The sequence below is a fragment of the Bacillus infantis genome, from assembly GCF_020171945.1.
Taxonomy (GTDB): Bacteria; Bacillota; Bacilli; order Bacillales; family Cytobacillaceae; genus Bacillus_AB; species Bacillus_AB infantis_A.
The window spans coordinates 1-52,519 of the sequence record NZ_JAIVAP010000004.1 but is presented as its reverse complement, the minus strand read 5'-3'; the positions used below and the strand labels follow the sequence as shown (position 1 = coordinate 52,519).

59 protein-coding genes, 1 pseudogene and 1 other annotated feature are annotated in these 52,519 nt (G+C 47.5%); of the genes and pseudogenes, 12 read left to right on the top strand and 48 right to left on the bottom strand.

Annotated elements, in window-relative coordinates; all coding sequences use genetic code 11:
* The first annotated feature begins 513 nt into the window (after window positions 1-513).
* Window positions 514-734, top strand: a binding site (T-box leader).
* Window positions 735-1,126: 392 nt separating this feature from the next.
* Both LCM00_RS09655 and serA read left to right on the top strand, forming a co-directional pair.
* Window positions 1,127-2,464: a sodium-dependent transporter gene (locus LCM00_RS09655; RefSeq protein ID WP_224900785.1), complete on the top strand. Its 1,338-nt coding sequence runs from the start codon at window positions 1,127-1,129 to the stop codon at window positions 2,462-2,464.
* Between the two features lie 182 nt (window positions 2,465-2,646).
* Window positions 2,647-4,221: a phosphoglycerate dehydrogenase gene (gene serA / locus LCM00_RS09650; protein ID WP_224900794.1), complete on the top strand. Its 1,575-nt coding sequence runs from the start codon at window positions 2,647-2,649 to the stop codon at window positions 4,219-4,221.
* 51 nt (window positions 4,222-4,272) lie between these two features.
* Here serA and LCM00_RS09645 read toward each other — a convergent pair whose 3' ends face one another.
* From LCM00_RS09645 to LCM00_RS09560, 18 genes are all read right to left on the bottom strand, one after another.
* A complete protein-coding gene (locus LCM00_RS09645) occupies window positions 4,273-5,085 on the bottom strand; it encodes a histidinol-phosphatase (RefSeq protein WP_224900782.1) in 813 nt (270 codons plus the stop codon).
* Window positions 5,086-5,151: 66 nt separating this feature from the next.
* Window positions 5,152-6,081, bottom strand: coding sequence for a peptidoglycan DD-metalloendopeptidase family protein (locus tag LCM00_RS09640; RefSeq protein ID WP_224900779.1), 930 nt, complete (start codon window positions 6,079-6,081; stop codon window positions 5,152-5,154).
* A gap of 306 nt (window positions 6,082-6,387) precedes the next feature.
* A complete protein-coding gene (locus LCM00_RS09635) occupies window positions 6,388-7,665 on the bottom strand; it encodes a hypothetical protein (RefSeq protein WP_224900776.1) in 1,278 nt (425 codons plus the stop codon).
* Window positions 7,637-8,188 (bottom strand): RNA polymerase sigma factor SigX, encoded by a 552-nt coding sequence (gene sigX / locus LCM00_RS09630; RefSeq protein WP_224900772.1) that lies wholly within the window; start codon window positions 8,186-8,188, stop codon window positions 7,637-7,639. Before sigX ends, LCM00_RS09635 begins: the two co-directional genes overlap by 29 nt.
* 197 nt (window positions 8,189-8,385) lie before the next feature.
* Window positions 8,386-10,158, bottom strand: a complete 1,773-nt coding sequence (locus tag LCM00_RS09625) for an ATP-binding protein (protein WP_224900769.1) — start codon at window positions 10,156-10,158, stop codon at window positions 8,386-8,388.
* Window positions 10,155-10,871, bottom strand: a complete 717-nt coding sequence (locus LCM00_RS09620; protein WP_224900765.1) for a response regulator transcription factor — start codon at window positions 10,869-10,871, stop codon at window positions 10,155-10,157. The genes LCM00_RS09625 and LCM00_RS09620 overlap by 4 nt, the downstream gene beginning before the upstream one ends.
* Window positions 10,872-10,996: 125 nt before the next feature.
* On the bottom strand, window positions 10,997-12,184 hold the full coding sequence (gene ccsB / locus LCM00_RS09615) for a c-type cytochrome biogenesis protein CcsB (RefSeq protein WP_224900762.1): 1,188 nt from the start codon (window positions 12,182-12,184) through the stop codon (window positions 10,997-10,999).
* A gap of 2 nt (window positions 12,185-12,186) precedes the next feature.
* Window positions 12,187-13,842: a cytochrome c biogenesis protein ResB gene (gene resB, locus LCM00_RS09610; RefSeq protein ID WP_224900759.1), complete on the bottom strand. Its 1,656-nt coding sequence runs from the start codon at window positions 13,840-13,842 to the stop codon at window positions 12,187-12,189.
* A 15-nt stretch (window positions 13,843-13,857) separates the two neighbouring features.
* Window positions 13,858-14,385, bottom strand: coding sequence for a thiol-disulfide oxidoreductase ResA (gene resA, locus LCM00_RS09605; RefSeq protein WP_224900756.1), 528 nt, complete (start codon window positions 14,383-14,385; stop codon window positions 13,858-13,860).
* Window positions 14,386-14,568: 183 nt separating this feature from the next.
* On the bottom strand, window positions 14,569-15,309 hold the full coding sequence (locus LCM00_RS09600) for a pseudouridine synthase (protein ID WP_224900753.1): 741 nt from the start codon (window positions 15,307-15,309) through the stop codon (window positions 14,569-14,571).
* A gap of 166 nt (window positions 15,310-15,475) precedes the next feature.
* Window positions 15,476-16,006: a spore maturation protein gene (locus LCM00_RS09595; RefSeq protein WP_129612016.1), complete on the bottom strand. Its 531-nt coding sequence runs from the start codon at window positions 16,004-16,006 to the stop codon at window positions 15,476-15,478.
* 6 nt (window positions 16,007-16,012) lie between these two features.
* Window positions 16,013-16,600, bottom strand: coding sequence for a nucleoside recognition domain-containing protein (locus LCM00_RS09590; RefSeq protein WP_129612017.1), 588 nt, complete (start codon window positions 16,598-16,600; stop codon window positions 16,013-16,015).
* On the bottom strand, window positions 16,593-17,723 hold the full coding sequence (locus LCM00_RS09585) for a D-alanyl-D-alanine carboxypeptidase family protein (protein WP_224900750.1): 1,131 nt from the start codon (window positions 17,721-17,723) through the stop codon (window positions 16,593-16,595). Before LCM00_RS09585 ends, LCM00_RS09590 begins: the two co-directional genes overlap by 8 nt.
* Before the next feature lie 183 nt (window positions 17,724-17,906).
* Window positions 17,907-18,797, bottom strand: a complete 891-nt coding sequence (locus LCM00_RS09580) for a superoxide dismutase (RefSeq protein WP_224900747.1) — start codon at window positions 18,795-18,797, stop codon at window positions 17,907-17,909.
* Window positions 18,798-18,941: 144 nt separating this feature from the next.
* Window positions 18,942-19,430 carry a YpuI family protein gene (locus tag LCM00_RS09575; RefSeq protein WP_224900744.1) on the bottom strand — a complete coding sequence of 163 codons (489 nt, stop codon included), beginning with the start codon at window positions 19,428-19,430 and terminating at the stop codon, window positions 18,942-18,944.
* Between the two features lie 150 nt (window positions 19,431-19,580).
* Window positions 19,581-20,003 carry a hypothetical protein gene (locus LCM00_RS09570; protein ID WP_224900741.1) on the bottom strand — a complete coding sequence of 141 codons (423 nt, stop codon included), beginning with the start codon at window positions 20,001-20,003 and terminating at the stop codon, window positions 19,581-19,583.
* A gap of 134 nt (window positions 20,004-20,137) precedes the next feature.
* Window positions 20,138-20,725 carry an SMC-Scp complex subunit ScpB gene (scpB, locus tag LCM00_RS09565; protein WP_224900738.1) on the bottom strand — a complete coding sequence of 196 codons (588 nt, stop codon included), beginning with the start codon at window positions 20,723-20,725 and terminating at the stop codon, window positions 20,138-20,140.
* A 3-nt stretch (window positions 20,726-20,728) separates the two neighbouring features.
* Window positions 20,729-21,481 carry a segregation/condensation protein A gene (locus LCM00_RS09560; protein ID WP_129612022.1) on the bottom strand — a complete coding sequence of 251 codons (753 nt, stop codon included), beginning with the start codon at window positions 21,479-21,481 and terminating at the stop codon, window positions 20,729-20,731.
* A 263-nt stretch (window positions 21,482-21,744) separates the two neighbouring features.
* On the opposite strand from LCM00_RS09560, the gene LCM00_RS09555 reads away from it, so the two are divergent.
* Both LCM00_RS09555 and LCM00_RS09550 read left to right on the top strand, forming a co-directional pair.
* Complete coding sequence (locus tag LCM00_RS09555) at window positions 21,745-21,846, top strand: YjcZ family sporulation protein (RefSeq protein ID WP_224900735.1); 102 nt, start codon at window positions 21,745-21,747, stop codon at window positions 21,844-21,846.
* A 129-nt stretch (window positions 21,847-21,975) separates the two neighbouring features.
* Window positions 21,976-22,497: a DUF309 domain-containing protein gene (locus LCM00_RS09550; protein ID WP_224900732.1), complete on the top strand. Its 522-nt coding sequence runs from the start codon at window positions 21,976-21,978 to the stop codon at window positions 22,495-22,497.
* A 32-nt stretch (window positions 22,498-22,529) separates the two neighbouring features.
* Here the strand turns inward: LCM00_RS09550 and LCM00_RS09545 are convergent, their stop codons facing one another.
* Window positions 22,530-22,883, bottom strand: a complete 354-nt coding sequence (locus tag LCM00_RS09545) for a GNAT family N-acetyltransferase (RefSeq protein ID WP_224900729.1) — start codon at window positions 22,881-22,883, stop codon at window positions 22,530-22,532.
* 456 nt (window positions 22,884-23,339) lie between these two features.
* On the opposite strand from LCM00_RS09545, the gene LCM00_RS09540 reads away from it, so the two are divergent.
* Window positions 23,340-24,212: a DUF1002 domain-containing protein gene (locus tag LCM00_RS09540; protein ID WP_224900727.1), complete on the top strand. Its 873-nt coding sequence runs from the start codon at window positions 23,340-23,342 to the stop codon at window positions 24,210-24,212.
* Window positions 24,213-24,271: 59 nt separating this feature from the next.
* Here the strand turns inward: LCM00_RS09540 and lysA are convergent, their stop codons facing one another.
* The 16 genes from lysA to spoIIM all read right to left on the bottom strand — a co-directional run bounded on the left by lysA (window position 24,272) and on the right by spoIIM (window position 38,414).
* Window positions 24,272-25,591 (bottom strand): diaminopimelate decarboxylase, encoded by a 1,320-nt coding sequence (lysA, locus tag LCM00_RS09535; RefSeq protein ID WP_224900725.1) that lies wholly within the window; start codon window positions 25,589-25,591, stop codon window positions 24,272-24,274.
* A gap of 200 nt (window positions 25,592-25,791) precedes the next feature.
* Window positions 25,792-27,276 carry a spore germination protein gene (locus tag LCM00_RS09530; protein WP_224900722.1) on the bottom strand — a complete coding sequence of 495 codons (1,485 nt, stop codon included), beginning with the start codon at window positions 27,274-27,276 and terminating at the stop codon, window positions 25,792-25,794.
* Entirely contained in the window at window positions 27,263-27,838 is a 576-nt protein-coding gene (locus tag LCM00_RS09525) for a stage V sporulation protein AE (protein WP_224900719.1), read from the bottom strand. Before LCM00_RS09525 ends, LCM00_RS09530 begins: the two co-directional genes overlap by 14 nt.
* A gap of 28 nt (window positions 27,839-27,866) precedes the next feature.
* On the bottom strand, window positions 27,867-28,286 hold the full coding sequence (locus tag LCM00_RS09520; protein WP_009794763.1) for a stage V sporulation protein AB: 420 nt from the start codon (window positions 28,284-28,286) through the stop codon (window positions 27,867-27,869).
* On the bottom strand, window positions 28,276-28,896 hold the full coding sequence (locus tag LCM00_RS09515) for a stage V sporulation protein AA (protein ID WP_022544158.1): 621 nt from the start codon (window positions 28,894-28,896) through the stop codon (window positions 28,276-28,278). Before LCM00_RS09515 ends, LCM00_RS09520 begins: the two co-directional genes overlap by 11 nt.
* 148 nt (window positions 28,897-29,044) lie before the next feature.
* On the bottom strand, window positions 29,045-29,803 hold the full coding sequence (gene sigF / locus LCM00_RS09510) for an RNA polymerase sporulation sigma factor SigF (protein ID WP_224900716.1): 759 nt from the start codon (window positions 29,801-29,803) through the stop codon (window positions 29,045-29,047).
* A gap of 12 nt (window positions 29,804-29,815) precedes the next feature.
* Window positions 29,816-30,256, bottom strand: a complete 441-nt coding sequence (gene spoIIAB / locus LCM00_RS09505; protein ID WP_224900713.1) for an anti-sigma F factor — start codon at window positions 30,254-30,256, stop codon at window positions 29,816-29,818.
* 2 nt (window positions 30,257-30,258) lie between these two features.
* Window positions 30,259-30,609 carry an anti-sigma F factor antagonist gene (gene spoIIAA, locus LCM00_RS09500; RefSeq protein ID WP_009794759.1) on the bottom strand — a complete coding sequence of 117 codons (351 nt, stop codon included), beginning with the start codon at window positions 30,607-30,609 and terminating at the stop codon, window positions 30,259-30,261.
* Window positions 30,610-30,797: 188 nt separating this feature from the next.
* A complete protein-coding gene (locus LCM00_RS09495) occupies window positions 30,798-31,958 on the bottom strand; it encodes a D-alanyl-D-alanine carboxypeptidase family protein (protein WP_224900791.1) in 1,161 nt (386 codons plus the stop codon).
* A gap of 270 nt (window positions 31,959-32,228) precedes the next feature.
* On the bottom strand, window positions 32,229-33,533 hold the full coding sequence (locus tag LCM00_RS09490; protein ID WP_224900710.1) for a pyrimidine-nucleoside phosphorylase: 1,305 nt from the start codon (window positions 33,531-33,533) through the stop codon (window positions 32,229-32,231).
* A 23-nt stretch (window positions 33,534-33,556) separates the two neighbouring features.
* Complete coding sequence (locus LCM00_RS09485; protein ID WP_224900707.1) at window positions 33,557-34,378, bottom strand: purine-nucleoside phosphorylase; 822 nt, start codon at window positions 34,376-34,378, stop codon at window positions 33,557-33,559.
* A 113-nt stretch (window positions 34,379-34,491) separates the two neighbouring features.
* Window positions 34,492-35,673 (bottom strand): phosphopentomutase, encoded by a 1,182-nt coding sequence (deoB, locus tag LCM00_RS09480; protein ID WP_224900704.1) that lies wholly within the window; start codon window positions 35,671-35,673, stop codon window positions 34,492-34,494.
* A 214-nt stretch (window positions 35,674-35,887) separates the two neighbouring features.
* The gene (gene xerD / locus LCM00_RS09475; protein WP_224900701.1) at window positions 35,888-36,781 is read right to left on the bottom strand and encodes a site-specific tyrosine recombinase XerD; all 894 of its coding nucleotides are present in this window, start codon (window positions 36,779-36,781) and stop codon (window positions 35,888-35,890) included.
* 7 nt (window positions 36,782-36,788) lie between these two features.
* Window positions 36,789-37,016: a YqzK family protein gene (locus LCM00_RS09470; RefSeq protein ID WP_224900699.1), complete on the bottom strand. Its 228-nt coding sequence runs from the start codon at window positions 37,014-37,016 to the stop codon at window positions 36,789-36,791.
* Between the two features lie 143 nt (window positions 37,017-37,159).
* Window positions 37,160-37,624: a ferric iron uptake transcriptional regulator gene (gene fur / locus LCM00_RS09465; protein ID WP_224900697.1), complete on the bottom strand. Its 465-nt coding sequence runs from the start codon at window positions 37,622-37,624 to the stop codon at window positions 37,160-37,162.
* A gap of 145 nt (window positions 37,625-37,769) precedes the next feature.
* Window positions 37,770-38,414 carry a stage II sporulation protein M gene (gene spoIIM / locus LCM00_RS09460; protein ID WP_224900695.1) on the bottom strand — a complete coding sequence of 215 codons (645 nt, stop codon included), beginning with the start codon at window positions 38,412-38,414 and terminating at the stop codon, window positions 37,770-37,772.
* A gap of 152 nt (window positions 38,415-38,566) precedes the next feature.
* Between spoIIM and LCM00_RS09455 the strand changes: the two genes are divergently transcribed.
* Window positions 38,567-39,133 carry a GNAT family N-acetyltransferase gene (locus LCM00_RS09455; protein WP_224900692.1) on the top strand — a complete coding sequence of 189 codons (567 nt, stop codon included), beginning with the start codon at window positions 38,567-38,569 and terminating at the stop codon, window positions 39,131-39,133.
* A gap of 86 nt (window positions 39,134-39,219) precedes the next feature.
* Here the strand turns inward: LCM00_RS09455 and LCM00_RS09450 are convergent, their stop codons facing one another.
* Both LCM00_RS09450 and LCM00_RS09445 read right to left on the bottom strand, forming a co-directional pair.
* Window positions 39,220-40,392, bottom strand: a complete 1,173-nt coding sequence (locus LCM00_RS09450) for an endonuclease Q family protein (protein ID WP_224900689.1) — start codon at window positions 40,390-40,392, stop codon at window positions 39,220-39,222.
* The gene (locus LCM00_RS09445; RefSeq protein WP_224900686.1) at window positions 40,389-40,943 is read right to left on the bottom strand and encodes an NUDIX hydrolase; all 555 of its coding nucleotides are present in this window, start codon (window positions 40,941-40,943) and stop codon (window positions 40,389-40,391) included. Before LCM00_RS09445 ends, LCM00_RS09450 begins: the two co-directional genes overlap by 4 nt.
* Before the next feature lie 73 nt (window positions 40,944-41,016).
* On the opposite strand from LCM00_RS09445, the pseudogene mciZ reads away from it, so the two are divergent.
* Together mciZ and LCM00_RS09435 are read left to right on the top strand one after the other, a co-directional pair.
* Window positions 41,017-41,095 (top strand): annotated as a pseudogene (gene mciZ / locus LCM00_RS24875) (Z-ring formation inhibitor MciZ); the annotation flags it as partial.
* Between the two features lie 156 nt (window positions 41,096-41,251).
* Window positions 41,252-42,172 carry an aldo/keto reductase gene (locus LCM00_RS09435; protein ID WP_224900680.1) on the top strand — a complete coding sequence of 307 codons (921 nt, stop codon included), beginning with the start codon at window positions 41,252-41,254 and terminating at the stop codon, window positions 42,170-42,172.
* Window positions 42,173-42,212: 40 nt separating this feature from the next.
* Here LCM00_RS09435 and LCM00_RS09430 read toward each other — a convergent pair whose 3' ends face one another.
* The 6 genes from LCM00_RS09430 to LCM00_RS09405 all read right to left on the bottom strand — a co-directional run bounded on the left by LCM00_RS09430 (window position 42,213) and on the right by LCM00_RS09405 (window position 46,158).
* Window positions 42,213-42,770 (bottom strand): GrpB family protein, encoded by a 558-nt coding sequence (locus LCM00_RS09430; protein ID WP_224900677.1) that lies wholly within the window; start codon window positions 42,768-42,770, stop codon window positions 42,213-42,215.
* Window positions 42,767-43,012: a YqkE family protein gene (locus LCM00_RS09425; protein WP_224900674.1), complete on the bottom strand. Its 246-nt coding sequence runs from the start codon at window positions 43,010-43,012 to the stop codon at window positions 42,767-42,769. The genes LCM00_RS09430 and LCM00_RS09425 overlap by 4 nt, the downstream gene beginning before the upstream one ends.
* 81 nt (window positions 43,013-43,093) lie before the next feature.
* A complete protein-coding gene (locus tag LCM00_RS09420) occupies window positions 43,094-43,465 on the bottom strand; it encodes a VOC family protein (RefSeq protein ID WP_224900671.1) in 372 nt (123 codons plus the stop codon).
* A 62-nt stretch (window positions 43,466-43,527) separates the two neighbouring features.
* Window positions 43,528-44,196, bottom strand: coding sequence for a CoA transferase subunit B (locus LCM00_RS09415; RefSeq protein ID WP_224900668.1), 669 nt, complete (start codon window positions 44,194-44,196; stop codon window positions 43,528-43,530).
* A 25-nt stretch (window positions 44,197-44,221) separates the two neighbouring features.
* Window positions 44,222-44,911, bottom strand: a complete 690-nt coding sequence (locus LCM00_RS09410; protein WP_224900665.1) for a CoA transferase subunit A — start codon at window positions 44,909-44,911, stop codon at window positions 44,222-44,224.
* 59 nt (window positions 44,912-44,970) lie between these two features.
* Window positions 44,971-46,158, bottom strand: coding sequence for an acetyl-CoA C-acetyltransferase (locus LCM00_RS09405; protein WP_224900662.1), 1,188 nt, complete (start codon window positions 46,156-46,158; stop codon window positions 44,971-44,973).
* Window positions 46,159-46,552: 394 nt separating this feature from the next.
* Between LCM00_RS09405 and LCM00_RS09400 the strand changes: the two genes are divergently transcribed.
* The 3 genes from LCM00_RS09400 to LCM00_RS09395 all read left to right on the top strand — a co-directional run bounded on the left by LCM00_RS09400 (window position 46,553) and on the right by LCM00_RS09395 (window position 48,779).
* The gene (locus tag LCM00_RS09400) at window positions 46,553-47,479 is read left to right on the top strand and encodes a hydroxymethylglutaryl-CoA lyase (protein ID WP_224900660.1); all 927 of its coding nucleotides are present in this window, start codon (window positions 46,553-46,555) and stop codon (window positions 47,477-47,479) included.
* A gap of 80 nt (window positions 47,480-47,559) precedes the next feature.
* Window positions 47,560-47,691 (top strand): hypothetical protein, encoded by a 132-nt coding sequence (locus tag LCM00_RS24625; RefSeq protein ID WP_257991736.1) that lies wholly within the window; start codon window positions 47,560-47,562, stop codon window positions 47,689-47,691.
* A gap of 155 nt (window positions 47,692-47,846) precedes the next feature.
* Window positions 47,847-48,779 (top strand): alpha/beta hydrolase, encoded by a 933-nt coding sequence (locus tag LCM00_RS09395; RefSeq protein WP_224900657.1) that lies wholly within the window; start codon window positions 47,847-47,849, stop codon window positions 48,777-48,779.
* Window positions 48,780-48,866: 87 nt separating this feature from the next.
* On the opposite strand, the gene LCM00_RS09390 is transcribed toward LCM00_RS09395, so the two are convergent.
* From LCM00_RS09390 to LCM00_RS09370, 5 genes are all read right to left on the bottom strand, one after another.
* On the bottom strand, window positions 48,867-49,415 hold the full coding sequence (locus LCM00_RS09390; protein ID WP_224900654.1) for a hypothetical protein: 549 nt from the start codon (window positions 49,413-49,415) through the stop codon (window positions 48,867-48,869).
* A 195-nt stretch (window positions 49,416-49,610) separates the two neighbouring features.
* Window positions 49,611-49,937 carry an iron-sulfur cluster biosynthesis family protein gene (locus tag LCM00_RS09385; protein ID WP_224900788.1) on the bottom strand — a complete coding sequence of 109 codons (327 nt, stop codon included), beginning with the start codon at window positions 49,935-49,937 and terminating at the stop codon, window positions 49,611-49,613.
* 141 nt (window positions 49,938-50,078) lie between these two features.
* Complete coding sequence (locus LCM00_RS09380) at window positions 50,079-50,225, bottom strand: hypothetical protein (RefSeq protein WP_224900651.1); 147 nt, start codon at window positions 50,223-50,225, stop codon at window positions 50,079-50,081.
* Between the two features lie 61 nt (window positions 50,226-50,286).
* Window positions 50,287-50,622 (bottom strand): YolD-like family protein, encoded by a 336-nt coding sequence (locus LCM00_RS09375; protein WP_148974502.1) that lies wholly within the window; start codon window positions 50,620-50,622, stop codon window positions 50,287-50,289.
* A gap of 12 nt (window positions 50,623-50,634) precedes the next feature.
* Window positions 50,635-51,894, bottom strand: a complete 1,260-nt coding sequence (locus tag LCM00_RS09370) for a Y-family DNA polymerase (RefSeq protein WP_224900647.1) — start codon at window positions 51,892-51,894, stop codon at window positions 50,635-50,637.
* A 271-nt stretch (window positions 51,895-52,165) separates the two neighbouring features.
* Between LCM00_RS09370 and LCM00_RS09365 the strand changes: the two genes are divergently transcribed.
* Window positions 52,166-52,372, top strand: coding sequence for a YqzH family protein (locus LCM00_RS09365; RefSeq protein ID WP_224900644.1), 207 nt, complete (start codon window positions 52,166-52,168; stop codon window positions 52,370-52,372).
* Window positions 52,373-52,519 lie beyond the last annotated feature (147 nt).

Below are 52,519 nucleotides of genomic sequence, written 5' to 3'. Positions count from 1 at the left end.
CTCCTGGGATACATGACCGCCACCAAAATTGGGCAGTCATGTACTCCACCGGGCTCCTGGGATACATGACCACTACCCAAAATGCCCATTTGAATCTTGGGAAATATGAATCAGCCTCTCTCTCGCTTTAATCATGCGCAGCTGGAAAGCGCTCTTCTAATTATCCAGCTCCAAACCCTGGCCCCTCGAGTCATAAGCCATCCAGGCCAAAAGGTTAAAGAACAACCTTCCGTCCTGATTGGCTTAGGGCCCACAGGATGTAGGTCATGCACACGTTGCCACAGGACGTGGCGTTCTTAGTCTGCGTTCCTTCAGTGAACAAGGCTTTTCCGCATTTCTTTGTCCAGCTCCAAAGCCTAGCCCCTCGAGTCATAAGCCAATCAGGCCAAAAGGTTAAAGAACAACCTTCCGGCCTGATTGGCTTATGCTTGTCGGGGCTGAACAAGGCTTTTCCGCATTTCTTTAAAAAAACACTTTTTATTTCTCCTAACCTGTGATAGTATTGTAAAAAAATATTGGGCATTGAAAAGGTATAGTAATGTATTTCTCCCTGTTGTAGAGAGCCGGTGGCAGGTGAAAACCGGTACAAAGAAATTGCATGAAGTTCCCCTTGGAGCATTTTCCGTGAACTCTTGGAAAAGAAAGCGGAAAACGGTAGTGTATACCGTTATCAAATTAAGTGGTGAAGATATTTTCACAAAAATGGGTGGTACCGCGATATAATCGTCCCTGCTGTTAAGCAGGGGCGTTTTTTATTTTCTGTGCCTGGAATTTTCTTCACAATGAGGGTGGTACCGCGAATTTCTTTTCGTCCCTGCATGAAGTTCATGCAGGGATTTTTATTTGTCGCTTAGGAATTTATAAATTGTAAGTCTTGTGGATACTTATCTTATCAATTCAATTCTTGATCAACGCCCTGCAGCTGCGCCGGGGCCAAATCCAAACCTCCCAAAAAGGCAAATAACGCCTTTCCGGAAGGCTCGGCTTGAGGCTTCAGGAAGCTGGTCATGCAGACGCTGCCACAGGCCGTGGCATTCTTAGCCTGGGTTCCTTAAGTGTTCAAGGCGCTTGCACTGCTCTGTTCTTTCAATGCCCGCTGAAATAATGTCTTTAGGAGAGTGATACTATGGAAAAACAAAAATGGGGGACAAAAATCGGGTTTATCCTATCTGCCGCCGGCTCTGCAATCGGGCTTGGTGCCATCTGGAAGTTCCCGTATATGACAGGGATCGGCGGAGGGGGCGCATTTTTCCTTGTTTTTATTCTGTTCACTTTATTCATTGGCCTGCCCATCCTGCTGGCCGAGTTCGTAATCGGCAGAAGCACCCAAAAGGAGGCCGTTGCTGCCTATAAAGCAATCGCTCCAGGTTCACTATGGCCATGGGTCGGCAGAATGGGCGTTGCCGCCTGCTTCCTGCTCTTATCTTTTTATAGTGTCATTGGCGGGTGGATCCTTATTTATCTGTGGTATGCCATATCCGGCAAACTGTGGTCCGAGGGGCTGAACTTTGAAGAAGTCTTTGGCGGAGCCATTTCCAGCCCGCTGCTTGCTGCAGGTGCCCAACTTATTTTTATCCTGCTTTCGGTCCTGATTGTCAGCAGGGGCGTGCAGGGCGGCCTTGAAAAGGTCAACAAATATTTTATGCCGGCATTATTCATCATGTTTCTGGCATTGATTGCAAGGTCATTGAGTTTTGATCACGCCATTGAAGGGGTCAAATTCTTTTTGCAGCCAGACTTTGGCAAGATGACACCTGATGTGTTTTTATATGCCTTGGGGCAGTCCTTTTTCTCGCTGTCTGTAGGCGTATCCGTAATGGTGACATACAGTTCCTATTTATCCAAGAAGGAAAATATTACGAAAGCCGCTTTTTCAATCACAGGGCTGACGCTGCTTATCGCGCTTCTCGCAGGACTGGCGATTTTCCCTGCCATTTTCTCTTTCGGCTTGGAGCCAGAAGAAGGCCCGGGCCTTCTGTTCATCGTACTTCCGGCCATTTTCAGCAAAATTGCATTTGGGGAGCTCTTTTTCATTCTCTTCCTGCTGCTGTTCTTTTTTGCTGCTTTGACTTCAGCTATTTCCATGCTGGAAATCAATGTAGCGGCTGCTGGCAAAAAGGCTGGCAGAACAAAGGCAAGCTTCCTGTTCGGCCTGCTTATTTTTGCAGCCGGCATCCCTTCCGCCCTTTCTTTTGGCGTATGGAATGACATCCTGATCTTCGGCAAAACCTTCTTTGATTTAGCCGACTATCTTGTCTCGAATATCCTCCTGCCTCTAGGTGCCTTATTCATTACCCTTTTTGTTCCCTGGCGTATGGACAGGAATACACTGGTCAATGAATTGCAGGCCGGATCCGGCATGGCCCGAAGGCTGTTTGCTCTCTGGCTGCTTCTGCTTAAGTACGCCGTTCCTGCAGCCATAATCATTGTCTTCCTGAACGGTACAGGAATTATAAAGTTTTAAGAAGAATGCCAGGGTTTTCCCTGGCATTTTCTCATAGCATTAAAAAGCATACCTCAAACCTGAAAACTTCTTATAAATTAAAGCGTTTACATCTAAACAAGAACGTTTTGCCTCATTGACAGAAAATTGTTCGTCTTGTAAAATTATCAGAAAATTATATAAAGCAGGTGGATTGATTGGCTATGTTTCAAATTCTTGTCGCAGATTCAATCAGCGGAGCAGGATTGCTCCCTCTTACAGAGATGGAAAACGCCCGGCTGATACAAAAAAAGACGGATGACCCTGAAGCAGATCTGGAAAATATAGATGCCCTTTTGGTGAGGAGCGCCACAATAGTGGACAGCGAGCTGCTTGATAAAATGCCAAGGCTCCAAATTATTGCAAGAGCCGGTGTCGGAGTCGACAACATTGATGTCGCTGCGGCCACTAAAAGAGGGATAGTGGTGGTCAATGCCCCTGACGGCAACACCATTTCTACTGCAGAGCATACTTTTGCTATGATGGCTTCATTGATGAGAAATATTCCACAGGCCCACCGGACCGTCAAAAATCTGGAATGGAACAGAAATGCCTTTATCGGGAATGAGCTTTTCGGAAAGACGCTGGGCATTGTCGGCATGGGCAGGATCGGTTCTGAACTTGCTAAGCGCGCCAAGGCTTTTGGTATGTCCATTTCTGTTTATGATCCTTTCTTGACGAAAGAAAGAGCTGCCAAGCTTGCCGTGGAAAGCCTTCCTCTTGAGGAAGTGCTTAAAAAAGCGGATATCATCACTGTCCATACTCCACTTACCCCTCAGACAAAAGGCCTGATTGATGCCAAAAGGATAGAAATGACTAAAACAGGCGTCTATTTCCTTAATTGTGCCCGAGGCGGAATCATCAATGAACTGGATCTTGCAGAATATATCAGGAACGGGCATATTGCAGGTGCGGCCCTTGATGTTTTTGAGGAGGAACCTCCTTTTGATAATCCGCTCCTTGGGTTTGACAATGTAATTGTAACCCCTCACCTCGGCGCTTCAACAAAAGAAGCACAGCTGAATGTGGCAACACAGGTAGCCGAGGAAGTCCGGCTTTTTCTGGAAGATAAGCCTGTCTCCAATAGCATCAATCTGCCGGCGATGTCGAAGGAAATCTATGAAAAAATACAGCCTTTTCACCAGCTTTCCAAGCAAATCGGCCTTATACTTTCACAGTGCGTGACCGAAGGGATACAGGAGATTTCCATTACCTATTCCGGGACTGTCACAGAGCTGGAAACCTCATATCTGACCAAAGCATTATTATCCGGTTTTTTCAAAAACCGCATTGATATTCATGTAAATGAAGTGAACGCCCTTTTAACTGCCAAAGAACGAGGCATTACAATCGGCGAAAAGATATCAGTGTCAGGCTTCGGCTATGCGAACTGCATATCCGTTGCAGCGAGAAATGATCATAGCGAATTTATTGTCAGGGGGACATTCATTGAAAATTACGGTCCGCGCATCGTATTCCTGAATGGGTTCAATATTGATTTCCTTCCTGAGGGAGAACTTCTCTATATCCAGCATATGGACCGCCCAGGGGTAATCGGGCGGGTAGGAAAGGTGCTGGGAGACCATTCCATCAATATCGCCACCATGCAGGTTGGGCGGAAAGAGGCTGGCGGCGAAGCCATCATGGTCTTATCATTTGATAAACCTCTGGGCAGAAGCTCGTTCGAATTGCTTGAAGGCCAGGAAGATATTGTCTCCATCAGGAATATATCATTATAGAAGCACAAAAAGAAGAAGATGGCAGACCCGCCATCTTCTTCTTTTTGTGCTTCAGCCGATTGGATGCTCCACCCTTTCTCCCTTGGAAAATGTCATGATTTTCTCATATCCTGCTTCTCTTGCCATCAGGAGCGCCTGGTCAAAATCAGCGCCTACATCCTTCGGAAAGTGGGCATCGGATGATAGGACAATCGGGATGTTTTTTTCATAGCATTTCCTTAAGAGCCTTGGGTCCGGGTAGAGCTCTCCTACAGGCTTCCTCAGGCCGGCTGTACTTATTTCGACACAGGTTTTTGATTCAGCCAGGGCATTTGCTGCCCTCTCATACTGCTCCAGCAGGAATTCTTCATCCTGCGGTACATATTTAAATATTTTTACTAAATCAATATGGCCGATGATATCGAAAAGATTGGACTGGGCAAGGGTAACCACCTGGTCAAAATAGGCTCTGTACACTTCATACAGATCCCTTTTGTCCCATTCATGCCTGAATTCGGATAAATCAATCCCAAAATCCCCGATCCAATGGATAGAACCAATTATGTAATCAAAATCATAGTTTGTGATAAACCGCCGCATTTCTTCGTGCTTTCCCGGGGTATAGTCCATTTCGATCGACATCTTTACATCAATGCCGCTGTTCCAGGCCTGCCTGAAAAGAGCTGTATAATCATTCATATCATAATAGCGCCTTTCATCTACCCAGGGATTCCTCAATATATCCGCAGTCTGATAAAAATGATAGGCGTGCTCTGAGATGCCGAAATGGGCAATTCCTTTTTCCTCGGCCCTGTCTGTAAATTGTTTTAAATAATCAAGCGTCAAAGTCCCTTTTTCGAGATGATTATGGTAATCGGTAAGCAATTTATCCCCTCCCCAATTTTATTCATTATACTTCGGGAGAGGACTGGCTTCAATCTATTCTGTGAATTATCTGGCAGAAAGAATCTCTCCGGGATGAATGATGTCATCTGCCAGACTGTTTGCTTTTTTAAGCTGTGATACTGTCGTGCCCAACTTGGCTGCTATAGCAAACAGTGTATCTCCGGTTTTCACTTCATAGACTGGCTCTGCTGCTTCTTTGCTCTTTTCATGGCTGCTTGACGCCATCATCAGCTGCCGCAGTCTCAGCCTTTGCTCGCGGGCCTCGGCAGCAGGCACAGCTGGAGGCTTATGATCGGAAGTTTCCATCGTTTTACTGGCAGCTGTACCGCTTTGCATTTTGCTCCCGGCACTCTCATCTTTTCTGCCTGAAGCGGTGAGGGGCTGTCCATTATCATCTGTGAGCAGCTGGCCAGCCGCTTCTATGATTCTGAAGCCTTCTGCAGGCTGCACTGAACTGACCGCAGACCCAATTTCTGTCTCTCCTAGGGCAAGAAATGGATCGACAGCGTTCTGCTTATCGTATGTCCATTCTGATATATGTACTTCAAAATGAAGATGGACACCCGAGGAATCCCCTGTATTGCCCATGGTGCCGATCGTCTGGCCCTGCAGCACCTTTTCCCCTTCTGCTGCCTTTCTCTCCTGAAGGTGGGCATAAACAGTCTCTGTGCCGTTTGGATGCTTAATAAATATGACATTCCCATAGGAATCAGAATAATAGGATCTGGTAACGCTCCCCTCCTCTGCTGCATAAACCGGTGTACCGGGATCTGAGGCGATATCAATTCCTTTGTGTGCGCCATTCCGGGTGCCAAAGCAGTCAGACAGGACACCATCCGCCGGCCACTGCCAATTTGAAGCAAACACTTCATCATGCAGTGCTGAAGCCTGCGGCTGCTTGCCGCCGATGAACAGCAGGCTAATGAATAACAGCACAAGCCATGCTATTAAAAATCTTCTTATATAATCTCTCATATTATCCTCCTTGCCATTTCAGCTTTACTTTTCCACCGTATGACAGCATGTCCCATAATAGAACTTCCATGTCTGGAAACCTTAGTATTCCCGCTCGATTTGCCGGGAGAAAACACAGCCATTATTATGCAATTTACGCAGTAGGTTTTATACAAGAAAGAATATTAAGGTTATTCAGGAAAGTGCAAAGGCAGTTGCAGCTGATAGACAGTAATCAAAAAGGCGGGATCATATTTATTATCTTTCATAAATAAAAACAGGAATCAGCCTATTGGCCGATTCCTGTTCCTCGCATTTATTTTAAAATTATGGGAGCTGCCGCCAGTTCGGTGCTGCCGGAACATTCAACCCTTCCTGCAGCTGGAAGCTTCCCACCTTTTCAATTTCAACATTGTCCAGCTTGACAGAACTGTAATCAAATCCTTTAGCCATCAGAAGGATAGCTTCAATGGTATAGGACGAAGCAGCATTGTCCTCAAGCTTTGTGCCTTCCTCCAGGGTCAGTGTCAGCTCGCTGCCTTCGCCTGGGGACTCTGTTCCGCTTTTTATATTCATATCGCTTGGGATAGACGGCTCCAGCCCCAGCGTTTCTTTGTTCAGTTTCATTGCCTCGATTGCATCCTGGACCGAGCTGTAGCTTTCTTTACCAGGCACAATGAATGGCTCAGATCCTTGATTTGTGTATAAAAAATAATAGGCATGATTTCCGATATCTTCTTCAACAGTGAGGCTATCCACAGCCCCTGTGTTGCTGATCACCGCACCTGGCTCGCCTTCAGTTGTTAAAAGTACTCTCTGAGCATTAAGTGTGTCCAGATGATTAGTTAATAGCGATTTAAACAGAGTTTCATTAGCAGATCCGTTAAAGTCTGCATCTTTTTTAATATCAGCAGTCAATGTTTCTGTTTCAGGATCATAGAACAGCTCTGCCTGCGGAATCGGATATGCTTCGCCCAGGCCCCATTCTTCCTCTGTGAGCTTCTCCATCGTTTCTTTATATAAATCAAATTCTGTTATGCCTTCCTCTGGTGCAGCAAGGACGCTTACAGGCACCAGTGTCTGGATATTTGCATCCGGAATGGCATAGGTAAGAATAGTCTGCCCCTGTATGTCTTCTTCATATAAAGCGGTCCGGTAGTCGCTGTCTTCTTCCTCAAAAGAAGCAAGCCCCGCCTTCCCGTCATCCTCCTGCACTTCGGTTTCTGACGGCTCTGCCTCAGAATCATTTTGGACCCCGGCCTCCCCTTCGCTGGTGTCTTCACTCTTTTGGGCAGTCTCATAGCTGTTTTCCTTCTGTTCAGAAGGTTCTCCTCCTGAAGAAGCCTGCTCTCCTTTATCTTCTGCTGCCTGATCGGCAGATTCCTGCAGCTGCTGTCCGGTCAGGCCCGGAATCAGGATAAAGAGAAGAAGGACAGCCGCAGCAGCTGCCGCTGCAGGAACGACCCAGAATGTGCGTTTCCGCTTCCGCATCCTTCGGGATATATTCTGGTAGATCTCCTGGGGTTCCCGCTCATCCTGTATCTTTGGAAGCTGCCGGAGCAGCCTTTCAAGCTGTTCATCGTTCCACTCTGACTTTTTCACCATCTCTTCCCTCCTTTATCATTAAAGTCTCCATATGGCCCTTCAGTACCTTCAGAGCCCTGTGCTGGGTTGTTTTTACCTTGCTTTCGGTCCAGCGGAGGGCTTCGGCTGTTTCCGAAATAGACAGCTCCTGGATATATCTCATAATAATCACCATCTTCTGGTCGACTGTGCATAAGTCAAGGCAGCGGTAGATCATCTGGATTTCTTCGCGCTGCAAGGCGATATCTTCCGGTACGGGGCTGTCGTCCCTGATCTGCTGTTCGGTCCAGTCGAATTTTTCCAGTATCCTCTGTTTCCACCCTTTCTGCTTACGGAAAGAATCAATCGCAACATTTCGGGCGATAGAGAATAACCAGGTTTTCTCACTGCTTTTTCCTTCAAACCGGTCATAGGATTTAAGGACACGGATATATACTTCCTGCACCAGATCCTCTGCCAGCTCTTTACTCTTCACCATATAAAATAGGAATTGAAAAACGTCCTGATGATAATTTGTATATAAGTCATCAAAAACGGAGTCCATAGGTCTTCCCTCCCCGTTCATAAATTAGTCGCAGTTTATGTACAAAAAGTTACATCTATAAATATAGTATTTCTCAGAAAAAAAAGGAAGGGACTTTTTGTGTATTCCCTTCCAGCTGCTTCCACTATTGATGAATGATGCTTTATATGGTGTATTTGTTTCTTGTGAATCAAGAATAAACGGCATTTTCCTGTCTTTTATTCAATATTTCGAGGAATGACGAAGGAAAATGTCGTTCCCTGCTGCAGCTTGCTTTGTACAGAAATCTGCCCTTTGTGGGCGTCAATGATATTTTTTGCGATTGCAAGGCCGAGGCCCGTTCCTGACCGTCCTCTTGTCCGCGCTTTATCTGCCTTATAGAATCGTTCGAAAACGAACGGAAGGTCCTCCTCCGGAATACCGGATCCCGAATCAGCAACCTCGACCATCAGGCCTTTTTCTTCGGACTTCACCGTTATTTTGACAGACCCGTCTTCAGGTGTGTGCCGGATGGCATTGTCGATCAGATTGGTCAGCACCTGTTCAATTCTGTCAGGGTCAAAGACAAAATCATCTTCAGTTATGCTGAATTCGCTTTCTAGCTTGATGATCTTCTCTTTGGAAAGCCCTTGAAATTTCCTTGCAATCCTGCTGATGTATGGCTTCAGTTCGACTCTGTCAAGGGTAAGCTGTATATGGCCTGCCTCCATCCTTGCCAGGTCAAGCAGTTCATTGACCAGCCTGCCCATCCTGAGTGACTCGTCATAAATGACGCTTGCCATTTCTTTTTTCTCTTCATCTGTACCCGCAATATCATCCACAATCGCTTCACTGTAGCCCTGCATCATCGCAATTGGCGTCCTGAGCTCATGAGAGACATTGGCAATGAAGTCCTTCCTCAGCTTATCCAGCTGTCTTTCTTCTGTCATATCCCGCAAAACGGCAACCGCCCCGCGGATAAAGGTATTATTATACAAAGGGCTGACGATGATGACCCAGATCCTGCCCTGGATCGGCATCTCTCCTAATTGCTCTTTTCCCGTATCGACGGCGCGCTGAAACAGCTTCATCACTTCTGAAGGGACTGCTTCAATTTTCGTACTCTCTTCCCCCTGCTCATAATACCAGTTCTGGATGAAGCGCTCAGCCGGAGGATTGGTGACAAGAATGGTACCATCGCGGCTGAAGGTGATGACACCGTCTGCCATCCCGCTCAATATACTTGCCAGCTGCTCTTTTTCCTGGCTGAGTGCATTGATATTGAATTTCAGCTGCCTGCCCATCTGGTTAAAAGCGGTTGCCAGCTCCCCGATTTCATCATGCGTGAGAATAGGGACCTTTGTATCAAATTTGCCCTTTGCCACTTCAAAAGCCGCCTCCCTCATTTTCCGGAGGGGTGCTGTGATTCTTGTAGAAAGGAAGAAGGCAAAGATTGTGGTAAGGACAATGGCGATTCCTGCAGCAAGGATAATGAACTTTGTGGTTGACCTTGTCGTTTTCTGCATTTCTTCAAGAGACTGGTATATAAATACAGCCCCTGTGTCCCCATCATCAATATACGGCACACCGATGATCAGGATGCGGGAATCCTCCCCAGCTTCACCGGTGGCAGGGTATGGATATACTTTCTTGACTGAACGCCCGGCAAAAGCCTCGGCCAGCCCTTTATCTTCAAGGAAGAATTCACGGGGAAGCTCAATCGGCTCCCCTTTGTCGGGTGAATGATAATATTCTTCATTATTTTTGATGATAGCAACATTGGTCACATCATCGACCAGCTCCCAGGAAATCTCCAGACCCACATCAAGGTCATGCTCCTTAAGGATCACGGAGATCTTATTGGCAGTTTTGGTCAGCCCCTTTTCAATCTCATTGATCTGGTTGTTCTCGAAAAACTCAAGAAGCAGCACCGTAAGGGTAAAAAGGACAAAGGCCACCAGGAAGATGATTGTGATCCATAGCTTGCCTACTACGCTGCGCCAAAACATCATTCATTAACAACCTCGAATTTGTAGCCGACACCCCAGACCGTTACGATCATCCGCGCTGCCTGCTCAGATACTTTATTCAGCTTTTCCCTCAGCCTTTTCACATGCGTATCAACTGTCCTTAAATCTCCGAAAAATTCATACTGCCAAACTTCCTTAAGCAGCTGCTCACGGTCAAAAACTTTATCAGGCGATTTAGCAAGGAAATACAGCAGCTCATATTCCTTTGGTGTCAGGCTGACCTCTTTACCGTCCGCAAGCACCCGGTGGGCATCATTATCAATGGTCAAATGCCGGAATACGATTACATCTTTTGCAGCAGTTTCAGTCTGCAGGTAGCTCGTCGTGCTGGACCGGCGCAAAAGCGCCTTTACCCGGAGGACAACCTCCCGCGGACTGAACGGCTTGACGATATAATCATCTGTCCCTGCTTCAAAGCCCTGGACCCTGTTCACTTCCTCACCCTTCGCAGTCAGCATGATAACAGGCGTCGCCTTTCTTTCCCTGAGCTCACGGCATACTTCGATCCCATCCTTGCCCGGCATCATCAAGTCCAGCAGGATGACATCATAATCAGTTTCAAAGGCCTTCTCCAGGGCCTCACTGCCATCACCGGCCTCTTCAATCACATAGTTCTCCCTCTCCAGGTACATCTTTAAAAGCCGCCTGATTCTTTCCTCATCGTCCACTACCAGGATTTTGGTTTCTCTCTCCATAATAGAATCCTCCTTTAATAGATCAGCTGCGAGGGGTCCCCTGGGCAGCCGGAATGCCGCAAATGTCTGTAAGATTTTAAAAAAAGCCTCCACATAGAAATCGTGAAGGCTTTATGGAATTATTGTCAGGATCCCGCGTATGAGTGAAGACCTGCAATGACAAGATTGACTGCAACCAGGTTAAACATAATGATGGCAAACCCGATGACCGCGAGCCATGCCGACTTTTCTCCATGCCAGCCCTTGGACAGCCGGAGATGAAGGAAAGCAGCATAGAACAGGAATGTGACAAGCGCCCAAACCTCTTTTGGGTCCCAGCCCCAGAATCTCGTCCAGGCAATTTGGGCCCAGATCATTGCAAAGATAAGCCCTCCCAGCGTAAATACCGGGAATCCTATCAATACTGCACGGTACCCGATTTCATCCACAAGGTCCAGTTTGATGTTGCGGACCAGCGGCTGGATGCTTGCGGCAATCCTCTTGCGGAGGATAAGCCTGAGCAACCCGTAAAGGATGAGCCCTGCCCCGATCGACCATATGACAGTATTCAGTTTTTTAGCATTGATGATGGCCGGCATTTCCACAAGCGGCTCAAATCTGCCGTCAGTTGTAAGCGTTCCTTCATGCGGGCCCGTAATGGCAGGCATTGTGTAATCAAGTACTGATTCCTGGTCCCCTTTGTCTATCCATGTAAAGCTTGCTTTATAATCAGCTGCTGAGAAAATGGATGAGACCGCAATGAAACCAATAGTACAAATAAGTCCGAACATGACTGCTTCAAGCCAGAAGGTCCGTTTGCTGGATTTTGATTGATCGACAGCCTTCACCAGATAAATCAGGCCTGCTGCAAAGCTGACTGAAAGAATCGCTTCGCCGATGGAAACAGTCGTTACATGGATATAAAGCCAGTCACTCTGCAAAGCAGGGATGAGCGGCGAGATATCGCGCGGAAACATGCTGGCATAAGCGATGACAAGCAGCGCGACCGGCATCGTAAACACACCAAGCATCGGTGTTTTGTATAAAAAGTAAATAATGATGAATGCTCCAACAAGAGACATCCCGAAGAATGTCATAAATTCAAAAAGATTGCTGACAGGAGCATGGCCGGAGGCAATCCAGCGGGTGATAAAATAACCCAGCTGGGCTGCGAACCCGGCGATGGTCACGGTAATGGCAATCCTTGCCCATCTGTTTGGAGACTTTTGGCCGGCGCCATGTTTTTTATCCCTGATGCTTCCGCCAAAAAATAATGTGGCAATTAAGTATAAAATAAAGGCAGTGTATAATAAATTTCCGCTCAGTGCTACCACAATTATTGTCCCTCCTTATCTGTTTTTTCCAGTTTATCTGTTTTATCATTTTCCATCTGGTCTTCAGGAATGCTGATGCCTGTATCTTCAAGGGCAAGCTCAATCTCCCTCTTCAGGCCATGCCAGTTCTTATTCGTGTGGCCGGCAACCCAAACTTCACCGTCAAAGCGGCGCAGCCATATACGGCGATGGTTCCAGTAGGCGCCCTGGATGACGCCGATCATAAAGATCGCACCTCCAAGAGCCAGTATCCAAAGAGTCATATCCTTGCGCACTGTCAGGCCTGAAACATCCTTTGTCTCAACTCCCTGGAAGGCAAGTTTGTATTCATTGTCCCCCATCGGCTCGATTGTCTGCTGAATGGCCACAAAACTTACTTCTCCGTCCGGCTTATCCGGTGTAAACATTTTAAAAACAAATGCCGGATTATTCGGGATGCGCGATTTTGTTGTCGGGTCCCCATTTTCATCAAATTCAAAGTCCGGGAAATAGCTGACGACTTCTACTGAATAGCCATCATTCAGCTTATATTCTGTCTGGGGATCGTACAGATCAACTGTCAGATCGCCGAATGTTTCCCCTGATTCTTTATTAGTCAGGGAAAATGACATTTTGTTCAGCTCGTTCAGCTTGTAATCCACCTGATAAATCGCAAACGACTCGAACTTCAGCGGCTCATTCACCTTAATGCTGTAATCTTTCACCTTTTCAAGGTCATGTTCTTCACCAGTAACGGTTTCACCCTGCTTCCGGTAAAGAGTCACATCGGATTGATAGTTCTTAGCAACGGTGCCGGCCCTGTCGATTGCATTATCAAAGACTTCATTATCCTTCTCTTTATCATAGACTTCTAGAGTGAATTCTTCATTGGAAAGATAGTATTCCCCTTTTGTATCAGGGATGACTTTCGTTTCGCCTTCCCTGAGCCACAATACTTCATCCACATACATCCCGGGAACGAAACGGAGCATGCCGCCAATCAGGAAAATGATCAGGCCGACATGGTTGACATACGGGCCCCAGCGGGAGAACCGCCCTTTTTCAGCGAGTACATTGCCGTTTTCTTCACGGATATTGTATTTCCTTGATTTAAGCTTTTCCTTGATCACTTCATACTGTCCGTCAACATTATCAGTCTTTGAAATCCCAAAAAGCCGCTGGCGTTTTAAATAGCCTTCATGCCTTGTAACACGCTGTGTCTTTAAAGCCCGGTATAAAGGCACTGCCCGGTCAAGGCTGGCGATGACCAGCGAAACGCCGAGGGAAGCAATCAGGATTAAATACCACCATGAGCTGTAGAGATTATGGAAGCCAAGTTCATAATACAGCTTCCCGAACCATCCGTACTGGTCTTCATAATATTCGGCAGCAGGCATGGTTGGAGGGATATACATTTCCTGCGGGAGGATTGTCCCCAGCGCCGATGCAATCAGGGTGAGTACGATGATCCAAACGCCGACTTTGACAGAGGAAAAGAAATTCCAGATCTTGTCCACAAATGTCTTATTATAGGTCTGTGAGCGCCGCGCTGTCCCTTCATATCTCATATCGATCAGCTTTTTGTCTTTTGCCTGCTCCTCGAGCACCTTTCCGCATGATTCACAAAGTATGGTCCCATGCGGATTGAGATGCCCGCATTCGCATTTAACTTCTTTCATCCTAAAAACTCCCTGTTACTTAGGTTGGATCTGCTCCATAAAGGTGCGGATCGTATCTTCTGTCAATTGGCCTGTATGGATTTTCACCACTTCGCCCTCCGGATTGATCAGGAATGTGGCCGGAAGGGGATCGATGGCATACGCATTCTGTACCTGGCCATCCTTGTCGTTGACGATCGGGAATGCGAGTCCATATCTTTCAGCAAACTTCTTGACGGCAAAATCAGATTCGCCTACATTTACAGCCAGCACCTGAACGCCCTCGTCCGTGAACTCTTTGTACTGGTTATTCATATAAGGCATTTCCTTTTCGCAGGGCTTGCACCAGGTTCCCCAGAAGTTCAGGAAAACCCCCTGCCCTTCATAATCCGACAGCCTGTGCTTTTCTCCATCCATGTCAACCAAAGCAAAGTCAGGCGCTTTCTCCCCGACTGCAACTTTTTTAATATCATCTTTTGTTATGCTTGCATATAGAGTGTATGCAACGGCAGCACCCAGAACAAGCAAAATGACTGTCCTCATAACGAGACGCCGTTTTTTCATAAGTACCTCCCCGATCTTTCATACTGCTTCATCTTAAGCCCTCTGAAGGAGCAGCAGCACCCTGCAAGAATCCGCATACAATCCTTTGCGTGCAGGTATATGCACCTGCCCGGGCAACTGTCTATCATTATACCTTATTCAATATCCCGGCGATGTTAACAAAGCCTTACAACTGTGAAACTTCTATGAATTTTTCTTTTTGCCGGGGCTGCTCGCAAGAGTCCTGAGCTGTTTTACCTCATGGGCTGTCAGCTCTCTCGCATCACCTGCGCTCAATCCCTGCAGTGTAAGAAAGCCGTAGCGCTCCCTTTTGAGCTTCATGACCGGGTGCCCGATGGCCTCAAGCATCCTTCTGACCTGACGGTTCCTTCCTTCATGGATGACCAGTTCAACGATGGCTGTGTTCTTTTGTTTGTCGATTGAAAGCACCTTGACTCTTGCCGGAGCTGTCTTGCCGTCCTCCAGGCGGACACCCCTTTCAAGGCTTTTCAGTTTTTCCCTGGGTGGTATTCCTTTTATCTTCGCCACATATACTTTTTCGACTTCGTTTTTCGGATGCATGAGCAGATTGGCAAATTCTCCGTCATTGGTCATCAGCAGGAGTCCCGATGTGTCAAAATCAAGCCTGCCGACAGGGTAGACCCTCTCCTTGATCTGAGGGAGGAGATCAGTTACGACCTTCCTTCCCTTTTCATCCGTCACACTTGAAATAACCCCTCTGGGCTTATACAGCAGGATATACACAGGCTCTTCCCTTTCAACCGGGATCCCGTCCACTTCCACCCTGTCTGAAGAAGAAACTTTCAGTCCAAGTTCTTTTACAACTTTCCCATTCACTCTAACATGGCCCTCTGCAATCAGCTGTTCCGCTTTACGTCTCGATGCAATCCCAGCATGGGCAATCACTTTTTGAAGCCTTTCCATTTATGTCACCTCAATAAAATACTTATGGCATTTTTTTGTCCATCTTATGAATTATGACACAAACCAGCCCATTTTCAAAGCAGCCGATATTAAAAGTATACTGAAAACAGAATGAGGCTTCACTGGAACCACAAAAAGGGCGCCTTTTCCGGCGCCCTTCCCTTTCTTAACCAAATACAAGCATGACAACTGCTATCGCTGCAATAAAGCCGACAAGGTCTGCCAGGAGGCCCACCTTCAGAGCATCCCCCATTTTCTTAATGCCTACAGCCCCGAAGTAGACTGTCAGCACATAAAAGGTCGTATCTGTGCTTCCCTGGAGCGTCGAGGCGAGCCTTCCGATAAAAGAATCCGGCCCATGGGCAGCAATCAGGTCACTTGTCATGCCAAGTGCCGCAGTGCCTGATATCGGCCTGATGATGGCGAGCGGGGCGATTTCAGGCGGGACTCCGATCGCTTCCATTGCCGGCCTGATAAAACCCATCATGAATTCAAGCGCTCCTGAAGCCCTGAAGACAGTAATGGCCACCAGCATCCCGACTAAAAAAGGGATGATGGAAACAGCGATCTTGATTCCTTCCTTGCCGCCATCCACAAAGCTCTCATATGTAGGGACTTTTTTATAAGTACCGTACAACAGGATAAAACCAATCAGCACCGGGATAAACCATAATGAGATTAAAGAGACAATTTCCATGCATGCTCATCCTTTACGGGTTCGTCTGTAATAAAAGTACCTGTCGATCAAGATTGCCCCGAGTGTTGAGCAAAAGGTGGCAATCAAGGTCGGCCCGACAATTTCAGTTGGGGAGGCAGAGTGATAGTTCATCCTGATGGCAATCACCGTTGTCGGAATGAGTGTCAGGCTTGAGGTATTGATGGCCAGGAAGGTAATCATCGACCTGCTCGCCTCGGTTTTCCCTCCATTCAGAGCTTTCAGCTGCTCCATTGCCTTTATTCCAAGGGGTGTGGCCGCATTGCCCAGCCCAAACATATTTGCCATCATGTTTGATAAAATATAGCCCATTGCAGGATGATCCTTTGGCACGTCAGGAAACAGCCTTGTCACGACCGGCCTGAAAAGAAAAGCCAATTTCTTCAGAAGCCCTGCATCTTCGGCAATCTTCATCATACCCAGCCAGAATACAAGGATGCTGATGAGCCCGATGCAAAGGGTGACCGCTTCTTTCGCCCCGCTGAAGACCGCTTCATTTACTTCGGCCATTGTGCCGTTGAAAATGGCAAAAACAATCCCGATCACGGTCATGGCAACCCAAATGATATTAACCATCAGTTTTCACTCCAGCAATCGTCATGAAGATGTTCTTAAAGAAATCAAAAAAAGATTTTTCTTCTTTCCTGGGCTCTTTTTCAAAGTAAATCGGCAAACTTTTCACTTGCTTGTTTTCAAAGTAAATAATGGCCCTTCCGACCACATCGGGGAAATCCTTGTCTTCCTTCCAGCTGTCCGAAGGCTTCAGCATCTTGTATTCGACGCGGAATAAGTCTTTTTCACCTTCAGATGCAGGAAAGCTGTAGTCTGTCTTCAAGTAGGCTTTCTTTTCATAGGCAGTATCCTCCAGCTCCCGGACTTCCCCTTGTTCAACAACTTTTTTGAGCGAATATTCCTTGAACCCGCTCTCATACATGCCGATATGGTCGTTCCAGTCATCCGGGCCATTCAGCGTGACTGCAATCAGGTCCAGACCATCTTTTGAGGCTGTGGTGACCAGCGTCCTTTTGGCACGTTTTGTATATCCCGTTTTTCCCCCGGTGCAATATTCATACATTTCAGTGAGGAGGCGGTTCTTATTTTTCCATACCCTGTCCCAGCTTTCATTCGGATTCGGCGCCCGATGCATCTTTGTCCCTGCTATTTTCCTATATGTTTCATTGTTCATCGCATACCTGGTCAGGACGGCCATGTCATAAGCGGTAGAATAATGATCCTCATGGTCATCCAGCCCGTGCGGATTGGCAAAATGTGTATTCATCATGCCGATTTCTTCAGCCTTTTGGTTCATTAAGTATACAAACCCTTCAAGGCTTCCCCCGACATATTCGGCAATTGCCACCGCCGAGTCATTACCGGACCTGAGCATAAGCCCGTAAACCAGGTCCTCCAATAGAATTTTTTCTCCCGGCTGCAGATAAATGGATGATCCTTCTGCCCGTACAGCCCTTTCACTCACCTTCGCCTTTGTATCCAGCTTCCCGGATTCAATGGCCAGGATGGCGGTCATAATCTTCGTTATGCTTGCAATCCTTTTCTTCGTATAAGCATCCTTCTCATACAGGATCCTCCCGGTGCTTTGCTCCATCAGTATGGCGCTGCCTGAGCTGGCCGAATAGGCAGCTTGTGCCTTTACAGGCAGATTCGCTGCCAGGACAGCTGCTATGCAGGGTAATAGCATCCATCTAAACAATCTGTTCATTCTCCAAAACCCCGTCTCCTAATATGTTTGTACAAGTTTATGCGAGTTGGGACAGGTTATGACTAAAAATGAAAAGCACCGGGCATCCCCTTCTAAGCTGCACAATGGCACCTCTGCCTTACCCAATAAAAAAAGGAATGGCCTCCTGCCATCCCCAAACTCCTAAAAGGGCTTCCATTTCAGCTGGCTTGCTTTTTGGAACCGTTCCTCTGCGTCTTTCCAGTTCACAATATTCCACCAGTTATTAACATAATCGGCACGGTTATTTTTGTACTGCAGATAGTAGGCATGCTCCCAGACATCAAGGGCAAGAATTGGGATCGTATCCCACTGGGTGAGCAGCATATGCCTTTCCGATTGAAGGATTTCAAGATGCCTTGACCGCGGTGACCAGACAAGGATTGCCCAGCCGACACCTTCCACCTGTTTGGCTGCTTCAGAAAAATGCTTCTTGAACTGCTCAAAGCTTCCAAAATACTTTTCTATCTCTCCCAGCAGGGCACCAGATGGCTTCCCTCCTCCAGATGGGCTCATATTATTCCAGAAAATAGTATGGAGATAATGGCCTGAGCCATGAAATGCCAGCTCTCTTGACCAATGCTTGACAAGTTTAAAATCGCCTTCTTGCCGTGCTTTTTCGAGCATTTCCTCTGCCCGGTTCAGTCCATCAACATATGACTGATGGTGCTTGGTGTGATGCAGCCTCATGATTTCCCCTGAAATATACGGTTCAAGGCTGTCATAGCCATATGGCAGCGGCGGAAGGGAATGGCCGCCTGCGGGAATAAAAGGTTCATTGATAAAAATATTGCCGACAGGCTGCCTTCTGGCAAAATACTGTTCAACATCGTTATGAAGTTCATCCACACGGGACTGGAGTGCATTCAGCTCCTCTACATCAAGCTGCCCGTCAAGCTTCTCAATCACTCCCGAGAATTTATCCAGCTTTACCCATAGTTCTGCGTCTTTCTCCACATCCTCCGATTCCAAAAATCTCTTCATTTCCTCATTCCAATTGAATACATCCTTGATATAATCGTGAAACTTGCTCAATCCTTTCCCTCCTATCTATCTTCCTCCTTTTCCATTGATATGTACGATGTTAAAATATTTGCTTATCCCAAACGAAATTTGTACATGTCCACTCCCAGCGGCCTTGGTGTATAAAAAAAAGCCGCCTCGCCGGCAGCCTTTGTTTTATTTGGATTGGATCATTTTCGTCCGGTAATCTGTTTCATAGTATTCAAGCTCTTCCCGGATCCTTTGGAACTCACTTTCCAGGCTGTCAAAGATCCCCTTCATGCTTTCAGGGACCTCTCCCTGAAACTTAATGGAATTTTTCCCGGTATAAGCAGAGCGGCTGTTTTCGAACCATGCATCATTTTTCGGAGAGAAAAATTCGTCAATGCACTGATGGTAGATGCGGTAAAGCGTCTTTTCTGCCGCAGGCTTCGGGAAAGGCTCATTTTTCAGCAGTACACTGCAGGCATCAAGTCCTTCCTCACAGAAAACAAGCAGTTTTCTCAGATTCCCCAAAACCATTTTATAATAATTCCGGTCCCCGTCCTTTTCCTTTAAGAGGCCGGAAAGTGTTGTTTCATTTAGATAGGCTTCCAATTCTGAAACAGTATTTCCCAGGAATTTTTTCACTTCTTCTGTCTGCGATTTAACGATTGTGTTCGCCATAGTTACACCCCTTCAGATTGCAGGCTGATGCCATGCTTTTTCTTGCTACGCGGCTTGCCCTGCATGCCATTTCAGACAGCTCCAGACAGCCTCTCAATGTATAGGACTTCCTTATTTTGAATCCAGGCCAGGCTTCATCAGGCTGCTTCATTAAGCTTGCTGATGATTGAAGAAATCAAGAGGCGAAGCGATCTTAAAACCTTTCTCCTCTTCTACGCCATGGAAAACCTCCCTTAATCTGCCGAAATCCAGCTTGTCAAAATAGGACTCAAATTCAGCCTTGTTATTTATGTATACTCTTTTTCTGTCCCGGAATCCCGTTTTTTTCAGCAGACATGCAAGCGCCACTAAATCCCTGAAAGCCACTTCCCTGCCGCCTGCCTTGAACACCGGGTCCGAGCCAAATGGTGTGAAGCTTTCCATGGATTCTTCAAAATAGCGTACATACAGTATATGGAGGGACTTTTCCTGCCCTTCCTCCATATACACCACCTCGCTCCTGTTAAAGAAATCCTCAGAAGTGTTCGGCATTTCTTTCTCCAATTCATACCCTCTGCAATGCTTTATAAACAATCCAGACACTCCCCGGCTTATGCACTGCTGCGGGAGCAGGCACAGCTAAATGATATAAAGCAGGATGCTAAAAGTGAGCTTCGGACAATCTAGCTATATTTTATCATATGGGCTGCCTGAATGTGTCAGAAAAATCAATTATCTAAGGTTTCCTGAAACTTTTCGAAAAATAAATCTGCCTCATCCCGGGCATATTCATCCTCGTCATTTTCTGTCAATGGAGGAAGCTCGTCTATACTCTTCAAACCGAAATAATCAAGAAATTCCTTTGTGGTGGCATATAAATAGGCCCTGCCTGCCCCCTCTGCCCTTCCTGCTTCTTTTATCAAAGCCTTGGCAGCCAGCGTATGGAGCGGCCTCTCTGTTTTCACACCCCTGATTTCTTCTATTTCCATCCTTGTGATCGGCTGTTTGTAGGCGATGATGGCAAGGGTTTCCAGAGCAGCCTGTGACAGGGAGCCTGTCCCTGGGGTCTCCACCAATTTCTTAAGATAATCTGAGTTCTCCTTCTTCGTGACCAGCTGGTAGGTGCCGGCAAACTGGGCCACTGTAATGCCCCTCGTGTGATCATCCTCGCAGGACTGGATAAGCTCCTGCAAAATGGTTTCCGCCTGGCTTTCATCCATCTCCAGCACCTCGGCGATCTGCTTCAAGGATAACCCTTCATCTCCGGCTGCAAAAAGCAGGCTTTCTGTTATCCCTTTCCAATTTACGATTTCCAAAACTTATTGATCCTCCCTTGCAGATACAAAAATCTCTGCAAAATTATGTTCCTGATTCAGCTCGATTTGTTTTCTCTTCATCAATTCCAGCACAGCGAGGAAGCTGACGACAAGATGTTCTTTTTCGTCGGAAGGAAACAAATCGTAAAAGCTTGTCTTCACCCTTGACCGCTGAAGCTGAACAAGGATTTCATCCATCCTTTTCTCAATGGGTATTTCCTGCCTTGCCACCTTTGCGGTGACAGGCTTTTGGAGCTTCTTTCTCCGCATCAGCTTCTGGAATGCCCCCAGCACATCGTACAGAGACACATTCAGATCTGACTTTTCAGGCTGCACGTCTTTAGCATAATCCGATAAATCGCTTGGCGGTTTTGTAAACATCAGTCCGCGCTCCTGCTCCTTGGTTTTGAGCTCTGCTGCAGCTTCTTTATACTTCTTATATTCTACAAGTCTTTCAACAAGCTCGTCACGGGGATCTTCTTCCCCTTCCTCCATATCAAACCCATCATCCAGCTGCTCTTCCTCATGCTTTGGAAGAAGCATTTTGCTCTTAATGGCAAGCAGGGTAGCCGCCATGACAAGAAATTCACTCGCAACGTCAAGCTCGAGCTCTTTCATTGTATGTATATAAATAAGGTACTGTTCAGTAATCTCTGCTACTGGTATATCGTATATATCTATTTCAAGGCGATTGATTAAATGAAGAAGCAGGTCAAGAGGCCCTTCAAACGCGTCAATCTTCACATTATACTGCATATTTCCACCATAATTTCTAATTTTGAATTTTTGCCTGATGCTGCGCCGAACACAGGCAGGTTCCCGCCTGTAAATGGCTATTACTAGTATAGAGGATTCCATTCTGTTATCCAATAGAAAAATACAGACAAACTTCCAGAAAGCCGGGGAACGAAATCCCTTCCATTCGAGCTTTTTTCCATGCGCCCAGACATTATGGCCCATTCCTGCATAAGATGCATTTGTAAAGAAAAAACGCAGACTATATAGGAGGTATCGGTTATATGTCAGAAGCAGTTGCAGGTTACGGTTACGGAGGCGGCTTCGCCCTGATAGTGGTATTGTTCATTCTGCTGATCATCGTGGGAGCATCCTGGTGCTTCTAAGACTATAGACTGAAGGCCCGGCATAAGCCGGGCTTTCTTCTTGATTCATTTGTCCCCCGCACCGTTGCAAGCCGGAATATGATAAAATAGGGGCAAAATGTCAGTCACCAGGGCAAAGTGGAGGTCAACATGTATCCTGAAGAATATTTAAAATATCTTGTCCATTTCCATGCAGACCGCGATTATTTCGAATGCCATGAAGTGCTTGAAGAATACTGGAAAGAAGCAGACCCGCGGAATAAGGACTCTGTCTGGGTAGGCCTCATTTTGTTCGCTGTTTCCGCCTATCATCATCGCCGGGGCAACTTTAAGGGTGCAGAACGGACACTGCGGAAAGCCCGGTCTATTTTGGACAAGGTCCCCCTGCAGCTAAAGGAGCTTGGGATCAGCGGAGAGGAATTCACGATGCAGATAAGCGGCAGATTGGAGGGCATTGCCAAAGGGGAACCTTATTCAAGCCCTTCCATCCCCCTGGCTGATCCGGAGCTTGCCCGTCTATGCATCAGCAAGGCAGAATCCCTTGGACTTATCTGGGGGAGCCCAAGTGATCTTTCAGACCTGATGCTCATTCACCGGCATTCGATGAGAGACCGGACGGATGTCATCCTGGAGCGGAAAGCTGCATTGGACGCCCGCAATGATACCGAATAATAAAAGGCAGAGAACCTGGGTTCTCTGCCTTTTCAGCATTCATCGTCCGTGCACTTGTCTACAAACGGTTCTGTATTTTCGTTGCTGACGAGCTTCCTGTCAGGATACAGATCCCTCAAAGCCTTGACCATTGCTTTTCCGATGCCCTGCTGGCGATGTGAAGGACTTACGGAAATATGCTGTATTTCCATTGCAGGGCCGTCCAAGAAAGAAACCCCGATCAGCCCTGTTATATCATCCTGCTTCCATAGGAACAGCTGCCAGCCGTCATCCGACTCATACTGCTTCATCGTCTGCTGCAGCCTCTTCAGATCCTTTTCATTTGGCATAAATGATAATAAGCCCATGGCAATCTTTTCGAATGTCTTTTTATATCGAATTAGCATAATTATCCCTCATTAAATAAAACATTTCCAAACTATCTTTTCCCAATTAGCCATTGTCTAAACTATATGGCGGCTAGTATATGATATGTAAGAAAGCATTTTTGTTGCAGGTTCCACTAATATTACTATGATACAAAAATTTAATCCAGGCAGCAATCATATAGATCGAATCAGGACCCAGGCACAATGACCAGCCAGTAGATGAATCCCCAAATCAGCCCGATGGCCAGGAAAAAAGAGAAAAGCAGCCAGTTATTCTTCTTCATCGTATACACTTGCCTCCAATCGCCAAACTCCTTTTTTATTCTACACTAAATGCGTTTTTTTATCTATCCCGCTGGGAAAATAGGGACTATTGGATGCGGGGGGATGAATTTTTCCCGAAACTTTTATATCATTATGTACGTCTATTAATATAGGGTCTTGCCTTGCGTATACAAGATTAGGAGGAACATTATGCTTAAAAGATGCAAACATATAATGCTGCTTGCCCTTGCTCTGATGCTGATTCTGCCAGCGGGAGCTTCAGCAGACATGGCCGAAGGAGATATGATCGTCACCCTTGGCGAAAACCTTTCCGAAGAACAGAAAAACGCCCTGCTTGCCGAGATGGAAGCGCCAAAGGATGTCATGACCATCACTGTGTCAAATGAAGAGGAACATCAATATCTGGGCAGCTATATCAGCAAGGCGCTCATTGGCACAAGAGCCATTTCTTCTTCAGCGGTAACAATCGCCAAAGCCGGCTCAGGACTTGAAGTAGAGACGAAGAATATCAACTGGGTAACAGACGAAATGTATATCAATGCCTTGATCACAGCCGGTGTAAAAGATGCTGAAATCTATATTACCGCTCCTTCGCCTGTTTCCGGGACCGCTGCCCTGACCGGTATTATAAAGGCATATGAAATCTCAGCAGATGAGACAATACCTGAGGAAGTCAAACAGGCAGCCAATGAAGAGATGGTCGAAACGGCCAAGCTTGGCGATTCGGTCGGGAATGAAAATGCTGCGGCACTGATAGCAAAAATCAAAGAAGAAATCAGCAAAAATAAACCTGCCAGTGATGAAGAGCTCCAGAGCATCATCGAAAATGCGGCAAAGGACCTTGGCATCACCCTGACAGATAAAGAAATGCAAAGCCTGATTGACCTGTTCAACAAACTGAAAGACTTGAACATTGACTGGAACCAGGTCGGAGATCAGCTTGATAAAGCAAAGGACAAGATCACAAAGTATCTCGAAAGTGAAGAAGGCCAGGGCTTCCTGGACAGCCTGAAACGCTTTTTCTCAAGTGCCATTGACGCTATTAAAGCTTTCTTCTCATAAAAAAATGGAGATCCTTAAAGCACTGCCTCAAAAAAGCAGCCATTCGGCTGCTTTTTTTCTTAGTTCTTGATTTTTTCCTGAAGAGGCAGATCAAGCCGGATTAAGTCTTCGAAGCTTTCCCGCTTGACGACAAGGCGCGCCTCTCCATTTTCCACGAATACAACCGGCGGCCGCGGGATGCGGTTATAGTTGTTGGCCATAGAATATCCGTAGGCTCCTGTACAGAATACAGCCAGAAGATCCTCCCGCTCGGCTTTCGGCAAAGGCAGATCCCATATCAGCATATCGCCTGACTCACAGCATTTGCCGGCAATGGAGACCGTTTCTTCCGCTTTCTCCAGGGGCCGGTTGGCAAGCACAGCTTCATATTTCGCCTGATAAAGGGCTGGACGGATATTATCGCTCATGCCTCCATCCACCGCCAGGTAATGGCGGACATTTGGGACATCCTTTCTTGAGCCTGTCTTATACAGAGTTGTCCCTGCATCGCCGACAAGCGAACGCCCTGGCTCGATCCAGATTTCAGGCATTTCCATCTTGAAGCTGCCGGCCAGCTTTTTCACTTCGCTGATGATTTCTTCAACATATTTTGAAGCCGCAATCGGCGCGTCTTCATCTGTATAGCGGATGCCAAAGCCCCCGCCCAGATTCAGCACAGCCGGTTCATAGGCAAGCTCTTTTTTCCAGATTGACAGTTTTTCAAATATTTTCTCGGCCGCAAGAATAAAGCCGGTCGTTTCAAAGATTTGCGATCCGATATGGCAGTGGATGCCCAGTGTTTCGAGCCATGGGGAGGATATTGCCTGCTTGAGCGCTGTTTCAGCCTGTCCATTTTGCAGATCAAAGCCGAATTTGGAATCCTCCTGCCCTGTCAGGATATAATCGTGGGTGTGCGCCTCGATTCCCGGTGTCACACGCAGCAGAATCTTTGTTTTCGTGTTTTTGCTTTTGCAGACTGATTTAAGCAGTTCCAGCTCATCGAAATTGTCTACAACGATGCAGCCGACTCCATAGTGAAGCGCCATCTCCAACTCTTCCCTGCTTTTGTTATTGCCATGAAAATGAATTCTTTCCACAGGAAACTCTGCTGCCAATGCTGTATAAAGCTCTCCGCCTGAAACTACATCAAGCGACAGCCCTTCTTCTTCAGCCAGCTGAATCATGGCAATAGAAGAAAATGCTTTGCTCGCATAAGCAACCTGGGATTTTACCCCGAGCTCTTCGAATGTCTGCCTGAAGCCCCTTGCCCTTTCACGAATCAGTGCCACATCATATACATAAACCGGTGTCCCGAATTGCTTTACCAATTCAACGGTATCCATACCGCCGATTTCCAAATGAGATTGTCCATTTACTCTTGCTGTCCCATGAAAAAACATGCTTACTCCCTCATTCCCTCTATACTGTTACTCTTATTATAGACTGCCGCGGCCGCTTTTTCACACCCCCGGAATATTCCTGGCTATATAAAATAGACAGTCCCCGTTTCTGAACTGTCTATTTCAGCTTCTTTAGTCCTTTATTTAGTTAAAAACTTACCATAATTCCCGGAAAACTGCAATTGGTATTAGCATAATATTCAATTTTTAGCCGGCTGTTTAAACCGGTTTTTCGCATGGACGATGCTTGGCCTGATTTTCGAGCCCGGGACAGACCTTCTGATCAGGATCTGTAAAAATGCTTTCGGGCTGAAAGGCAGCAGCGGCCATAAATATGGCGTGTTCAATGATTTTATGCTCGCCAGCAGGAGGATGAACACTGTTATGCTTATAATGAAACCCGGTGTATGGAAGAGAGCGACAGCAATCAGGATGGCAAGCCTGGCCATTTTATTGGCTATGCTCAGTTCATAGCTTGGGGTCGCAAAGGTTCCGATGGATGCAACAGCCACATAGAGAATGACCTCAGGCACAAACAGGCCGACATCAATGGCAATCTGACCGATCAGGACGGCTGCTATCAATCCCATAGCCGTTGAGAGAGGTGTAGGCGTATGGATGGCAGCAATCCTGAGGAACTCGATTCCAATATCGGCCAGGAAGATTTGTATGACGATAGGTATATTTGTCTTGTCATTCGGGCCGATGAACTTGATGGCATCCGGAAGCAATTGCGGCTCCAGTGTGAATAAAAACCATAATGGCAGCAGGAATAAAGAGGCAATCAGCCCGACAAAGCGGATCCAGCGGATGAATGTGCCGACTGCCGGCGACTGCCTGTATTCCTCAGCATGCTGCAGATGGTGGAAAAAGGTTGTCGGCGTAATGATCACACTTGGCGATGTATCAACGAAAATCAGGACATGCCCTTCCAGCAGATGGGTCGCCCCGACATCGGCCCTTTCTGTATAACGGACGAGCGGATATGGATTATAGCCTTGCTTTAAAAGAAATTCTTCAACCGTTTTATCTGCCATTGTCAGTCCGTCGATATCAATCGATTGAATCTCCTGCCTGACCACTTCAATCAAATCTGTACTGGCGACGTCCTTAATATAAGCAATCGCTATATCGGTTTTGGAGCGCTCCCCGATCCGCATGATTTCAAAGCGGAGCCGCTCATCCCTGATCCGCCTTCTGGTCAGGGCGGTATTAACAATAATATTTTCTACATAGCCATCCCTTGAGCCCCGCACAACTTTCTCTGTATCAGGCTCCTCCGGTGTTCTGCCGGGATAGCTTCTGACGTCGACAACAAGACCCGTTGTCTCCCCTTCGGTCAGTATGACAATCAGGCCGGACAGCACCTGGTCGACCAGCTCATCCATCGTTTCAATCGGCTGCACCGACTGATTGACAATGCGGTTTTTCACGATATTGAAAACGTTTGAGGACAGTTTCTCATGATCATTGATTTCTACGAGCTCTTCAAGGATTTGGGTGATAAAAGACGTATCACATAATCCATTCACATAATATATCTGAATTTCTTTCTTCAGGATCTGCAGCTTCCTGACACCGAGATCAAAGCTGACGCCAAGCCCAATGCGCTCCTTCATAAAGTCTTCGTTTCTGCCGGGTGATTCTGAAATAGGGGTTTTGTTTTTCTTTTTAGTTTCCGCCATAAAATCCGCTCCTTTCCAGAATGAGTTCCACTGCCTTTTTGGTGATGGGAGAGCCTTTTTCATAATGGTCTCTTCGTGACATCTTTCCGATATCGCCGATTCCGACAATCAGGGGGACATCCAATTCATCAAGGCAGTAGACTGTATCCCCGTTCATTTTTCCAATTTCCATTTCAGGAACCCCGAGCTTATCAACACCATACGGAGTAAGCTCACCGTATCTGTCGACACATACATCCACATGCGTCCATTCCGCCTGTCTTGTTTTTGAAGCAACTGCTATTACACCCAGCACTTCAATATCTTCATGCCCTGCCACATATTTAAGGGCCATTTCACCAAGCCCCTCGCCGACATAGCCGGAGTCATCAAACATGACAAGCACTGGGTCATTGGGGGCTTTTTTAATCATCTTTACAATATCAGGGCCTGACAAAACAGATGGATTCCCGTGGGACATAGAGATGCATCTGCCGCCAATATCCTTCGCTACATGCTCTGCAGTCCTTCTTGCATACTCATCGCCATCTGTAATCAGTATGACCTTCCTCCGTTCATCCATTGCTTTGATGTCCTTTCGCTTTACATAGTCAGTCTACAAAATACATCCAGTGGAACAGCGATCCAAATACTTTCCCGAATACAATGGCCATCAGCAGAACAACTATTTTGCCGTCAATCCCAAGCCTTTTGGCCAGCAGCGGCAGGACGTTAAGCACTTCTGTAAGTGCTGCCGCCACCATTCCTACAAAAATCCCGCCTGCCAGACCGAAAAGAACAAGGATAAATCCCGGAAAGTAAAGCCGCGGGTCCTGAAGGCTTGCAGATGTTCCTGCAACCGCCCCGATTACAACCGCCCATTCATAGTGATGAATCATTTTCATTGTCTTTGACAGCTGGGTCAGCCTCGGAATGATCCCCAGCACAGTCAGAAACGCCACAAATCCTGCCCCCACAGAGACGCCTCCCGCAAATCCCAGGAAAATGACGATAATGATGCTAATGGTCATCAAGGTTCTTCATGCTTTCTTTATTTTCATGCATGATGACATAGCGGTCGAGATCCTGCTGATAATTGAACATTTCAACCTCCAGCGGGCTGGGCTCTTCATTGAGCCTTTTTTTGAAAACATGATTAAAGAAAATAATCATGCCAAGTCCAAGGCCAAGAGAATAGGGAATTTGGAACAGCAGGGGCTTTTTCTCCACTTTGCCGGTGATGATTGTATAAATCCGCTGATGCACTGTCTGCATGCTGACATCTTCATGGAAATTCATGATTGTCAGTGCGGCACCAAAAAACAGCAAAAACCAGATCAGCAGGAAAAACGCTGTGGATGCTTTTTTCTTTTTATAGATCACCTCAATGATTGTCTGGGAGGGACCGACAGCCTGTATATCGAGCTGCAGCTTTTCTGCGGCAATGGCCTGGATCACCTGGACAATGTCAATGACAATAATATTCCGGTCATGATCTGAAACGTGATGGATGGAAAGATTCCCTAACCGTTCATAAAGTGTTTCATCTGCAATAATCAAGGCAATATCCTTTAGCTGGACGGAAGCCTGCGGACGCACTTGAATACGGTTCCTGAGCCGGACATAAACCGTTTTTTCCATTATGATCACTTCCCAAACAGTGTTTTCCTTGTATAAATAGTATTCGTAATAAAATTCCAATCATGATGACCAAAAATTGGGGATAATGGAAAGCCGCCCTGGATTGCCCGGAAGCCAGCCGGTGCACAAAAAAAAAGACCGGATGGATTCACATATCCATTCGGTCTTTCATCTGCTGCAGGATTTTCTTTTCAAGCCGGGAGACCTGCACCTGTGATATCCCCAGCCTTGCTGCCACTTCAGACTGCGTCTGATCTTTATAATATCTTAAGTAAACAATCAATCTTTCCCGTTCATCCAGCTCGCGGATCGCCTCTTTGAGGGCAATCTGGTCAAACCACTTGCCATCATTGCCATCATCGATCTGATCCAGCAGTGTGATAGGGTCGCCGTCGTTTTCATATACGGTTTCATGAATGGAGGATGGCGTCCTGCTTGCTTCCTGGGCGAGGATGATATCCTCAGGAGGGATTTCCAGATAAGCAGAAAGCTCTGTTACAGTCGGAATCCTTCCAAAAGTCTTGGTCAGCTCGTCTTTTGCTTTGCGGATTTTATTTCCCATTTCCTTCAGGGAGCGGCTCACCTTCACAGTTCCATCATCCCGGATGAAACGCTGTATCTCCCCGATGATCATAGGAACGGCATAGGTAGAAAACTTCACATCATAGCTCAAATCAAATTTATCAACCGACTTCAGCAGGCCGATGCAGCCGATCTGGAATAAATCATCCGGCTCATACCCTCTGTTGAGAAAACGCTGGACCACTGACCAGACAAGCCTCATGTTTTTCTGGACAATCGTGTCCCGTGCCCCCTGGTCTCCTGCCTGGCTTTTTTGTATGAGCTCTTTTACCTCGTGATCCTTGAGATACGTCTGGGTCTTATCTGTCTTTACCTCCACATCCATAGCATGACTCCCTTAATTGCATAGCATTTTACTGTTTGATAAATGCTTCCTTAAACGGATTTCGGTGCCTTCTCCTGGGTGTGAGCGAACTTCTATCTCATCCATGAAATTTTCCATGATTGTAAAGCCCATGCCGGAACGTTCCAGCTCTGGTTTGGTTGTAAACAGCGGCTGCCTGGCCTCTTCCACATCCCCGATCCCAAGGCCTTCATCTCTGATTGTCATATCAATATAGCCGTCCTCAATGCTGACAGAAATATAGACAATCCCTTTGCTGTCATTGTCATAGCCATGGATGATCGAGTTGGTAACAGCCTCTGATACGACCGTCTTGATTTCAGTCAGTTCATCCATTGTCGGGTCCAGCTGGGCAATGAAAGCCGCGACGGTCACACGGGCAAAGGACTCATTCTGGCTCAAAGCGCTGAATTGAAGATTCATTTCGTTTTTCATTGTCAGGCAACCCCCAATCGCTGAAGTGCAAATTCCTCAGTCGGCTCAAGACGGATGATTTTAAACAGGCCGGACATATCGAATAGCCTCTGTACCGCCGGTGAAATGGCACAGACGACCATCTCGCCGTGAAGCTGCTTAATCTGCTTATACCTGCCCAGGATCACTCCAAGGCCTGAGCTGTCCATAAAGGATAATTGCTCCAGATTGAGGACAATATGGCGAATCCCATATGATTCTATGGCGTTTGTTGCCTTTTCCCTTAATTCATCTGCCGAATGATGGTCCAATTCTCCGCTTAAGCGAATGCACAGCACATCATTTTTTACTTCCAATCCAATCATCAGACTCATGACTGTTAGCCTCCTTCTCTGCTGCCGGAACCCTTTACAGATCCGGCCGGCCGTCCATGCCCTGATCTCCCTGCATGGATCAAGCCTTACTAGAGAGTCAATTTCGCTGAAGGAGGCCTTTATTCCTTCCTGGAGGCAAAACTAGTGCGGTTTCGCTAAATTTTCCTTGATGCGCCTTTTTTTCGACATCAATTCGATTTCATGAAAATGCCGAGAGCCCGTTTATAGAGCGTCCACCATCCTGCTTCTTTCACTTCGCTTTTGGCCACCAGCGGACTTTCCACGATTGTCTTCCCATCTTTTTCAACTTTCAGCGTACCAATTTGATCGCCTTTAGCGATTGGGGCTTTAAGATCTTTTTTCAGGACGACAGTTTTCTTGACTGCCTTTGTATCTTCGCCTTTTTTGGTCAGCAGGGAGATCGGCTCGCTTGTCAAAGCTTCCACCTGCTTTTTCTCGCCTTTGCTCACTTTGGCAGATCCAAGAGCTTCATTCCGCTTGTACATTGGATGTGTCTCATATTGGCTGAAGGCATAATCCAGCATCTTGGTTACCTGAGCATTTCTTTCTTTTGATGTCGGAGCACCAAAGACTACTGCGATTACACGCATCCCATTTTTCTCAGCTGTAGCCGTCAGGCAATATTTCGCTTCATTTGTAAAACCTGTCTTCAAGCCGTCAACCCCTGGATAGAAGCGGACAAGCCTGTTTGTATTGACCAGCCAGAATTTCTTGTCTGTATCTTCCCTCAAATAAGCTTCATATGTTCCGGTAAACTTGGTTATACCTTCGTATTTCAGCAGTTCCTTTGCCATTAGGGCCATATCATGGGCTGTGCTGTAGTGCTCGGTTACAGGCAGGCCAGTCGCATTCTTGAAAATCGTGTCCTTCAAGCCAAGGTCCTTCGCTTTCTTATTCATCAGCTTGACGAATTCTTCTTCTGAACCGGCGAGCCTTTCTGCCATGGCAACAGATGCATCATTTCCAGATCCGATGGCAATCCCCTTCAGCATCTGTTCTGTGGTCATCTCTTCACCAGGTTCAAGGAATATCTGCGAGCCGCCCATGGATGCTGCATATTCACTTGCCCTGATCTTTTCATCCATGGAAAGCTTACCCTTATCAATCGCTTCCATTATTAAAAGCATAGTCATGATCTTAGTCATGCTTGCCGGGGGCAGCTGTTCTTTGCTGTTCTGCTCATATAAAACGGCCCCGGTATCCCGCTCAATCAAAATCGCCGATTTTACGTTGTCAACCAGCTTGACGCCGCTCTCTTCGGCTAAGGCTGCCGGTGCCATCATTGCTGATAATAAAACAAACACCATTATAGAAACGATACGCTTCATCACATAACCCTCCATTCTTTATAGCCTCCATTTTTTCCAAAGGATACAAATTTATACAATAAATTGGAGGAGCTGCAGTTTTTATTTTACATGATGCGTTTCAGATGGAATGCTAAGTTCAGGGACTGCAACTCAGAGGATTTCTTTAATGGCGGGAAGGGTGAAGAATTTTCGGCACTTGGGCTGGCACTGCGGATGGGATATGCATGTGGGACGAATCAAGCCATAAAAAAGCTGCAACCCTTCAGGATGCAGCTTTTCCATACAGTCTTATTCAGTTATTTCTTCATGCACCAGTACAGGAGCATCTACTTTGGCAGCTTTGATTTTGATATTCTTGTAAAGGCGCTCTTTGACTTCTTCTACATCCTCGAAGTTGCTGTAGATGGTGGCAAGCGATTCTCCTTTAGAGACAGTGTCGCCGATTTTCTTGCGGAGCATCAGGCCGACAGCAAGGTCAATTTCAGACTCTTTTGTCGCCCTGCCTGCACCAAGTACCATGGCAGCCGTTCCCACTGCATCTGCTACGATTTCAGAGACATAGCCGTCCTCTTTGGCATCAAGCTCGTATACATATTTAGCCTGCGGCAAACGGGAAGGATCATCGACAACAGATGCGTCCCCTCCCTGTGAGCTGAGGAAGGTTTTCATTGCTTCAAGGGCGGATCCGTCCTTGATTGCCTGCTCCAGCATTTGACGTGCCTGAGCCGGAGTTTCTGCCTTTTCAGCAAGAACAACCATATGGCTTCCCAGTGTAAGGCACAGCTCGGTCAAATCTTCGGGCCCTTCGCCCCTTAATGTATCGATCGCTTCTTTCACTTCCAAAGCATTGCCGATGGCAAAGCCCAGCGGCTGGCTCATGTCTGAAATGACAGCCATCGTTTTGCGCCCGACATTGTTCCCGATTCTTACCATGGCTTTCGCAAGCTCTCTTGAATCCTCCAGTGTCTTCATGAAGGCGCCTGCCCCGGTTTTTACATCAAGGACAATCGCATCTGCACCGGCTGCAATCTTTTTGCTCATGATGGAGCTTGCAATCAGCGGGATGCTGTCAACCGTTGCTGTCACATCGCGGAGGGCATATAGTTTCTTATCCGCCGGCGTGAGGTTTCCGCTCTGTCCGATGACAGCAATCTTGTTCTGATTGACCAGCTTGATGAATTCCTCGTTCTCTATTTCTACATGGAAGCCTTCAACCGCTTCCAGCTTGTCGATAGTACCGCCTGTATGGCCAAGGCCGCGGCCGGACATCTTCGCGACCGGTACGCCGACAGCTGCTACAAGAGGGCCGAGCACCAGCGTAGTTGTATCGCCGACTCCCCCTGTGGAGTGTTTGTCGACTTTAATGCCCTCAATTTTTGACAGATCGATTTGATCCCCGGATTCTACCATGCTCATCGTCAGGTCGGCTCTTTCATTTTCTGTCATGCCCTGGAAAAAGATTGCCATTGTCAAGGCACTGATCTGATAGTCAGGAATTGAACCATCAGTATAGCCTTTTATTATGAATTGGATTTCTTCCGAAGACAGCTCTTTGCCGTCGCGTTTCTTTTCTATCAAGTCCACCATTCTCATATTCGTCACCACTTTTTCTTTATTTAAGCACCAAACTGGCGTACAAGCTCTTTCACATAAGAGAGGAAATTCGCCTTTACTTTTTCAGTCGTTTCAATTACTTCCTCATGGTTAAGCGGCTGATCCAGTATGCCTGCTGCCATATTGGAAATGCAGGAAATGCCGAGTACCTTAAGGCCCGCATGCCTTGCCACGATTACTTCAGGCACTGTTGACATGCCGACTGCATCACCGCCCATCGTGCGGAGCATCCGCACTTCTGCAGGCGTTTCATATGTAGGGCCGGTATTGCCAACATATACACCCTCCTGGATGCTGATATTCAGCTTGCCTGCAATCTCTCTTGCCTGCTGGCGCAGCTCCCTGGAGTATGCCTCAGACATATCAGGGAAACGGACGCCAAGCTTGGAGTCATTAGGTCCGATCAGCGGATTGCTTCCCATATTGTTGATATGGTCCGAGATAAGCATTAAATCTCCTGGTGCAAAGCTTTCATTGACACCGCCGGCAGCATTTGTCACAATCAGGATTTCCACTCCGAGCTCTTTCATGACTCTTACAGGGAAAGTGACCTTGTCGAAGCTGTAGCCTTCGTAATAGTGGAAGCGCCCTTGCATCGCCACAGCCTGCACACCGTTCAGAAGGCCGAATACAAGCTGGCCTGCATGCCCTTCAACTGTTGAAACAGGAAAATCAGGGATTTCATTATAAGGAATTTTTACTGGCTGTTCGATTTCCTCTGCCAGGACACCGAGCCCGGAACCGAGGATCAGGCCGATTTTAGGCGTTTCTCCATACTTTTCTTTTAAAAATTTTGCTGCATTTTGAATTTTTCCATAGTCCATTTTATAATCCCCTTTTTATCAGACTGTACTGAGCTGGCTGAACGGCCATGGCCTTCGGCTGCCAATCTCCATTAATGTCTCAGCATGTCAGTGTTTAAAATCTTGACCCGGGTTTACAATTCACCCAGGAAGCTTTTCCCGAACTTTGGCGCTTCCACAGCAAAGTTTTCGGCTACAGTTGCGCCGATATCAGCGAATGTCTGCCTGACCGGCAGCTCTTTTCCGCCTGTCATACCCTTGGAATAAGCCAATAATGGGACATATTCACGTGTATGATCTGTCCCGGGGTGGACCGGGTCATTCCCATGGTCAGCTGTAATGATGAGCAAATCATCTTCCTTCAGCTTTTCAAACACTTCCGGAAGGCGCGCATCATATTCTTCCAGCGCTTTCCCGTAGCCCTCCGGGTCCCGTCTATGTCCGAAAAGGGCGTCAAAGTCCACAAGATTCAAGAAGCTCAGGCCTGTGAAGTCCATATCCATCGTTTCGAGGAGCTTATCCATCCCGTCCATATTAGAGACAGTACGAAGTGACTTTGTCACACCTTCGCCGTCATAGATATCGGAAATCTTTCCGATGGCCAGTACATCCAGGCCGCCATCCCTCAGCTCATTCATGACAGTCCTGTCAAATGGCTTCAGGGCATAATCATGCCGGTTCGCAGTGCGCTTGAATTCACCCGGCTGCCCGATGAAAGGACGGGCTATCACTCTTCCAACCATGTATTTTTCATCAAGTGTCAGTTCTCTGGCAATTTTACAGATCGTGTACAGCTCATCAATCGGTACAATCTCTTCATGGGCTGCAATCTGAAGGACCGAGTCAGCCGAGGTATAAACAATCAGGGCCCCTGTCTTCATATGCTCTTCCCCAAGCTCATCAAGGATCTCAGTTCCGCTGGCCGGTTTGTTCCCAATGATCTTTCTGCCTGTGCGGGCTTCAAGCTCTGACAAAAGCTCATCCGGGAAGCCTTCAGGGAATACCCTGAACGGTGTCTCGATATTCAGCCCCATGATCTCCCAATGCCCTGTCATGGTGTCTTTTCCGTTTGATGCTTCCTGCATCTTTGTATAAGAAGCGAGCGGCTTCTCTGCTCTTTCAATACCTTTGATTTCTTTGATGTTGCTGAGGCCCAGTTTGCCCATGTTCGGCATGTTCAGCCCGTTCATCCTTTCAGCGATATGGCCAAGCGTATCAGAACCCTTGTCGCCGAAACGCTCAGCATCCGGCGCTTCGCCTATTCCCACCGAATCCATAACAATTAGAAAGATTCTTTTATATGTATGCGAATTCATGTGATCTCCTCCTAAACATGTACACGTTTTCAATTTATTTTACAAATATATGTTACCCTTTTTCAAAAGTATTAACCTGGAAGAGGTTTATAATCGTCAGAAGTCTGACATCTATATTCTACAAAACTAATAGCCTAAAAAACAAGAAAAAACTGCTTTAAATTCAGCAGTTTTATCAGATTTATTTTTTTGCAGATTTAAAACCCCGGTTTTATCAGGCCCGGGGATGGAATTTCGAATATACATCCTTCAGCCTTGTTTTCGTGACATGGGTATATATCTGGGTTGTCGATATGTCCGCATGACCGAGCATTTCCTGTACTGCCCGCAAATCAGCTCCATTTTCCAGCAGATGGGTGGCAAATGAATGCCTTAAGGTATGAGGGGTCAGTTCTTTTTCGATGCCCGCATCGCCTGCAAGCTTTTTCAGTATTTTCCAGAACCCCTGGCGGGTCAGCTGCCTGCCATGATGGTTCAAGAACAAGGTATCATCTCTGCGGCTTTTTGAAACAAAATTCGGCCTTCCATGCAGAAGGTATCTTTCAATGGCTTCTGAAGCTGTTTTCCCGATCGGGATGATTCTTTCTTTATTTCCTTTCCCGATGCAGCGGACAAAACTCATTGTCAGGTGGACATCGCCTATCTGCAGTCCGATCAGTTCACTGACCCTGATGCCTGTTGCATACAGGAGCTCAAGCATCGCTTTGTCGCGGAGGCTGTAATGGCTCGAATCTGACGGCGATTCCAGGAGGGTTTCCACTTCTGCCATGCTTAGAACCTTAGGAAGGCTTCTTTCCTGCTGCGGCGACTCAATATGTACAGATGGATCATTTTCGCATGCCTTCTCCCTCAGCAGGAACTGATGGAAGGCACGGATGGAAGCAATATGCCTGGCAAGGGTCTTGGCAGATTTCCCCTGTTCCTTCAGCCTTTTCAGAAACTGGACGATATGGACTCTTTGGACTTCATTCAAACTGGCAAGCCCTTCGCTTTTCACAATGAATTTAAGATAATTTTTCAAATCCCGTTCATAAGAGACAATTGTATTATTGGCCAGTCCCTTTTCAATCAATAAAAAGTGCACAAAATCTTTCAGCCTGTCTTCCATTTATGCATTACTCCCCATTCAGGTAAAACAGAATCAGTCTGTCAAACCAGTCGGTTTCATCAGAAACTGCATCACCAGATACCCTGACGGCGCTGCCCTCCGGCTCATCATAGCGGTGATAGCTCTGATATTCTTCATTTAACCACAAAAGCCCGTAATAAAAAAGGATTGTACATCCCGTAAACAGGACAAATACCTTCAATGTTTTAAACGTCATAGTCATCCAGGATCTCATCATTCTTCCTCCAGCTGCATTCTATAATAAAAGATATGCCAAGCTGGACAAGATTTATACCTCACTGGCTAAAGCTTTTGGCCATTCAAGCTGTTTTTTGGAGAATAATAAAAACCTTTTCCGGTTAAAAGAAAAGGTTCCAGTCATTCAGCCTCATCAGCGCTGTCTTCTTTATCCTGGCAGCGGTAGCAGATGCCATGAAATGTCAGGCGGTGATCTTTTATCTTAAAGTTCCAGTCACGCTCGACAATCGCTTCGACATCCTCAAGAAGGTCATCCTGGATTTCATCTACTGCCCCGCATTCTATGCATACTAAATGGTGGTGGAAATGTGCGGCGCCTTCCTGCCTCAGGTCATAGCGGGAAACTCCATCACCAAAATTGATTTTATCGACAATTTTCAGTTCAGTTAATAGCTCCAGTGTGCGATAAACGGTCGCCAGGCCTATCTCAGGCGACTTCTCTTTGACAAGGAGGTATACATCTTCCGCGCTCAGATGATCTTCTTCATTCTCCAGCAGCACACGGACTGTAGCTTCACGCTGCGGTGTTAATTTATAGCTTGACGAATGCAGCTGTTTTTTAATTCTATCTATTCTAGTCTCCATCCCGTAAAGTCCCTCCCTCGCACTGTCAGTTCTCATTATAACAGATAGGGAGATGTTTTCAAAATAAAATCATTATAAATAAGAAGATACAAATATTATATTAAAATATATTAATTATCATCTTATAATGAATCAAAATAAGCGATCAAGGTTTTACACTGCTGACAACTGATTTCATCAAAGCCGGGGAAAGATAGGCTTCTATGCCGGCAGCCACTGATAATAATACAACTGCCGCACAAAACACCGCCAGGTATTTCCCAAACATAGGCACGACTGGCTGGCCGAGATTTTTCATGAATTGCCTCCTGATCATTTTTAAAGACAGGGCCACTGTCAGCGCTGCGGTTATTATAAAGACCGGAATGATGATGATATTCTGGGGCATGACCGACACAAAGGAAAGCAGGAATCCATCCCAGCCCATCCTGTTCACAAGAAAGCCGACCGTGAATCCGACAACCATCCCTTTCATAAATAAAAGCACAAGAATGACCGGCAGGCCGATGATCGAGATGCCGAGAAGCCACATCAGGCCGATGAACTTGCTGTTATGAAACAGGCTTTGGATAAAAAGATCATGTGATTCAGCTACAGTGCCGGCCGATACCTGTCCAAAAAATTGCGATAGGTAGTAATATAAATCTTCCTTTTGATTGAAGCTCAGGCTGTTCACCACTACGGCTCCAAAAATGACCCCCATCAGAAACAGGACGATGACGAATAAGTAAATCGAGGAATGCTCACGGAAATGATTGGCTGCAAAGTTCTGGTACATACGTTTCTTCATTGCTCTTCCTCCTGTAGAATCTATTACTACATCCTATGCTGGAAAGAGCAGTCTATGACAGGATTCTATCATTTTGCCATTATTTAAAAAATATATTGCCAGTCTTTGTGCCACCCGATATAATCGGAACAATCACAAAGGAGGAATGGAAAATGGATCCGGTTTTAATCGACTTTCCTGAGATCATTGCAGAGACAGAAAGACTGTATATCCGGCCTTGCCTGCCAGGAGATGGGAAAGAAGTGTTTGATGCTGTCATGGCATCAAAGGATGAGCTGAAAAAATGGCTGCCTTTCGCTGCCGGGGAGCAGTCCCTTGAAGAAACAGAAGCAGGAATCCGCCGTTCATATGCTAAATTTTGGCTGAGAGAAGATATCCGCCTCCATATATACCGCAAAGAAGACGGCCGCTTCATCGGCTCGACCGGCCTGCACCGCATCGACTGGGAGGCCGGCAGGTTTGAAATCGGCTATTGGTGCGATTCGCGCTATCATAAGAAAGGATATATTTCCGAAGCGGTCGAAGCCCTTATTGAGTTTACATTCAGCAGCCTGTCTGCCAATAGAATTGAGATCCGGTGTGACCCGGAGAACACAGCAAGCAGAAAAATCCCCGAAAAGCTCGGCTTTACGCTGGAAGCTACCTTAAGAAAAAATACCCTTTGCGCCAGTGGAGATGCACTGAGGGACACTTGCATTTTTGCAAAGATAAAAGAATAGAAAAAACCGGATCCGCTCTATGGATCCAGTTCTTTGCGAGACATTTACAGTATAGCCCGGTTCTCCGATTGTTCCGGGTCCAGCTGCTATTCCTGCTCAACCTTTCCGTACTTCCCTCCGCCGCCTGCTTTCAAGCTGAGCTGGCCGCTCCTCGCCTTGACGATCAGCACAGCAAGCTTATCTGGAATGACCTCTTCCAGGGCTTCCTTCGGCACTCTGTGGAGTATGTCCATTTCAGTCCCAAAATGATCAAGCAGCCTTCCAAGGATTTTCGGGCCAAGGCCGGGAATGAATTCGAGCGGCACTTGATGGACATATGGCGGCCTGTCTGCCGGTGGATGCACAGCTGTCTTCAGCTCCATAATCCGATCGGCCACTCCCTTCACCTGCTTTCGGCTTCCGCACTCCCGGCAGCCATTATGCCCGGAAGCGAGGGGGGAATGGCAGTCCATACAAACCGTCTGATGGTATTTCCCCAGCTGCGGATCCAGTCCGTAGTTGGCGGAAATCCTTCTCCCTCCCTCTCTTTTCAAGGCTAAATGAAACTCGTTGAATGAAGGCCCGGCCATTTCGATCTGCTGATATTCCCTGGCTATCTTTCCGAGGGAGTGAGCATCTGAATTTGTGAGAAAAGGGTACTGGTGCAGCTCCTGTATCATATCAGCCATTTCTGTGTCCGAACTCAGGCCCAGTTCAATCCCATCGATGAGATCCTTATCAAAGACCTCCTCAAGCGTCCGGTCCACCCCTTTTCCATACATGCTTTTGAAGGGCGTGAAGACATGGGCCGGAATGAATAACCCGCCAAGTGCCTTTACCTGTGACTGCAGTTCTTTCCCGGATGCATAAATCCGCTGTGAGCTTAAATGGATATTTTTAAGGCGGCCTTTCAGCCATGAAGAGAATTCCTTCATCACATCAAGGCTTGGAAAATAGCAGAGAACATGGATGGGGCCCTTGCAGCTTTCATCATAGATTTCAAGCTCTGACCCTGGGATGATTGCGAGGCCGCCGTACAGCAGGCCTCCTTCAGGTGATTGCACAAGCTCGCCCAAGGCCATCAGCTCTTCCATCTCTTCTATTACCTCAGGTGAATGGCAGTCAATTATCCCGATCATATCAAGCCCTTTGCTGTCCCTTGCATGCTCGATGACATTTGAAAACACAAGTGATCTGGCCCCGGTTATTTTAACCGCGCGCCCTGACTTTGTCCGGCCGATATGGATGTGCATATCGGCATAATAAGTTTGAAGCATCATCTGCTTTTCAGCTGTTCGATTTGGAGATATTGGACAGCATAGACTGTTTTGGCATCATGGATTTTCTGATCTGCTATATAAGCCTGTGCCTCTTCAAGAGTAAGCTCGATTACATCGACAAATTCATCCTCGTCCGGAACAGCAGGGTTTTCTTTTTTGCTCAGTTCCCTTGCTGCGTAAATATGGAGAATCTCATCAGCGAATCCTGGTGAAGTATAAAAGGAAACGAGTTTTTCGATTTTTCCGCAAACATAGCCTGTCTCTTCTTCCAGCTCCCTCTTTGCACAAAGCTCCGGATCCTCGCCTTTTTCAAGCTTGCCTGCCGGAATTTCCACTATTGCCTTTTCAAGGGGTTTTCTGAACTGCTCTACCATCACAATTTTGTTGTCATCAGTAAGGGGAATGACAGCTACTGCTCCAGGATGCTTGACTATCTCCCGTTTTGAGCTTTTTCCGTTTGGCAGCTCCACATCATCCACCTGAAGGGAGATGACCTTCCCGTTAAAAATCTGCTCTGTTTTTATCGTTTTTTCTTCTAAAGGATGCTTCACTGTTCTATCACTCCAGTTCTAATCCGATTATCTGCTCATACATTTTATCATACTTTATTTGGGGGAGTATGAATTGAAAGTCCACGTCCACTCTAAAGGCGTCATCCTTGCAGGCAAGGCATGGGAGATTCGTGAAAAATTGAGAGAGTACACTTTGAAACATACACTGATCAAGGAATGGATCGATTCGGCAGAGACAGCTGCCAGCCAGAAAAAAGTCCGGCTCCGAAGGGTAAAATAGCCTTTATATTTGTGGCTGTGCCCTTCTTTTCGATACAATGGATTCATCATAAGTTTGAGGTGAAGATATGAAAAAGAGGGAGCTAGGAAAGTCGGGACTGTATGTAAGCGAGCTGGGACTTGGCTGCATGTCGCTTGGGACAGACGCCCTGGAAGGAAAGAAGATCATCGAGACAGCTTTGGAAGAAGGAATCAACTATTTTGATACAGCAGATCTGTACGATTTCGGGGAAAATGAAAAAATCGTCGGCGAAGCACTCAAGGAAGTGCGTGAAAACGTCATTATTGCCACAAAAGCAGGCAACCGCTGGAATGAAGTAAAGGACGGCTGGAGCTGGGATCCTTCTAAGGCTTATATTAAAGAAGCCGTCAAAGGAAGCCTGAAGCGGCTGGGAACTGATTATATCGACTTGTACCAGCTTCATGGCGGCACCCTTGATGATCCGATAGACGAAACAATTGAAGCATTTGAGGAATTGAAGGAAGAGGGCTTCATCCGCCATTATGGGATTTCCTCCATCAGGCCAAATGTGATCCGGGAATACGTGAAAAGGTCCAATATCGCTTCTGTCATGATGCAATACAGCATCCTGGACCGCCGCCCGGAGGAGACAGCCCTTCCGCTTCTTAAAGAGAATGCCATCAGCGCCGTGGTCCGCGGCCCGCTCGCCAAAGGGATGCTGAGCGATAAGATGCTGGGCAAAGCCTCTGGTTCTGTAAAGGAAAACGGTTATCTTGATTACAGCTATAAAGAGCTTGAAGACGTTCTCGGCAGGCTGAAAGGCGCAGCCGGCAACCGTTCGATGACAGAATTGGCTTTCCAATATGTTCTCTCTAATCCTGCAGCAGCTTCGGTGGCAGCCGGCGCCAGCTCGGCCGCACAGGTCAGGGAGAATGCAAGGGCGGCGGCAGCTGGTCCTTTATCAGCTGAAGAACTGGCGGCCATCCAGTCTATCAGCCTGGCAAATCAATATGGACAGCACAGATAGGCCCTGTCGACTGCCAAATAACCATAAAAAAGGAACAGGATCATGATAGATCCTGTTCCTTTTCTTTTTTTTGCAGGCGCCAATCCAGCGCCTTTTCATCAAGCAGCTTCACCACCGGATCCTTCTCCTTTATATAGGACTCAATATCATAAGGGTATTTCCGGGCGGCTTCCAGCTTTGTCCTGCTGTATAAACCGGCTTCCTCCGGATGCTTCTGCAAATAGTCCCGGAACAGCAGATGCCGGCCGATTTCGGGGTGCCCTTTTGGATAACAATGCAGATGGACAAGCCTTTCCCCCGCTTCGGTAAATCTTACAAAATACCTCCGGCCAGGGATGCCATTTTCTCCTTTGGCTATATAGCCCCATCCCTGCAGCTCGGGTGCTGCCTCATCAAAAAGGCCGGCACTGTCCGCTTCGGCCAGGATATCAATGATCGGCTTGGCGCTCATGCCGGGAATGGATGTGCTTCCAATATGGTGTATGGCTGCTGATTCTCCGAAGACTGCAGCAAGAAGCTGTTTTTCCTCCTGAAAGGAAATGGCCCAGCTTTCGCAGTACGGCACGACCTCCACCTTCCTCGGTCCAGTTTCCATCATTTATACTCTTTCCAGTTTAAATTGCTCTCCTGAAGAAGCTCTTCAAAGCTTTTATTCTTCTCTTTTAAACGCCGTTCCTCTATCTTTCTTTTTTCCTCTTCTTCTGCCTTCTTCAATTCCTCATCTTTCAGCTGCTTCTTTGCTGCCTTCAGCTGATCCATCAGGTCCTGATTCAGCATATCCCCCAGTGTAACCGGCTTGTCGTCTTTTTTCCGCTGTGCTGTTTGGCGTTTTTTCTTCATGTTCTATCCCTCTTTTTGCGTATTTACAGGATATTATAGCATACAAGGAGCAGTGCAGAATTCTTCCCTGCTCGGTAAGGATCAGCTGATAAATTCGAGGAACTCGATTCTGTTCCCAAACGGATCTTCTGTAAAGAAGCGGTTTCTTCCATCAATCGGCGGCTCCTCCTTGATCACTGCGCCGGCCTCTTCCAGCCTGCTCCGCAGTCCGGTAAGATCCTCGACAACAAAGCCCGGATGAGCCTTCCTGGCCGGAAGAAAATCTTCCTGGATGCCGATGTGCACCTCCTGGCTTCCGCAGAGGAACCAGCAGCCGCCCCTCTTTTGCAGATTCCCAGGCTTGGGGATTTCTTCAAGCCCCAGCAGCTTTCCGTAAAATTCCCTGGCCTGCTCTTCTGTCCCTTTTGGAGCTGCCAGCTGAATATGATCGATCCCTTTAAAAGTGATTCCCATTTGATATCCCCTCTCTGTATACAGAAGAAAGGTACAGCCGCAGAGGCTGCACCCAACTTTCATTAAAATGCCTCTGTTAAGACCGCGTCGCCCACCTGCAGTTCCGGACCGGTCGAGCTGACCACTTCTTCGACCGTAAAGCCTTTCGCCACCTCAACCAGCTTTAGCCCCTCGTCTGTTACATCTATCACGGCACGCTCTGTAATGATGCGGTCCACGACCCCTTTGCCTGTCAGCGGGAGGGAGCAGGACTTGAGTATCTTGCTTTCCCCGTTTTTATTTGTATGCTCCATGATGACAATGATCTTTTGCGCCCCATGGACAAGATCCATCGCACCGCCCATGCCTTTGATCATTTTGCCTGGGATCATCCAATTGGCCAGGTCCCCTTCCTCGGAAACCTCCATGCCTCCCAGAATGGCGACATTGACATGCCCGCCCCGGATCATCGCAAAAGATTCAGCACTGTCAAAATAGGCTGCCCCCGGTATGGCCGTAACGGTTTCTTTTCCGGCATTGATCAGGTCGGCATCCACATCTTCCTTATCCGGATAGGGCCCTATTCCAAGAAGCCCGTTCTCGGATTGAAGGACCACTTCCTTGTTTTCGGAAATATAATTGGCTACAAGTGTCGGCATGCCTATGCCGAGGTTTACATAAAATCCGTCTTTAATTTCTTTCTCTGCCCGTCTGGCAATTTTCTCGCGCACGGCGCCTTTATCGCTGCTCATATCTGCTGCTCCTTTCTCTTCTTAGTTATGATTTGACAGTCAGGCGCTCAATCCGTTTTTCCTGGCTGCCTTTAATGATGCTTTGAACATAAATGCTCGGCGTATGGATGTTTTCCGGCTCCAGCCCGCCAGTCTCTACAAGGTTCTCCACTTCCGCAATCGTTGTTTTCCCTGCGGCTGCGATCATAGGGTTGAAATTCCTCGCCGTTTTCCGGTATACGAGATTTCCCATACGGTCCCCTTTCCATGCACGGACAAGGCTGAAGTCTGCGGAAAGCGCCTCTTCAAGCAAATATTCCTTTCCGTTGAAGATCCTGGTCTCTTTTCCTTCCGCAATCGGAGTCCCTACGCCAGCAGGTGTATAAAATGCCGGGATGCCGGCACCGCCGGCGCGGATCTTCTCTGCCAGCGTTCCCTGCGGCAGCAGCTCGACTTCGATTTCCCCTGATAGCACCTGGCGCTCAAATTCCTTATTTTCGCCCACATAAGAGCCGATCATTTTTCTGATTTGCTTATTTTTCAACAACAGACCGAGACCCCAATCGTCCACTCCGCAGTTGTTGGAGATAACGGTCAGGTCCTTCACCCCTTTTTCCACCAGGGCAAGGATCAGGTTCTCAGGAATGCCGCACAGTCCGAAGCCGCCCACCATCAGTGTCGCTCCATCCTGGATGCCGGCAACTGCTTCCTTGAAGGATGTATGTATTGTTTTCATCGTTTCTCTCCTCTCATATTTTTCTTCATGTGCTGTTCTTCCCTTCAGAGCAGGCTGGACTAGGCGAGCTCAACCACTGTCGCTACTCCCTGGCCGCCGCCGATGCAAAGTGCCGCCAGCCCTTTCACTGCATTCCTCTTCTTCATTTCATGCAGGAGCGTAACAAGGACCCTTGCACCACTGGCGCCGATCGGATGGCCAAGCGCAATCGCCCCGCCGTTTACATTCAGAATTTCATTGTTGAAGCCGAGTTCTTTTGCTACTGCGAGGGATTGAGCGGCAAAAGCTTCATTTGCTTCAATCAAATCCAGTTCTTCCATTAAAACCCCTGCCTTTTCCAGCACCTTCTTGACCGCCGGCACCGGTCCGATTCCCATGATTCTCGGATCTACGCCGGCACTTGCGTTTGCTTTGATGACAGCAATCGGCTGTATCCCGAGCTCTTCCGCCTTTGCCCTGCTCATCACAACAAGGGCTGCGGCACCGTCATTAATGCCGGAGGCATTGCCGGCAGTAACGGAGCCGTCCTTTTTGAAGGCCGGCCTCAAGCCTGCAAGCTTTTCGGCTGTCGTTCCTTTTTTCAAATATTCGTCGCTGTCAAAGATGACCGGATCCCCTTTGCGCTGTGGAATTTCAACAGGCACAATTTCGTCCCTGAAGCGCCCGGCCTCCTGTGCTTTCTGCGCTTTTTCCTGGCTCCAGGCTGCAAATGTGTCCTGCTCTTCCCTGCTCAGGCCATACTGCGAGCACAGGTTTTCCGCTGTCATGCCCATATGGTAATCATTGAATGCACACCACAGCCCGTCAGAGACCATGCTGTCTACCAGCTTTTGATCGCCCATTTTAAACCCATCGCGGGCGCCTTTGAGCAAATAAGGAGCCTGGCTCATATTCTCCATGCCGCCCGCAATGACGACTTCTGCATCCCCTGCCAGGATCGCCTGACAGGCAAGATGCACCGCCTTCAAGCCGGAGCCGCAGACTTTATTGATTGTCATAGAGGAAACGCTTTCAGGAATCCCCGCCAAAATAGCTGCCTGCCTTGCCGGATTCTGGCCCAGTCCCGCCTGCAGCACGTTCCCCATGATAACTTCATCCACCTGCCCTGCCTCAAGCCCCGCCTTTTCCAATGCACCCTTTATGGCAGCTGCCCCAAGCTCCGGAGCCGAAACTCCCTTCAGGCTCCCATTAAAGCTCCCGATCGCCGTCCTTACAGCACTTGCTATTACGATGTCTGTCTGCTTCATGCTATTCACCCTTTCTTGCAAGATAAAGAAGTATTTTTTTAGACTCTGATAACTGTCGAGCTTCAGCGCCTGCCCCCTCGAGGTCATAAGCCACTCCCCAAAAAGGCAAAGAGCGCCTTTCCGGGAGAATCGTCTTAAGGCCCCGGGATGGGGGTCATGCAGACGTTGCCACAGGACGTGGCGTTCTTAGTCTGCGTTCCTTTAGGGATCAAGGCGCTTGCGCTTTTCTTAATTGCAATATGTATTAGTTCGAGCCAAAAATGAGAAATTCCTTTTATTTTGTCAAAATTTCTATTATTCTTGCTTTTTATTTTTCTTTTCTCCTACAATATAAGAAAGCCCTTTCATCAATCTTGCAATCTACAAATAAAAATATGTTGTCAGGAGTGAAATCATGACCCTCTGCCTGCCAAAGAAAGCGACCATCATAGAAGTTGGCCCGCGCGACGGGCTCCAAAATGAAAAAACGTTCATTCCCACCCCTGTTAAAAAGGAATTCATATCCGCGCTGAAAAAAGCCGGCTTTGCCGAGATGGAGCTTACCTCCTTTGTTTCCCCTAAATGGGTGCCGCAAATGGCGGACGCAGCTGAAATTGCCGCCAACTCCATTGGATCAGGGGTGCGCGATATTTTCCTTGCCCCCAACAGGAAGGGGATCGAGCGCGCCTATATGACCGGCTGCCGCGCGATTGCTGTCTTCGTTGGGGTAAGCGACAGCTTCAACAAAAAAAATATCAACAAGACAACAGCGGAAAGCATGGAGGGGATTCTGCCGCTGGTCAGGGAGCTGAAGGAAAAAGGCTGCTTTGTGCGCGCCTGCATCTCGACCAGCTTCTACTGCCCTTATGAAGGCAAAATAGAGGAAGACAGGACTGTTGAGCTTTGCCGCCAATTTACTCTCGCCGGGGCAGATGAGCTGAGCGTGGCCGATACGATCGGCATGGCTGCCCCACATGAAGCGTACTCCCTGTTCAGCAGGCTGAAGCGCGAATTTCCGGATGTCTTGCTGACAGCGCATTTCCATGACACAAGGAAAATGGCTTTACCGAATATTTTCGCCGCCCTCCAGGCAGGGATCGACCGCTTCGACAGCTCTGCAGGCGGCCTTGGCGGCTGTCCGTTCGCTCCAGGTGCGGCAGGTAATGCGGCAACCGAGGATGTTGTGAACATGCTTGAACGGATGGGGATCAGCACAGGCATCGATTTGAGCCTTCTTGTTGAAGCGATTGATATTGTAAAGCCCCATTTAAGCCGCCCAATCGAAAGCGCCGCATACCGGCTGCACTTGACAGAGGCCTCCCGGGAACAGGCCGGTTCATAATCCTGTTCATATTCGCCTGCATAACTTCCGCCTTTGTGAGCCACTTTAAGAATTGATAAGAAGCCAAAGGAGGAAACAGCATGAGCCAGAAGCGTGACAAAGGGAACAGCCAAAAAGGCAAGCCTGCAAGTGATACCGTCAACAATACGATTGCTGCTGAGGAGCTGGAAAAAGCGATTCACCCGGCAAGGGGCCAAAATTCTCCGCAATAGCCGTTCGACAGCCGCGTTTTTCGCGGCTTTTTTCGTGTTAAAGATGCGGCTTTTTCCGCTATGAAGAAAACGGCGCCCTTTTCAGGCCGTTTTCATACCGAAGAGCTCCGGCTGATGATAAAATAAAGAAATAATCTTATTCTGGAGGGATCGTCTTGAGAAAGGCATTCCGTTACCTTTTTTCACTGCTCGTCTTTTTAACCTCGATCGGTGTGTATTTCACCAATCGGATCATGTATATGAAGAAAAAGGATGACAGCTTCATCCTCAACAGGGAAACTGAAGCCGGGAGGGTAGATCCTCTTTCCTTCAGCAGCCTTGCGAAAAGGGAGGTTTTTATCCCATCCCCTTTCGGCTATTCCCTGAAGGCGGTTCTCGCAGAGCCGCACTCCTCTAATAAATACATCATCATCTGCCATGGGGTGACCGAAAATAAAACAAACAGCATCAAGTATATGAATCTGTTTCTCAACCGCGGATTCAATGCCCTGATTTATGACCACCGCCGGCATGGAGAATCTGGCGGCAAGACGACGAGCTATGGCCATTATGAGAAATTCGATCTCCAGGCCGTTGTCCACTGGCTGAAGGAAGAAAAAGGGGATGACCTGCTTTTAGGCATCCATGGTGAATCAATGGGAGCTGCAACCATGCTGCTGTATGCGGGCATGCTTGAGGATGGTGCTGATTTCTATGTGGCCGACTGTCCATTTTCGGATTTCAGGGAGCAGCTTTCCTACCGGCTGAAAACAGAAATGAAGCTGCCGCCTCAGCTGGTTTTGCCAGTTGCAGATATCTTCCTGCGGCTCAGGGAAAAATATTCCCTTAACGAGGTGTCTCCCATAGCGGTCATCGACCAGATCAAAAAGCCGGTGCTGTTCATACACAGCACCAAGGATGATTTTATATTGCCCACCATGACAGAGGCCCTTTTCCTGCGCAAGCCCGGTCCGAAAAAACTGTTTCTTGCCATGAACGGGGTCCATGCCCAATCCTTGAATGAAAACCGCAATGACTATGAAAAAGCCATCGACGAGTTTCTTGAAGACTATATTTTCAAAAAAGGTCCGGTGGCTGCCGGTTCTTAAACAGACCGGGAGGAGGCTCCTTAAAGCCTCCTCCCTTCTTTTATGCCTTGGCTTCCGCATTCTCGTCCGCCGTTCATCTTCTGATCCTTATCTGTTTCTCTGCTGGCTGAGGGCCTTTCCTTCGGCAGACAGGCCCCTCACCAGTTCGAACTCACCGGCCGCAAAATAAAAGCGTCCCTCGTCCGTCTCAATCAGCTTCGCCGGCTGGAATGAATCCTTCTTCCCCGCCTCTACGGCCTTTATGTCATCGTTCAGGATCCGTCCAAACACGACCGGCACTTTATGCTTCAAATTGCCTTCCGTGTCATATTGATAGAAGGTTTCCGGATAGACCGTCATATGATCGTTCTGCTTATATTCCCAATGGTTATGGCCCGCGTTCTTCCAGCCGGCTTTCTTGCTTTCCTGCAGATAGGCGGCGGCAACTGCCTGCACCTTTTCCGCCCCATTGTCCGCTTCCCGCTCCTGCTCTGTCAGATACAAAACAACCGTGCCGCCCTTCACCTTTTCTTTATGTATTACCTTCTGGACATTGAAAGGCACTTCTGTGCTCATCGCTTCCTCGAAGGTTTTAGGCTGGCATGCTGCAAGGAAGATGGCTGCCAGCATGAACCATAAGCCTGCCTTTTTCTTCATTCTCCCGCCCCCTTTAGCATCTCTTTTATCATTAAATGAAGGAACAGCCTGTCACATGCGCCAAGGTGCGCTATGGTTCTCTAGCCTTATCTGTCTTTTTTGAAACCTGAATTGATAAAAAATTCCATTTATCTATTTCTCCGGCCGCCTGTTTAAGTTGAGACGCAAAAAAAACAGACCGCATTGCGGCCTGCCTCAGGAAAGCTTATTAATGAAGCTCATTCTCGGATTCAAGTATTGATTTGGGCTTTTCAGCTGAAAGCAATTGGCTTGATCGGAATAATCAATTGTCATGCTTTCATCGAAAAAGACTTCTTTTGATTTTTCTATATAGATGCTGCCGGCATCGGTGCTCATTTCCCTGTCTCCGGAATCCACTCCATCCACCAGCCATAAGGCACTTACGCCGCTGACAACACAGCCGCAGCCTTCTGTATCATATTTTAATTTTAAATAGCCTTCTTTTCCGGCTGTCTTTTCCTTGAGCTTTTCCTGTGCTGTTCTAGTGACTGTAATTTTCATGGGAAAATCACCTGCTTTCATTTCATAATCCCATTCTAGCATAAAGCAGGCATTCCACCTTTTCATTTGCTCAGCGCTCCCGCTTTGCCCTGCTGTTAAAGCCGGACTGGCAGGTGGCGGCCCCGTCTGCCGGATCAAGGGCTATTTTCCCCCGGCATCTTCCGGACGGGGCTGGTCTTTCCGCTCCATTCCGCTGAGCGAATGGCGGTTAAACTTCCCTTTATCCGCCCCTGCTCCCGGAGCAATATTGGACATCGGCAGCTGCTCAAGCTCTTTGCCTCTTGGCATAAGAAACACCTCCTGCCTATAAGGTGCTCCCCCAGCGCAAATCCATTCTTTTTTCCTGCTGCTATTCCCCGGCGGCCCTGACATCGGCAACCGCGTTCAGCGGGATGCGGTGGACCTCGCCAAAATGGTCTATGACATGAAGCTTTTGGCCGATTTCATCCCAATAGTGGATGTTTCCGATTACGAGTTCATGGCGATGACTCCGGAAGTGAGTGATGGCAACCGCCTGACCGAACTCCATCGCTTCGGCAAGCGTCTCATTCATCTGTTCAAGCTGCTGCTCATCCAGTTCCTTCGGCTTTTCATAGGTGTCCTCTTTCGCCCAGTCGCGCAGCAGCTTTACATGCTCTGGGAGCATCATTGACGTCCATTTTATCCTTCCCCTGTCCCGGATCATATCTCTGCCTCCTTACATTTTATGGCCGCCGACCAGTGTGGCCCGATGCTTGGCTGTCCCTGCCGCAGTATATGATATCGCCCGCAGCAGCGCACCGGATCCGAAACGGCGGCGGATGCTGTCGACGGTGTAGCCGAGCTCGCGGCTTTTCCAGCTGTTCAGGTCAAAAAGACTGAGCTGGAATTCATGGTCATCCACAATATTGCCGAGAGCCATTGAAATTTTCCGGACCGTCTTTCCAGAGTAATTTTCCTGAAAAAGCTCCAGGCAGACCCGGTAAATATCCATGGTGACATTGGTAGGCTGATCAATGGTGCGCGACCGGTAGAAGCCCCCTCCGAATTCATCCTGGCTGTACCCGACGCCAAAGCTTACTGTCCTTCCCGCCTTGCGGTGGTTTCTTGCCCTTCTTCCCAGCTCTTCGCACATTTCAAGGACCACCTGCTTGATCTCCCCTTCATCCTTGTAGTCGCGCAGCAGGATCTGGCTTTTCCCAAAGCTGACCTGCCCCTCCATGATGGGTGCGCCAATGTCGGAAAGATCAACGCCCCAGGCATGGTGGTAAAGCTGGTTCCCCATGATCCCGAATTTCTTTTCCAGTGCTTCCAGATCATAGCGGGCCAGCTGTCCGACAGTGAAAATGCCCATTCCGTTCAGGGTCTTTTCCACCCTTCTCCCGATGCCCCACATTTCCCTCAGGGGCGAAACCTTCCAGAGCTTTTCCTTGACGTCATCGTATGTCCATTCGGCAATCCCCTTCTGCTTTGCCTCAAGATCAAGGCAGAGCTTGGAGAGCAGCAAATTGGGGCCGATGCCGATGGCACAGGGCAGCTGGAACTCCCTTTCAATATCATCCTTGATTTTCTCGGCAATGGTATACGCGCCGCCCCAAAGCTTGGCAGCTCCGTCCACTTTGATGAAGCTTTCATCTACACTATAAGTATGGATGGCTTCTTTCGGGACATAGCGGTGAAATACACGGGTGATCTCGGTGGAAATTCTCAGATAGGTGGCCATTTTCGGTTCTACCACGATAATGCGGGGATCTTTCGGGATTTCAAAATAGCGGGTTCCGGTCTTGACGCCAAATTCCTTTTTCATCCGCGGGGAGGCGGCGAGGACGATGCTCCCTTTCCGTTTTTTATCACCTACTACAGCAAGATAGCATTCAAGCGGGTCGAGGCCCTCCATCACAGCGGAACAGCTTGCATAAAAGCTTTTCATATCCACACATAAAATTTGGTTGTTCGGCATCGTGCTGTAATCGATCATTTCTTTTCTCTCCCTTGGCGCTTGGCTGCATTCCTCTTAGCGGTTCATTGGCTTTCACTTCAGATGCTGAAAAAAGAACATCTGTTCTAATTCATTATACCCACTATATTAAGCGAATATGCGTTCGCATTCAATGGAAATTTTACGACGAATTTCTTTATTCCGGTTTGCCTGCCAGCAGATATGCTGTTTTTCCAGAGTTTCGCTGCCTGCAGCCCGGGCTTCCATTGGCGGAAGAATTGGCTATAATGGCGAGGAGGGAGGAATCTCGATGGACAGAAAATTGATATATAAAATGGTGGCGGGCTGCCTTGGCCAGTACGGCCATGACGGCAGCTTTCTCAAGCCTGGGAGCAGGGAATTTGAAGAGCTTTACAGGAGTATTGAGGAGAAGAAAAATGAAGATGCAGAAGCGGATCTGCACGAAATAGTCGAAGATGCGGTATATGGATTTGTAACCGGGTCTCCTTACTTTTAAGAACAGAAAGAAACTCGTATTTCAATAAAATCGAGTAGGAGGAACGTCACCGTGCCGACCTCTCACAGCACCGTACGTACCGTTCGGTATACGGCGCCTCGAAAGTTTTATGAAATGATTATTTGTAATGATTTCAAGCCTAGCTGT

What these genes read in the sequence shown, in the direction of transcription:
- LCM00_RS09655 (WP_224900785.1), top strand. Translation starts at nt 1,127, where the DNA reads ATGGAAAAACAAAAATGGGGGACAAAAATCGGGTTTATCCTATCTGCC.
- serA (WP_224900794.1), top strand. Translation starts at nt 2,647, where the DNA reads ATGTTTCAAATTCTTGTCGCAGATTCAATCAGCGGAGCAGGATTGCTC.
- LCM00_RS09640 (WP_224900779.1), bottom strand. Translation starts at nt 6,081, where the DNA reads ATGAGAGATTATATAAGAAGATTTTTAATAGCATGGCTTGTGCTGTTA.
- LCM00_RS09635 (WP_224900776.1), bottom strand. Translation starts at nt 7,665, where the DNA reads ATGGTGAAAAAGTCAGAGTGGAACGATGAACAGCTTGAAAGGCTGCTC.
- sigX (WP_224900772.1), bottom strand. Translation starts at nt 8,188, where the DNA reads ATGGACTCCGTTTTTGATGACTTATATACAAATTATCATCAGGACGTT.
- LCM00_RS09625 (WP_224900769.1), bottom strand. Translation starts at nt 10,158, where the DNA reads ATGATGTTTTGGCGCAGCGTAGTAGGCAAGCTATGGATCACAATCATC.
- LCM00_RS09620 (WP_224900765.1), bottom strand. Translation starts at nt 10,871, where the DNA reads ATGGAGAGAGAAACCAAAATCCTGGTAGTGGACGATGAGGAAAGAATC.
- resB (WP_224900759.1), bottom strand. Translation starts at nt 13,842, where the DNA reads ATGAAAGAAGTTAAATGCGAATGCGGGCATCTCAATCCGCATGGGACC.
- resA (WP_224900756.1), bottom strand. Translation starts at nt 14,385, where the DNA reads ATGAAAAAACGGCGTCTCGTTATGAGGACAGTCATTTTGCTTGTTCTG.
- LCM00_RS09600 (WP_224900753.1), bottom strand. Translation starts at nt 15,309, where the DNA reads ATGGAAAGGCTTCAAAAAGTGATTGCCCATGCTGGGATTGCATCGAGA.
- LCM00_RS09595 (WP_129612016.1), bottom strand. Translation starts at nt 16,006, where the DNA reads ATGGAAATTGTCTCTTTAATCTCATTATGGTTTATCCCGGTGCTGATT.
- LCM00_RS09590 (WP_129612017.1), bottom strand. Translation starts at nt 16,600, where the DNA reads ATGGTTAATATCATTTGGGTTGCCATGACCGTGATCGGGATTGTTTTT.
- LCM00_RS09585 (WP_224900750.1), bottom strand. Translation starts at nt 17,723, where the DNA reads ATGCTATTACCCTGCATAGCAGCTGTCCTGGCAGCGAATCTGCCTGTA.
- LCM00_RS09575 (WP_224900744.1), bottom strand. Translation starts at nt 19,430, where the DNA reads ATGGCGAACACAATCGTTAAATCGCAGACAGAAGAAGTGAAAAAATTC.
- LCM00_RS09560 (WP_129612022.1), bottom strand. Translation starts at nt 21,481, where the DNA reads ATGCAGTATAATGTGAAGATTGACGCGTTTGAAGGGCCTCTTGACCTG.
- LCM00_RS09555 (WP_224900735.1), top strand. Translation starts at nt 21,745, where the DNA reads ATGTCAGAAGCAGTTGCAGGTTACGGTTACGGAGGCGGCTTCGCCCTG.
- LCM00_RS09550 (WP_224900732.1), top strand. Translation starts at nt 21,976, where the DNA reads ATGTATCCTGAAGAATATTTAAAATATCTTGTCCATTTCCATGCAGAC.
- LCM00_RS09545 (WP_224900729.1), bottom strand. Translation starts at nt 22,883, where the DNA reads ATGCTAATTCGATATAAAAAGACATTCGAAAAGATTGCCATGGGCTTA.
- LCM00_RS09540 (WP_224900727.1), top strand. Translation starts at nt 23,340, where the DNA reads ATGCTTAAAAGATGCAAACATATAATGCTGCTTGCCCTTGCTCTGATG.
- lysA (WP_224900725.1), bottom strand. Translation starts at nt 25,591, where the DNA reads ATGTTTTTTCATGGGACAGCAAGAGTAAATGGACAATCTCATTTGGAA.
- LCM00_RS09530 (WP_224900722.1), bottom strand. Translation starts at nt 27,276, where the DNA reads ATGGCGGAAACTAAAAAGAAAAACAAAACCCCTATTTCAGAATCACCC.
- LCM00_RS09525 (WP_224900719.1), bottom strand. Translation starts at nt 27,838, where the DNA reads ATGGATGAACGGAGGAAGGTCATACTGATTACAGATGGCGATGAGTAT.
- LCM00_RS09520 (WP_009794763.1), bottom strand. Translation starts at nt 28,286, where the DNA reads ATGACCATTAGCATCATTATCGTCATTTTCCTGGGATTTGCGGGAGGC.
- LCM00_RS09515 (WP_022544158.1), bottom strand. Translation starts at nt 28,896, where the DNA reads ATGGAAAAAACGGTTTATGTCCGGCTCAGGAACCGTATTCAAGTGCGT.
- sigF (WP_224900716.1), bottom strand. Translation starts at nt 29,803, where the DNA reads ATGGATGTGGAGGTAAAGACAGATAAGACCCAGACGTATCTCAAGGAT.
- spoIIAB (WP_224900713.1), bottom strand. Translation starts at nt 30,256, where the DNA reads ATGAAAAACGAAATGAATCTTCAATTCAGCGCTTTGAGCCAGAATGAG.
- spoIIAA (WP_009794759.1), bottom strand. Translation starts at nt 30,609, where the DNA reads ATGAGTCTGATGATTGGATTGGAAGTAAAAAATGATGTGCTGTGCATT.
- LCM00_RS09495 (WP_224900791.1), bottom strand. Translation starts at nt 31,958, where the DNA reads ATGAAGCGTATCGTTTCTATAATGGTGTTTGTTTTATTATCAGCAATG.
- LCM00_RS09490 (WP_224900710.1), bottom strand. Translation starts at nt 33,533, where the DNA reads ATGAGAATGGTGGACTTGATAGAAAAGAAACGCGACGGCAAAGAGCTG.
- LCM00_RS09485 (WP_224900707.1), bottom strand. Translation starts at nt 34,378, where the DNA reads ATGGACTATGGAAAAATTCAAAATGCAGCAAAATTTTTAAAAGAAAAG.
- deoB (WP_224900704.1), bottom strand. Translation starts at nt 35,673, where the DNA reads ATGAATTCGCATACATATAAAAGAATCTTTCTAATTGTTATGGATTCG.
- xerD (WP_224900701.1), bottom strand. Translation starts at nt 36,781, where the DNA reads ATGGAAGACAGGCTGAAAGATTTTGTGCACTTTTTATTGATTGAAAAG.
- LCM00_RS09470 (WP_224900699.1), bottom strand. Translation starts at nt 37,016, where the DNA reads ATGAGATCCTGGATGACTATGACGTTTAAAACATTGAAGGTATTTGTC.
- fur (WP_224900697.1), bottom strand. Translation starts at nt 37,624, where the DNA reads ATGGAGACTAGAATAGATAGAATTAAAAAACAGCTGCATTCGTCAAGC.
- spoIIM (WP_224900695.1), bottom strand. Translation starts at nt 38,414, where the DNA reads ATGAAGAAACGTATGTACCAGAACTTTGCAGCCAATCATTTCCGTGAG.
- LCM00_RS09455 (WP_224900692.1), top strand. Translation starts at nt 38,567, where the DNA reads ATGGATCCGGTTTTAATCGACTTTCCTGAGATCATTGCAGAGACAGAA.
- LCM00_RS09450 (WP_224900689.1), bottom strand. Translation starts at nt 40,392, where the DNA reads ATGATGCTTCAAACTTATTATGCCGATATGCACATCCATATCGGCCGG.
- LCM00_RS09435 (WP_224900680.1), top strand. Translation starts at nt 41,252, where the DNA reads ATGAAAAAGAGGGAGCTAGGAAAGTCGGGACTGTATGTAAGCGAGCTG.
- LCM00_RS09430 (WP_224900677.1), bottom strand. Translation starts at nt 42,770, where the DNA reads ATGATGGAAACTGGACCGAGGAAGGTGGAGGTCGTGCCGTACTGCGAA.
- LCM00_RS09425 (WP_224900674.1), bottom strand. Translation starts at nt 43,012, where the DNA reads ATGAAGAAAAAACGCCAAACAGCACAGCGGAAAAAAGACGACAAGCCG.
- LCM00_RS09420 (WP_224900671.1), bottom strand. Translation starts at nt 43,465, where the DNA reads ATGGGAATCACTTTTAAAGGGATCGATCATATTCAGCTGGCAGCTCCA.
- LCM00_RS09415 (WP_224900668.1), bottom strand. Translation starts at nt 44,196, where the DNA reads ATGAGCAGCGATAAAGGCGCCGTGCGCGAGAAAATTGCCAGACGGGCA.
- LCM00_RS09410 (WP_224900665.1), bottom strand. Translation starts at nt 44,911, where the DNA reads ATGAAAACAATACATACATCCTTCAAGGAAGCAGTTGCCGGCATCCAG.
- LCM00_RS09405 (WP_224900662.1), bottom strand. Translation starts at nt 46,158, where the DNA reads ATGAAGCAGACAGACATCGTAATAGCAAGTGCTGTAAGGACGGCGATC.
- LCM00_RS09400 (WP_224900660.1), top strand. Translation starts at nt 46,553, where the DNA reads ATGACCCTCTGCCTGCCAAAGAAAGCGACCATCATAGAAGTTGGCCCG.
- LCM00_RS24625 (WP_257991736.1), top strand. Translation starts at nt 47,560, where the DNA reads ATGAGCCAGAAGCGTGACAAAGGGAACAGCCAAAAAGGCAAGCCTGCA.
- LCM00_RS09390 (WP_224900654.1), bottom strand. Translation starts at nt 49,415, where the DNA reads ATGAAGAAAAAGGCAGGCTTATGGTTCATGCTGGCAGCCATCTTCCTT.
- LCM00_RS09385 (WP_224900788.1), bottom strand. Translation starts at nt 49,937, where the DNA reads ATGAAAATTACAGTCACTAGAACAGCACAGGAAAAGCTCAAGGAAAAG.
- LCM00_RS09380 (WP_224900651.1), bottom strand. Translation starts at nt 50,225, where the DNA reads ATGCCAAGAGGCAAAGAGCTTGAGCAGCTGCCGATGTCCAATATTGCT.
- LCM00_RS09375 (WP_148974502.1), bottom strand. Translation starts at nt 50,622, where the DNA reads ATGATCCGGGACAGGGGAAGGATAAAATGGACGTCAATGATGCTCCCA.
- LCM00_RS09370 (WP_224900647.1), bottom strand. Translation starts at nt 51,894, where the DNA reads ATGATCGATTACAGCACGATGCCGAACAACCAAATTTTATGTGTGGAT.
- LCM00_RS09365 (WP_224900644.1), top strand. Translation starts at nt 52,166, where the DNA reads ATGGACAGAAAATTGATATATAAAATGGTGGCGGGCTGCCTTGGCCAG.